This window comes from Nocardioides pacificus, assembly GCF_054775955.1.
Genome location: NZ_BAAHCI010000015.1, coordinates 295178 through 351916, shown reverse-complemented (window position 1 = coordinate 351916; position 56739 = coordinate 295178). Strand labels below are relative to the sequence as shown.

General features: G+C 71.0%; 51 protein-coding genes (2 of these 51 only partly in view). 10 read left to right on the top strand and 41 right to left on the bottom strand.

The features are described 5' to 3' along the window. Together rpsI and rplM are read right to left on the bottom strand one after the other, a co-directional pair. Positions 1 to 186, bottom strand: partial view of a 30S ribosomal protein S9 gene (gene rpsI, locus ACYU7L_RS20235; protein ID WP_460800366.1) — the 5' portion only. Its footprint begins 321 nt before the window's first position; only the first 186 of its 507 coding nucleotides appear in the window; the start codon lies at positions 184 to 186; its stop codon lies off the left edge, out of view. A gap of 39 nt (positions 187 to 225) precedes the next feature. Then, entirely contained in the window at positions 226 to 669 is a 444-nt protein-coding gene (gene rplM, locus ACYU7L_RS20230; protein WP_460800365.1) for a 50S ribosomal protein L13, read from the bottom strand. A gap of 240 nt (positions 670 to 909) precedes the next feature. On the opposite strand from rplM, the gene ACYU7L_RS20225 reads away from it, so the two are divergent. Further along, complete coding sequence (locus ACYU7L_RS20225; protein WP_460800364.1) at positions 910 to 2202, top strand: citrate synthase; 1293 nt, start codon at positions 910 to 912, stop codon at positions 2200 to 2202. Between the two features lie 102 nt (positions 2203 to 2304). Here ACYU7L_RS20225 and ppdK read toward each other — a convergent pair whose 3' ends face one another. From ppdK to ACYU7L_RS20210, 3 genes are all read right to left on the bottom strand, one after another. After that, a complete protein-coding gene (gene ppdK / locus ACYU7L_RS20220; RefSeq protein WP_460800363.1) occupies positions 2305 to 4995 on the bottom strand; it encodes a pyruvate, phosphate dikinase in 2691 nt (896 codons plus the stop codon). 93 nt (positions 4996 to 5088) lie between these two features. Then, positions 5089 to 6690, bottom strand: a complete 1602-nt coding sequence (locus ACYU7L_RS20215; protein WP_460800362.1) for a long-chain-fatty-acid--CoA ligase — start codon at positions 6688 to 6690, stop codon at positions 5089 to 5091. Positions 6691 to 6785: 95 nt separating this feature from the next. Beyond that, positions 6786 to 8528 (bottom strand): ABC-F family ATP-binding cassette domain-containing protein, encoded by a 1743-nt coding sequence (locus tag ACYU7L_RS20210; protein WP_460800361.1) that lies wholly within the window; start codon positions 8526 to 8528, stop codon positions 6786 to 6788. 62 nt (positions 8529 to 8590) lie between these two features. On the opposite strand from ACYU7L_RS20210, the gene ACYU7L_RS20205 reads away from it, so the two are divergent. Continuing rightward, positions 8591 to 9550, top strand: a complete 960-nt coding sequence (locus ACYU7L_RS20205; RefSeq protein WP_460800360.1) for a phosphatase PAP2 family protein — start codon at positions 8591 to 8593, stop codon at positions 9548 to 9550. Here the strand turns inward: ACYU7L_RS20205 and ACYU7L_RS20200 are convergent. The 3 genes from ACYU7L_RS20200 to ACYU7L_RS20190 form a co-directional block, all read right to left on the bottom strand. Then, entirely contained in the window at positions 9463 to 10275 is an 813-nt protein-coding gene (locus tag ACYU7L_RS20200; RefSeq protein WP_460801728.1) for a GTP pyrophosphokinase, read from the bottom strand. The genes ACYU7L_RS20205 and ACYU7L_RS20200 overlap by 88 nt on opposite strands. A gap of 148 nt (positions 10276 to 10423) precedes the next feature. Continuing rightward, positions 10424 to 11455 (bottom strand): L-glyceraldehyde 3-phosphate reductase, encoded by a 1032-nt coding sequence (gene mgrA / locus ACYU7L_RS20195; RefSeq protein ID WP_460800359.1) that lies wholly within the window; start codon positions 11453 to 11455, stop codon positions 10424 to 10426. Between the two features lie 37 nt (positions 11456 to 11492). Then, positions 11493 to 12896, bottom strand: coding sequence for an FAD-dependent oxidoreductase (locus ACYU7L_RS20190; RefSeq protein ID WP_460800358.1), 1404 nt, complete (start codon positions 12894 to 12896; stop codon positions 11493 to 11495). 130 nt (positions 12897 to 13026) lie between these two features. Here ACYU7L_RS20190 and sqr point away from each other — a divergent pair, with 130 nt between their 5' ends. The 3 genes from sqr to ACYU7L_RS20175 are packed head-to-tail and all read left to right on the top strand — an operon-like array spanning position 13027 to position 15161. Continuing rightward, positions 13027 to 14280 (top strand): type III sulfide quinone reductase, selenoprotein subtype, encoded by a 1254-nt coding sequence (gene sqr, locus ACYU7L_RS20185; protein WP_460800357.1) that lies wholly within the window; start codon positions 13027 to 13029, stop codon positions 14278 to 14280. Positions 14281 to 14285: 5 nt separating this feature from the next. After that, the gene (locus ACYU7L_RS20180) at positions 14286 to 14600 is read left to right on the top strand and encodes a TusE/DsrC/DsvC family sulfur relay protein (protein WP_460800356.1); all 315 of its coding nucleotides are present in this window, start codon (positions 14286 to 14288) and stop codon (positions 14598 to 14600) included. 39 nt (positions 14601 to 14639) lie between these two features. Then, positions 14640 to 15161 (top strand): DsrE/DsrF/DrsH-like family protein, encoded by a 522-nt coding sequence (locus ACYU7L_RS20175; protein WP_460800355.1) that lies wholly within the window; start codon positions 14640 to 14642, stop codon positions 15159 to 15161. On the opposite strand, the gene ACYU7L_RS20170 is transcribed toward ACYU7L_RS20175, so the two are convergent. Both ACYU7L_RS20170 and truA read right to left on the bottom strand, forming a co-directional pair. Then, positions 15158 to 15727, bottom strand: coding sequence for a class I SAM-dependent methyltransferase (locus ACYU7L_RS20170; RefSeq protein WP_460801726.1), 570 nt, complete (start codon positions 15725 to 15727; stop codon positions 15158 to 15160). The genes ACYU7L_RS20175 and ACYU7L_RS20170 overlap by 4 nt on opposite strands. Before the next feature lie 58 nt (positions 15728 to 15785). Beyond that, positions 15786 to 16616: a tRNA pseudouridine(38-40) synthase TruA gene (gene truA / locus ACYU7L_RS20165; protein ID WP_460801723.1), complete on the bottom strand. Its 831-nt coding sequence runs from the start codon at positions 16614 to 16616 to the stop codon at positions 15786 to 15788. Positions 16617 to 16727: 111 nt separating this feature from the next. Between truA and ACYU7L_RS20160 the strand changes: the two genes are divergently transcribed. From ACYU7L_RS20160 to ACYU7L_RS20150, 3 genes are all read left to right on the top strand, one after another. Beyond that, positions 16728 to 17087: a GntR family transcriptional regulator gene (locus ACYU7L_RS20160; RefSeq protein WP_460800354.1), complete on the top strand. Its 360-nt coding sequence runs from the start codon at positions 16728 to 16730 to the stop codon at positions 17085 to 17087. Between the two features lie 97 nt (positions 17088 to 17184). Further along, positions 17185 to 17952 carry a DUF2786 domain-containing protein gene (locus tag ACYU7L_RS20155; RefSeq protein ID WP_460800353.1) on the top strand — a complete coding sequence of 256 codons (768 nt, stop codon included), beginning with the start codon at positions 17185 to 17187 and terminating at the stop codon, positions 17950 to 17952. A gap of 56 nt (positions 17953 to 18008) precedes the next feature. Continuing rightward, entirely contained in the window at positions 18009 to 21077 is a 3069-nt protein-coding gene (locus tag ACYU7L_RS20150) for an ATP-binding protein (protein ID WP_460800352.1), read from the top strand. A gap of 120 nt (positions 21078 to 21197) precedes the next feature. Here ACYU7L_RS20150 and rplQ read toward each other — a convergent pair whose 3' ends face one another. The 12 genes from rplQ to ACYU7L_RS20090 all read right to left on the bottom strand — a co-directional run bounded on the left by rplQ (position 21198) and on the right by ACYU7L_RS20090 (position 37335). Further along, positions 21198 to 21797 (bottom strand): 50S ribosomal protein L17, encoded by a 600-nt coding sequence (rplQ, locus tag ACYU7L_RS20145; RefSeq protein ID WP_460800351.1) that lies wholly within the window; start codon positions 21795 to 21797, stop codon positions 21198 to 21200. Between the two features lie 102 nt (positions 21798 to 21899). Beyond that, entirely contained in the window at positions 21900 to 22916 is a 1017-nt protein-coding gene (locus ACYU7L_RS20140; protein WP_460800350.1) for a DNA-directed RNA polymerase subunit alpha, read from the bottom strand. A 107-nt stretch (positions 22917 to 23023) separates the two neighbouring features. Beyond that, a complete protein-coding gene (gene rpsD / locus ACYU7L_RS20135) occupies positions 23024 to 23632 on the bottom strand; it encodes a 30S ribosomal protein S4 (RefSeq protein WP_460800349.1) in 609 nt (202 codons plus the stop codon). 43 nt (positions 23633 to 23675) lie between these two features. Next, positions 23676 to 24083 carry a 30S ribosomal protein S11 gene (gene rpsK / locus ACYU7L_RS20130; RefSeq protein ID WP_460800348.1) on the bottom strand — a complete coding sequence of 136 codons (408 nt, stop codon included), beginning with the start codon at positions 24081 to 24083 and terminating at the stop codon, positions 23676 to 23678. Positions 24084 to 24165: 82 nt separating this feature from the next. Then, positions 24166 to 24540, bottom strand: a complete 375-nt coding sequence (gene rpsM, locus ACYU7L_RS20125; RefSeq protein WP_460800347.1) for a 30S ribosomal protein S13 — start codon at positions 24538 to 24540, stop codon at positions 24166 to 24168. Between the two features lie 211 nt (positions 24541 to 24751). Next, a complete protein-coding gene (gene rpmJ / locus ACYU7L_RS20120) occupies positions 24752 to 24865 on the bottom strand; it encodes a 50S ribosomal protein L36 (RefSeq protein WP_008361054.1) in 114 nt (37 codons plus the stop codon). A gap of 29 nt (positions 24866 to 24894) precedes the next feature. Next, on the bottom strand, positions 24895 to 25116 hold the full coding sequence (gene infA / locus ACYU7L_RS20115; RefSeq protein WP_026145687.1) for a translation initiation factor IF-1: 222 nt from the start codon (positions 25114 to 25116) through the stop codon (positions 24895 to 24897). 283 nt (positions 25117 to 25399) lie between these two features. After that, on the bottom strand, positions 25400 to 26455 hold the full coding sequence (locus ACYU7L_RS20110; RefSeq protein ID WP_460800346.1) for an LLM class flavin-dependent oxidoreductase: 1056 nt from the start codon (positions 26453 to 26455) through the stop codon (positions 25400 to 25402). Continuing rightward, a complete protein-coding gene (locus ACYU7L_RS20105) occupies positions 26452 to 28824 on the bottom strand; it encodes a DUF3488 and transglutaminase-like domain-containing protein (protein ID WP_460800345.1) in 2373 nt (790 codons plus the stop codon). Before ACYU7L_RS20105 ends, ACYU7L_RS20110 begins: the two co-directional genes overlap by 4 nt. Next, the gene (locus ACYU7L_RS20100) at positions 28821 to 30053 is read right to left on the bottom strand and encodes a DUF58 domain-containing protein (RefSeq protein ID WP_460800344.1); all 1233 of its coding nucleotides are present in this window, start codon (positions 30051 to 30053) and stop codon (positions 28821 to 28823) included. The genes ACYU7L_RS20105 and ACYU7L_RS20100 overlap by 4 nt, the downstream gene beginning before the upstream one ends. After that, positions 30050 to 31090, bottom strand: a complete 1041-nt coding sequence (locus ACYU7L_RS20095; protein ID WP_460800343.1) for an AAA family ATPase — start codon at positions 31088 to 31090, stop codon at positions 30050 to 30052. The genes ACYU7L_RS20100 and ACYU7L_RS20095 overlap by 4 nt, the downstream gene beginning before the upstream one ends. A gap of 65 nt (positions 31091 to 31155) precedes the next feature. After that, positions 31156 to 37335, bottom strand: coding sequence for an Ig-like domain-containing protein (locus ACYU7L_RS20090; RefSeq protein WP_460800342.1), 6180 nt, complete (start codon positions 37333 to 37335; stop codon positions 31156 to 31158). Positions 37336 to 37551: 216 nt separating this feature from the next. Here ACYU7L_RS20090 and ACYU7L_RS20085 point away from each other — a divergent pair, with 216 nt between their 5' ends. After that, the gene (locus ACYU7L_RS20085; protein ID WP_460800341.1) at positions 37552 to 38811 is read left to right on the top strand and encodes an FHA domain-containing protein; all 1260 of its coding nucleotides are present in this window, start codon (positions 37552 to 37554) and stop codon (positions 38809 to 38811) included. Continuing rightward, positions 38808 to 40235, top strand: a complete 1428-nt coding sequence (locus ACYU7L_RS20080) for a serine/threonine-protein kinase (protein ID WP_460800340.1) — start codon at positions 38808 to 38810, stop codon at positions 40233 to 40235. The genes ACYU7L_RS20085 and ACYU7L_RS20080 overlap by 4 nt, the downstream gene beginning before the upstream one ends. A gap of 42 nt (positions 40236 to 40277) precedes the next feature. On the opposite strand, the gene ACYU7L_RS20075 is transcribed toward ACYU7L_RS20080, so the two are convergent. The 19 genes from ACYU7L_RS20075 to rplX all read right to left on the bottom strand — a co-directional run. Further along, the gene (locus ACYU7L_RS20075; protein ID WP_460800339.1) at positions 40278 to 42605 is read right to left on the bottom strand and encodes an FHA domain-containing protein; all 2328 of its coding nucleotides are present in this window, start codon (positions 42603 to 42605) and stop codon (positions 40278 to 40280) included. 17 nt (positions 42606 to 42622) lie between these two features. Continuing rightward, positions 42623 to 43471 (bottom strand): HAD family hydrolase, encoded by an 849-nt coding sequence (locus tag ACYU7L_RS20070; RefSeq protein ID WP_460800338.1) that lies wholly within the window; start codon positions 43469 to 43471, stop codon positions 42623 to 42625. Then, entirely contained in the window at positions 43468 to 45966 is a 2499-nt protein-coding gene (locus ACYU7L_RS20065; RefSeq protein WP_460800337.1) for a phosphoribosyltransferase, read from the bottom strand. The genes ACYU7L_RS20070 and ACYU7L_RS20065 overlap by 4 nt, the downstream gene beginning before the upstream one ends. Continuing rightward, positions 45963 to 47123 carry an HpcH/HpaI aldolase/citrate lyase family protein gene (locus tag ACYU7L_RS20060; protein ID WP_460800336.1) on the bottom strand — a complete coding sequence of 387 codons (1161 nt, stop codon included), beginning with the start codon at positions 47121 to 47123 and terminating at the stop codon, positions 45963 to 45965. Before ACYU7L_RS20060 ends, ACYU7L_RS20065 begins: the two co-directional genes overlap by 4 nt. Positions 47124 to 47272: 149 nt before the next feature. Then, positions 47273 to 48514 carry a hypothetical protein gene (locus ACYU7L_RS20055; RefSeq protein ID WP_460800335.1) on the bottom strand — a complete coding sequence of 414 codons (1242 nt, stop codon included), beginning with the start codon at positions 48512 to 48514 and terminating at the stop codon, positions 47273 to 47275. 43 nt (positions 48515 to 48557) lie between these two features. After that, positions 48558 to 49142, bottom strand: a complete 585-nt coding sequence (locus tag ACYU7L_RS20050) for a TerD family protein (RefSeq protein ID WP_460800334.1) — start codon at positions 49140 to 49142, stop codon at positions 48558 to 48560. 35 nt (positions 49143 to 49177) lie between these two features. Beyond that, entirely contained in the window at positions 49178 to 50272 is a 1095-nt protein-coding gene (locus ACYU7L_RS20045) for a DUF475 domain-containing protein (protein ID WP_460800333.1), read from the bottom strand. A gap of 68 nt (positions 50273 to 50340) precedes the next feature. Then, the gene (map, locus tag ACYU7L_RS20040; protein WP_460800332.1) at positions 50341 to 51159 is read right to left on the bottom strand and encodes a type I methionyl aminopeptidase; all 819 of its coding nucleotides are present in this window, start codon (positions 51157 to 51159) and stop codon (positions 50341 to 50343) included. A 7-nt stretch (positions 51160 to 51166) separates the two neighbouring features. Continuing rightward, positions 51167 to 51739, bottom strand: a complete 573-nt coding sequence (locus ACYU7L_RS20035; RefSeq protein WP_460800331.1) for an adenylate kinase — start codon at positions 51737 to 51739, stop codon at positions 51167 to 51169. After that, complete coding sequence (secY, locus tag ACYU7L_RS20030) at positions 51739 to 53031, bottom strand: preprotein translocase subunit SecY (RefSeq protein ID WP_460800330.1); 1293 nt, start codon at positions 53029 to 53031, stop codon at positions 51739 to 51741. The genes ACYU7L_RS20035 and secY overlap by 1 nt, the downstream gene beginning before the upstream one ends. Before the next feature lie 163 nt (positions 53032 to 53194). After that, a complete protein-coding gene (gene rplO / locus ACYU7L_RS20025) occupies positions 53195 to 53635 on the bottom strand; it encodes a 50S ribosomal protein L15 (protein ID WP_460800329.1) in 441 nt (146 codons plus the stop codon). After that, a complete protein-coding gene (gene rpmD / locus ACYU7L_RS20020) occupies positions 53635 to 53817 on the bottom strand; it encodes a 50S ribosomal protein L30 (RefSeq protein WP_460800328.1) in 183 nt (60 codons plus the stop codon). Before rpmD ends, rplO begins: the two co-directional genes overlap by 1 nt. Further along, the gene (rpsE, locus tag ACYU7L_RS20015; RefSeq protein WP_460800327.1) at positions 53817 to 54422 is read right to left on the bottom strand and encodes a 30S ribosomal protein S5; all 606 of its coding nucleotides are present in this window, start codon (positions 54420 to 54422) and stop codon (positions 53817 to 53819) included. Before rpsE ends, rpmD begins: the two co-directional genes overlap by 1 nt. Positions 54423 to 54459: 37 nt before the next feature. Continuing rightward, positions 54460 to 54843: a 50S ribosomal protein L18 gene (rplR, locus tag ACYU7L_RS20010; protein ID WP_460800326.1), complete on the bottom strand. Its 384-nt coding sequence runs from the start codon at positions 54841 to 54843 to the stop codon at positions 54460 to 54462. 2 nt (positions 54844 to 54845) lie between these two features. Beyond that, on the bottom strand, positions 54846 to 55397 hold the full coding sequence (rplF, locus tag ACYU7L_RS20005; protein ID WP_460800325.1) for a 50S ribosomal protein L6: 552 nt from the start codon (positions 55395 to 55397) through the stop codon (positions 54846 to 54848). Positions 55398 to 55425: 28 nt separating this feature from the next. Then, entirely contained in the window at positions 55426 to 55833 is a 408-nt protein-coding gene (rpsH, locus tag ACYU7L_RS20000; protein ID WP_460800324.1) for a 30S ribosomal protein S8, read from the bottom strand. Between the two features lie 121 nt (positions 55834 to 55954). Next, positions 55955 to 56140 (bottom strand): type Z 30S ribosomal protein S14, encoded by a 186-nt coding sequence (locus ACYU7L_RS19995; protein ID WP_302709657.1) that lies wholly within the window; start codon positions 56138 to 56140, stop codon positions 55955 to 55957. A 1-nt stretch (position 56141) separates the two neighbouring features. Next, positions 56142 to 56714: a 50S ribosomal protein L5 gene (rplE, locus tag ACYU7L_RS19990; protein WP_460800323.1), complete on the bottom strand. Its 573-nt coding sequence runs from the start codon at positions 56712 to 56714 to the stop codon at positions 56142 to 56144. Beyond that, positions 56714 to 56739, bottom strand: partial view of a 50S ribosomal protein L24 gene (rplX, locus tag ACYU7L_RS19985; RefSeq protein WP_460800322.1) — the final stretch only. The gene runs 334 nt beyond the window's last position; only the last 26 of its 360 coding nucleotides appear in the window; its start codon lies beyond the right edge, outside the window — the gene reads right to left on this strand; its stop codon occupies positions 56714 to 56716. The genes rplE and rplX overlap by 1 nt, the downstream gene beginning before the upstream one ends.

Here is a 56739-nt window from a genome sequence, read left to right as displayed (position 1 = left end):
CGTGCCGGGCACGATGCGAACTCGGGCCACGGCCTCCTTGCGGCGACCGGTGGCCGCGGCGGGGGCGATGGTCGCCGGGCGCGCGGGAGCGTCCGCGGACGGAGCGCTCTCCGAGCTGTAGGCGACGCCCTGCTCGTTCGCCTCGTAGGTCTCTTCGACCTCGGTGTTCTCGGTGGTCTCAGCCACGGTGTTCCTCACTCGATCCTTGCGTTCGGGACAAAACGATTACTGGGAGATCTGCGTGATCTCGAAGGGCTTGGCCTGCTGGGCCGCGTGCGGGTGCTCCGGGCCGGAGTAGACCTTGAGCTTCTTGAGCATCTGGCGGCCCAGGCGGTTCTTCGGGAGCATGCCCCACACGGCGTTCTCGAGCGCCTTGCGGGCGTCCTTCTCGAGCAGCTCGCCGATGGGCGTCGCCGAGAGGCCGCCCGGGTAGCCGGAGTGGCGGTAGGCCATCTTGGTGGTCTTCTTGTCGCCGGACAGGGCAACCTTCTCCGCGTTCACGATGATGACGAAGTCACCGGTGTCCACGTGCGGCGCGAACATCGGCTTGTGCTTGCCGCGCAGCAGGTTGGCGGTCTGGACAGCGAGGCGCCCCAGCACCACGTCGGTGGCGTCGATGACGTGCCACTCACGCTGGATGTCAGCGGGCTTCGGGCTGTACGTACGCACGGTGAAACCTTCTTCAGTCGGTCGTGATCGGGTCCGGGGGGAATCCCCCGGTCGGTCTACTCAGTCAGTCAGTCTGCTCTGCGGGCTGCGCCATCGCGGTCGTGACGACCCGGCGCAAGCCACGACCCACGAGAATACGCGGGCCGGTGAACAGAGGTCAAAACGGACCCAGAGTTGGGACACAGAACCGCGTCAGTCTAGGTTGGGTCCGACCAAAATTCACAGTACCGAGGAGCCGACGTGACCGACGAGTCGCTCACCGTGCGGGACAACCGCACCGGTCAGGAGTACGACGTCCCGATCGTCGACGGCACCATCAAGGCCGCCGACCTGGGCAAGATCAAGACGCAGGACGACACCCCGGGTCTGGCTGTCTACGACCCCGGCTTCGTCAACACGGCCTCGTGCCGCAGCGCCATCACCTACATCGATGGCGACAAGGGCATCCTGGAGTACCGCGGGTACCCCATCGAGCAGTTGGCTGAGAAGTCCAACTTCCTCGAGGTCGCCTACCTGCTCATCCACGGCGCACTCCCCTCCAAGGAGGAGTACGACACCTGGGTGCACGAGATCACCTACCACACGTTCGTGCACGAGAACGTGAAGAGCTTCATGCAGGGCTTCCGCTACGACGCGCACCCCATGGGCATGCTGATGGCCTCCGTGGGCGCGCTGTCGACGTTCTACCCGGACGCCCGCGACATCGGCAACCCCGAGAACCGGCACATGCAGATGGTCCGGATGATCGCCAAGATGCCGACGCTCGGCGCCTGGTCGTTCCGCCACGCGCAGGGCAAGCCCTACATCTACCCGGACAACGACCTCGGCTACACCGCCAACTTCTTGTCGATGCTCTTCAAGATGAGCGAGCAGAAGTTCGAGGCCGACCCGCGTCTGGTCAAGGCCCTCGACGTGCTGTTCATCCTGCACGCCGACCACGAGCAGAACTGCTCCACCAACGCCGTGCGCTCGGTCGGGTCCTCCCAGGTCGACCCCTACTCGGCCGTCTCCGCCGGCGTCGGGGCCCTCTTCGGCCCGCTGCACGGCGGCGCCAACGAGGCCGTCCTTCGGATGCTGCGCCGGATCGGCTCCAAGTCGAACATCCCCGCGTTCATCGAGGGTGTGAAGAACGGCAACGAGCGCCTGATGGGCTTCGGCCACCGGGTCTACAAGAGCCACGACCCGCGAGCCCGGATCATCAAGAAGGCCTGCGACGACGTCTTCGAGGTCACCGGGGTCAACCCGCTCCTCGAGATCGCCCAGGAGCTCGAGAAGATCGCGCTCGAGGACGAGTACTTCGTCAGCCGCAAGCTCTACCCCAACGTGGACTTCTACTCCGGCCTGATCTACGAGGCCTTCCAGTTCCCGCCCGAGATGTTCACCGTGCTCTTCGCCATCGGCCGCACGCCGGGCTGGCTCGCACAGTGGCTCGAGCTGGTCCAGGACAAGGAGCAGAAGATCGCTCGTCCCAAGCAGATCTACACCGGCGACCGCAAGCTCGACTACGTCGCCGCCTCGGAGCGCTGGGCCTAGATACTGCGCCTGCCGCTCCACGCGACACCTGCTGCAACGAACGGGCCCGGCCCAGGAGATCGCTCCTGGACCGGGCCCGTTGCGCGTCGTACGACGAGCCCCTCAGGCGGTGTCGTTCGCTCCACTCGCTGAGCGCCCCGCCTCGAGCAGGGCGACCGGGACGCGGTACGGCGAGCAGGAGACGTAGTCGAGGCCCACCGCGTCGAAGAAGTGGATCGAGTCCGGGTCACCCCCATGCTCGCCGCAGACCCCGAGGTGCAGGTCCGGCCGGGTCGCGCGCCCGCGCTCCACCGACATCTGCACCAGCTGTCCCACCCCGTCGATGTCCAGGCTCTCGAACGGCGACACCCCGAAGATGCCCTTCTCCAGGTAGGTCCCGAAGAACGACGCCTCGACGTCGTCGCGCGAGAAGCCCCACGTCATCTGGGTGAGGTCGTTGGTGCCGAAGGAGAAGAACTCGGCCGACTCCGCGATCTCGCCGGAGGCCACCGCGGCCCGCGGCAGCTCGATCATCGTGCCGACCTTGTAGTCCGGCGCGATCCCGGTCTCCGCGGTGATGTCCTCGGCGACCTTGACGATCTCGGCCTTGACCAGCTCCAGCTCCTGAGCCGTGGCCACCAGCGGGATCATGATCTCCGGCAGCGGGTGTCCCCCCGCCTTCTTGCGCAGCGCCGCGGCCTCGAGGATCGCCCGCGCCTGCATCGTGAACAGCCCGGGGATGACGATGCCCAGCCGGACACCGCGCAGGCCGAGCATCGGGTTCTGCTCGTGCAGGCGCCGCACGGCGTCGAGCAGCTTGTGGTGCTTGGTGTCCTGCTTGCCGTGGTCGTCCTCGATCGCGACCTGCACCGACAGGTCGGTCAGGTCGGGGAGGAACTCGTGCAGCGGCGGGTCGATGAGCCGCACGGTGACGGGCAGGCCGTCCATCGCCTCGAGGATGCCGACGAAGTCGTCGCGCTGCATCGGCAGCAGCGCGTTGAGCGCCTCGGCCTGCTCCGCCTCGTTCTCGGCGATGATGAGGTGCTCGACCAGCTCGCGCCGCTCCCCCAGGAACATGTGCTCGGTGCGGCACAGCCCGATCCCCTGAGCCCCGAAACGGCGTGCGCGTGCGGCGTCGTCGGGTGTGTCGGCGTTCGCACGCACCTGCAGGCGGCGCAGGCTGTCGGCCTGCTTCATGATCCGCATCACCGACCGGACGACGAGGTCGTCGTCGGCACTCGTGTCACCCTCGAAGTGGCGTACGACGAGTGAGTCGGCGACCGGCACGGATCCGGCGAAGACCTCGCCGGTCGAGCCGTCGATCGAGATCAGGTCGCCCTCGCGGATCACCACGCCGTCACGCCCGGTGAACTGGCGCTCCACCGTGTCGACGAGCAGCTCGTCGGCGCCGCACACGCAGGTGCGTCCCATCCCCCGGGCCACCACGGCGGCGTGCGACGTCTTGCCGCCCCGGCTGGTGAGGATGCCCTTGGCGGCGACCATGCCCCCGAGGTCGTCGGGGTTGGTCTCGCGGCGGACGAGGATCACGTCCTCGCCCCGCTCGGCCCACTTCGCGGCCGTGTGCGAGTTGAAGACCGCGCGTCCGACCGCAGCCCCGGGCGAGGCGTTCATGCCCTTGCCGATCAGCTGTCGCTCGGCGTCCGCGTCGAAGCGCGGGAACATCAGCTGGGCGAGCTGGGCGCCCGTGACCCGCTCGACGGCCTCGTCCATGGTGATCAGGCCGTCGTCGACGAAGTCGCAGGCGATCCGGAAGGCCGCCTCCGCGGTGCGCTTGCCGACCCGGGTCTGCAGCATCCAGAGCTTGCCGCGCTCGACGGTGAACTCGATGTCGCACAGGTCGCGGTAGTGCTCCTCGAGGCGACGCATGATGTCGAGCAGCTCGTCGTACGCGGGCTTGTTGATCGTCTCGAGGTCGCCCAGGGGGATCGTGTTGCGGATGCCGGCGACGACGTCCTCGCCCTGCGCGTTCTCCAGGTAGTCGCCGTAGACGCCCTGGGCGCCGGTGCCGGGGTCGCGGGTGAAGGCGACCCCGGTGCCGGAGTCGCTCCCGCCGTTGCCGAAGACCATCGTGCACACGTTGACCGCCGTGCCCAGGTCGTGCGGGATCCGCTCCTGGCGCCGATAGAGCGCGGCGCGCTCGGTGTTCCACGACTCGAAGACCGCCAGCACCGCCATGTCGAGCTGGGTGCGCGGGTCCTGGGGGAACTCGCGTCCGGCGTGCTCGAGGGTGAGCTGCTTGAAGGTCTCGACCAGGTCCCTAAGGTCGTCGGCGCTCAGGTCCAGGTCGTTGGTCGTGCCGCGCTCGGCCTTGAGCGCGTCGAGGGCGTCGTGGAAGACGGCCGCATCGATCCCCAGGACGGTGCTGCCGAACATCTGCAGCAGCCGGCGATAGGAGTCGAACGCGAAGCGCTCGTCGCCGCCCGCCATCGCCGCGAGACCCGCGACGGAGCGGTCGTTGAGACCGACGTTGAGGACGGTCTCCATCATCCCGGGCATCGAGAACTTCGCCCCGGAGCGCACGGAGACGAGGAGCGGGTCCTCCGGGTCTCCCAGTCGCTTCCCGCGCTCCTTCTCCAGCGCGGCGAGGTGCTCGCTCACCTCCTCGGCGAGGCCCTGCGGCTCATGCCCCTCCTTCAGGAAGGCTCGGCACGCATCGGTGCTGATGATGAATCCTGGTGGGACGGGCAGCCCCAGCTTGGTCATCTCGGCAAGGTTGGCGCCCTTGCCGCCGAGAAGATCCTTCTGATCCCGGCCGCCCTCCGCGAAGGCATACACATACTTGGACGTGGTCATGGCCTCATCATGGCCACACTTACTCGCCGGTACACAGGGTCTGTGGTCCCACGCCCCGGCGTGTCGCGGATCCGGGGCGAATGGGGCGCCGGCTCACACGATCGACCGGTCGCGACCCTCCCAGTACGGCGCGCGCAGGTCGCGCTTGAGGATCTTGCCGGTGGGGTTGCGCGGCAGCGCCTCGAGGATGTCCACGGACTTGGGGCACTTGTAGTGCGCGAGCCGCTCACGGCAGTAGGCGATCAGCTCCGCCCCGTCCGCGGAGGCGCCCGGCTTCAGCGCCACGACCGCCTTGACCGTCTCCCCCCACTTGTCGTCGGGCACGCCGATGATCGCCACCTCCATCACCGCCGGGTGCTCGGCCAGGACCCGCTCGATCTCGGGCGAGTAGATGTTCTCCCCGCCCGAGATGATCATGTCCTTGATCCGGTCCTGGACGTAGACGAAGCCGTCCGCGTCGATCTGGCCCATGTCCCCGGTGCGGAACCACCCGTCCTCGGTGATCACCTTGGCGGTCTCCTCGGGCTTGCCGAGGTAGCCCAACATCAGCTGCGGCGTGCGCAGCCAGATCTCGCCGTGCTCGCCCGCCGGCAGCTCCGCCAGGGTGGCCGGGTCGACGATCCGCACCTCGCACTCGGGCAGCGGCACGCCGGCCGAGACCAGCCGCTCGGGGTGCTCGGTGTCGCGGTGGGCGTCGGCCAGCAGGTGGGTGGCCACGCCCGCGACCTCGGTGAGGCCGTAGACCTGGATGAAGTCGGTCTCGGGCCAGGCCTCCATCGCCGCCCGCAGCAGCGGCAGCGGCATCGGTGCCGCGCCGTAGGTGTAGGTCTTCAACGCCCCGAACAGCTTCACGGCGTCTGGCCCGGACTGCAGCACCTGTGCGAGCACCGCCGGCACCAGGAAGGTGCGGTTGGCGCCGGCCAGGATCGCCCCCGCGAGCGAGGCACCGTCGGGGTCGCGGGTCATCACGCTGGGGATGCCGTCGTGGATCCCGAACAGCACGTAGGACGAGCCGCCGACGTGGAAGAGCGGCATGGCCACCATCGACTTGTCGCCGGGCTCGAAGTCCCACCCGTCGTGGGCGTGGATCGTGTGGGCGACCATGTTGGCGTGGGTGAGCATCACGCCCTTGGGCAGGCCGGTGGTGCCCGAGGAGTACATCACCAGGCAGACGTCGCCCGGCTCGGTCTCCGCGGGCCGCGCCATCGGCTCGGAGGCGGCCAGCCACGCCTCGTACTCATCCCCCTCGGCCCCGTCGACGGTGACCTCGATGATCTTCTCGACGGCGGGGAGCCGGTCGCGGATGGCCTCGATCGTGGGCATCAGCTCGGTCCCGACGATGAGCACCTTGGCGCCGGAGTCGTTGACCGCGTAGTCGACCTCCTCGCCGGCCAGGCGCCAGTTGACGATCGCGTTGGCCGCCCCCAGCGAGCCCCCGGCCATGCTGATCTCGACACAGGCCGGGTGGTTCTTGTCGAGGAACGCCACGACGTCCCCGCGTCGTACGCCCAGGGCGTGCAGACCGCCCGCCGCGCGCCGCACCCGCTCGTCCCACTGCGCCCAGGTCCAGGTGCGCTGGCCGTAGGTCATCGCCTCCGCATCCGGCGTGTGCTCGGCCCACCACGACAACCGGTCGTCGACGAAGGTCGGCGCCGGCGGCGCAGACGTGGCAGGGGCAGTGGTGCTCGCGGTCATCTAGGTTCCCTCCCAGGACGTGTCAGGCTCGTGCCGCGATTGTGACGTAGACCACCCCCGCAGGTCGACCCTCCCCGCTGGCCGAGCAGGTCGCGCTAGCGACCGACGTCGAGACCCCGCGCCCGCTCCACCCGCCCCTCGTCCCACACCGGCCCGTCCGACTCGTAGACCTCGCCGTCGGCGCCATAGACCAGGAACCGGTCGAACCCGCGCGCGAACCACCGGTCGTGCGTCACCGCGACCACGGTCCCGTCGAAGGCCTCCAGGGCCTCCTCCAGCGCCTCGGCCGACTGCACGTCGAGGTTGTCGGTGGGCTCGTCGAGCAGCAGCAGCGTCGCGCCGGACAGCTCGAGCAGCAGGATCTGGAAGCGGGCCTGCTGGCCACCCGACAGCGTCTCGAACCGCTGCTCGTCGGCGTGGGCGAGCTCGTAGCGGTCCAGCACCCGTGCCGCCTGCTCACGCCCCATCCCGCGCCGGTGCTCGTCACCGCGGTGCAGGATCTCGAGCAGCGTGCGCCCGACCAGCTCCGGGTGATCGTGGGTCTGCACGAACCACCCGGGCCGCACGCGGGCACCCAGGCGGGCCCGCCCGGTGTGCGGGACGGGCTCGGGCGGCACGTCGCCGACGGGGCGGTGCTCCACGTCGGGGTCGCTGCCCCCCGCGGCGAGCAGCCGCAGGAAGTGCGACTTACCCGAGCCGTTGGACCCTAGCACCGCGACCCGCTCGCCGTACCAGACCTCGAGGTCGAAGGGGCGCATCAGGCCGCTGAGCTCGAGCCGCTCGCAGACCACGGCCCGCTTGCCGGTGCGCCCGCCGCGCAGCCGCATCGTCACCTGCTGCTCACGCGGCTGCTCCATCGGCGGGCCGGCCTCCTCGAACTTGCGCAGCCGGGTCTGCGCGGCGCGGTACTGCGAGGCCAGCCCGTCGTTGAACTCCGACTTGACCCGATAGCGCAGCACCAGCGCCTTGAGCTTGGCGTGCTCCTCGTCCCAGCGACGGCGCAGCTCCTCGAAGCGCGCGAAGCGGTCCCGGCGCGCCTGGTGGTACGACGTGAAGCCGCCGACGTGGGTCCACACGGTGTTGCCGGCGGCCCCCAGCTCGACGGTCACGACGCGCGTGGCGGTGTTGTCGAGGAGCTCGCGGTCGTGGCTGATGAAGAGGATGGTCTTCGCCGACTCCCGGATCCGCTGCTCGAGCCAGATCTTCCCCGGGACATCCAGGTAGTTGTCGGGCTCGTCGAGCAGCAGCACCTCGTCCGGCCCGCGCAGGAGGTACTCGAGCACCAGCCGCTTCTGCTCGCCGCCCGACAGCGTCCGCAGCTCGCGATACTTCGCCCGGTCGTAGGGCACCCCCATCGCCGCCGTCGTGCAGACGTCCCACAGCACCTCGACGTCGTAGCCGCCCGCGTCGGCGAACTCCCCGAGCGCGGAGGCGTAGCGCATCTGGGTGGCCTCGTCGTCGGTGTCCATCAGGGCCAGCTCGAGACGGTCGACCTCGGCGGCGGCCGCGCGGACCCGCGCCGGCGACACCGAGAGCAGCAGGTGGGCCACGGTGGGCGCCTCGACCTCCACGCCCGGCCCGTCGCCGTCCCTGTCCTGGTCCACCACGCCGTGCCCGACGAACTGCCGCATCACGCCGAGTCCGCCGGAGCGGGTGACCGCGCCGGCGTGCGGGACCAGGTCGCCGGTGACGATGCGCAGCAGGGTGGTCTTCCCCGCTCCGTTGGCTCCGACGAGGGCCACCTTGGCCCCCTCGCCGACCCGGAACGAGACGTCGTCGAGCAGCACCCGCCCGTCCGGCAGCTCGTAGCGCACCCCGGCGACATCCACATGACCCACGAGGGAGCATTCTCCGTCATCGTGGCGGTGACCGATACCGAATAAGCCTAGACTCACCTGCGATGACGAGCGGCTACGACGAGATCTCCCAGACCGGCACCGATGAGGTGAGCACCACCGGGACGCCCCAGCAGACCAGGCCCTGGGCACGCGCCCTGGCGCTGACCGTCTATGCCGTGGCGCTTCTCCTGTGGAGCCGCGCGTTCGGCATCCCCAGCGACACCGTCCAGGTCTTCGGGTGGCTGTGGCTGGCCACGATCGCCTGGCAGATCGAGGCACCCGCACGCCAGCACCTCGGGTTCCTGCGCGACTGGTGGATCCCCCTGGTGGGCCTGGTCTTCTACTTCTACAGCCGCGGGCTGGCCGACGAGCTCGGCTTCGCCCCCCACATCCAGATGCCCATCGACGTCGACCTGTGGCTGGGGGCCGGGACGCTGCCCACCGAGCGCCTGCAGGACGTGCTCTGCGGCGACCCGTGCAGCGCCTCGAGCGATCCGCGCTGGTTCGACCTGCTGTTCACCAGCGTCTACACCTCCCACTTCGTGGTCGGTCTGACGCTCGCCGTGGTGCTGTGGCTGCGCAACCGGCGCGAGTGGATGATGTGGATGCGGCGCTACCTCGCCATCAACTTCGGGGCGCTGGTGATCTACATCCTCTACCCGATGGCGCCGCCCTGGATGGCTGCGCGCGACGGCTACATCAGCGGCGACCTCCCCCGCCTCACCGGCCGGGGCTGGTCCGACGTGGGCCTGGAGCGCTTCCACCTGGTGCTGCAGGGGGTCGGCAACCCCGTCGCGGCGATGCCCTCGCTGCACGCGGGGATCGCCTTCCTGATCGCGTTCTACGCCGTCCAGCGGCTGCGCTCACCGGCCCGCTGGCTGCTGCTCGGCTACCCGCTCGTGATGTCGCTGGCCCTGGTCTACTACGCCGAGCACTACGTGATCGACATCGTCGCCGGCGCGGCCCTCGCGCTCGTGACGCTGGCGGGCTGCAGCCGCTGGGAGTCCAGCAGAGACACCTGAGCCCGGTTGTCAGTGGTGTCGAGCTCGGGCGTGTCCGCGACGCCTAGTTCGTCCACGCCGCTGCGCGCGCGGATGTGGAGCTGCTCCATCCGGGCGTCCAGGTCGGCGGCGCTCTCGGCCGCCTCGAGCAGCTGCCGGGCCAGCTCGCCGGGGACCTCGGTGCGGTACTTGTAGTAGATCTTGTGCTCGAGGCTGGCCCAGAAGTCCATCGCGACGGTGCGGAACTGCACCTCGACCACGACCGGGACGACCCGGTCGGAGAGGTGCACCGGGACCTCGACGAGCACGTGCAGGCTGCGATAGCCGTTGGGCTTGGGCTCGATGATGTAGTCCTCGACCTGGACGATCCGCAGGTCCGACTGGCTGCCGAGCATGTCGAAGACCTGGTAGACGTCGGAGGTGAAGCTGCAGGTCACCCGGATGCCGGCGATGTCGGTGATCGCGGACCGGATCTCCTCGGGCGAGGGCGTGACGCCCCGGCGACGCATCTTGGCCAGCAGGCTCTGGGGTGACTTCAGTCGTGACTGGACGTGCTCGATCGGGTTGTAGTCGTGCAGGTGGGTGAACTCCTCCTGCAGGATCGAGATCTTGGTCGCGACCTCCTCCATGCCGAACTTGTACTCCATCATGAAGCGGGTGAACTCGCCGCGCAGCTCGAGCATCTCCTCGAGCTCGAAGTCGGTAGCCGACACCAGGTCGGGCACTGATCCGTCGTTCTGCCTCATCGAGCTCACCCGTCCACCGTACGTACCGATCCTTCAGATTCGCTGAGGACCTCCTTTTCCGACACCGCTCGGGGCGGCCTCGGCCGGGGTCAGTACCCACCGCGGCGTCCCGCATGCGCCGGGAGCACCCATCTCTCAGTCCTGCCCCTCAGTCCTGGGTCGGCTTGGCCCAGAGATTGATGCCGGCCTCCACCGCGTCGGCCTCGATCGCCGCGAGCTCCTCGGCGGTGAGTGCCGGGCCGGCGAGCGCGTCGAGGTTGGTGTCGAGCTGTGCCACCGACGACGCGCCGATGACGGCGGAGGTGACCCGCGGGTCGCGCACCGCCCACTGCAGGGCCAGCTGCGCGAGCCTCTGCCCACGCCCGTGCGCGATCTCGTCCAGGCGCCGCACGTGCCGCAGGACCGTCTCGTCCAGGTGCTCCGGCGCGATCGACGAGCCGGCCCGCGCCGCCCGCGAGTCGGCCGGGACGCCGTGGAGATAGCGATCGGTCAGCAGCCCCTGGGCGAGCGGGCTGAAGACGATGCACCCCATCCCCTGCTCCTCCAGCTCGTCGAGGAGGTCCTCCTCGATCCAGCGGTTGAGCAGGGAGTACGACGGCTGGTGGATCAGCAGCGGCGTCCCCAGCTCTCGGGCGATGGAGGCGGCCTCGCGCGTGCGCACCGCGGAGTACGACGAGATGCCGGCGTAGAGCGCCTTGCCCTGGCGCACCGCCTGGTCGAGCGCCATCATCGTCTCCTCGACCGGGGTCTCGTGGTCGAAGCGATGGCTGTAGAAGATGTCGACGTAGTCGAGACCCAGCCGGCGCAGCGACTGGTCCAGCGAGGCGAGGACGTACTTGCGCGACCCGCCGCCCTGACCGTAGGGACCGGGCCACATGTCCCAGCCGGCCTTGGTCGAGATCACCAGCTCGTCGCGGTACGGCGCGAAGTCGTCGCGCAGGTAGCGGCCCAGGTTCTCCTCGGCCCGGCCGTAGGGCGGCCCGTAGTTGTTCGCCAGGTCGAAGTGCGTGACGCCCCGGTCGAAGGCACGACGCAGGATGGCCCGCTGGGTCTCCCCGGGGCGGTCGTCGCCGAAGTTCTGCCAGAGCCCGAGCGACAGCACGGGCAGCTGGAGCCCGCTGCGCCCGGTGAAGCGATACTCCATGGTGTCGTAGCGGTCGGCGGCAGCGTCGTACGTCATGGCTCCATAGTGCGCCTCACAGTCGCTCCGCCCTATCTCACAGTCGCTCCGCGAGCCGCCGGGCCGCCACCTGCACGATCTCCCAGGCGGTCGCGAAGGGCGGGGCGTAGGAGAGGTCCATCCAGGCGAGGTCGTCGACGCTCATCGCGCCCCACAGCGCGGCGGCGACGGAGTCGATGCGCTTCCCGGCCCCGGGCCCGCCGACGATCTGTGCGCCGAGCAGCCGCCGGGTGCCGGGCTCGGCGAGCACCTTGACCGCGATCGAGGCCGCCTCCGGCATGTAGCCACTCGTGGTGCTGCCGTCGGTGACCAGGCTGCGCGCCTCGATCCCGGCGCTGCGGGCCTCGGTGCTGCTCAGGCCGGTGCGGGAGATCTCGACGTGCTCGTCGCCGTGCACGAAGCGGGTGATCGCGGTGCCGAGCACACCGCCGAACTCCGCGTGGGCGCCACCGATGTTGGCGCCCGCGACGCGCCCCTGCTTGTTGGCGTGGGTCCCCAGCGGCAGGTAGGTGCGCTCACCGGTGAGCCGGTGCACCTGCTCGCAGCAGTCGCCGGCCGACCAGACCCCGTCGGCGACGGCGCCGGTGGCATCGGGGAGCAGCCCGCCCGCCGCCCCCACGCTCAACCCGGCTGTCACCGCGAAGCCGGTGGCCGGGGCGACGCCGAACGCGATCACGAGCAGGTCGCACGGGAAGCACCGGCCGTCCACGGTCTCCGCCTCGCGGACCCAGCCGTCCTCCCCCACGTGCACGCCCTCGACCGCGTCGGACTCCACCACCTTCGCGCCCGCGGCGCGCAGTCGCTCGGCGATCCGCTCGCCCATGTCGGCGTCGAGGCTGCTCATCACCGTGGAGCGGGTGAGCACGGTGACGTCGAAGCCCCGGCGCAGCGCCGCCTCGGCCATCTCCACCCCGATGTAGCCGGCCCCGGCGACCACGACGGACCCACGCGAGCTCCCGGCCCCGGGGGCATGGTCGTGAGCCATCCGGTCGAGCCAGAGCTGGCCGTCGTCGAGGTCCTTGACCGGCCCCACCCCGCCGTACGGCGTGCCGCTGTCGTCGCTGGCCCACGCCGGCAGCACCGGCCGCGCGCCCGTCGCGATCATCAGCTCGTCGAAGCCCAGGATGGACTCGCCGTCCGCCCCGCGGCAGGCCACGGTGCGGGAGTCGAGGTCGAGGCCGTGCACACTCACCCCGGTCCGCAGGTCGATGCCGGCCTCGCGGTGCTGCTGCGGCGTGCGCGCCACCAGGTCGGCCCGGGCCGCGACGTCGCCCGCGACCCAGTAGGGGATCCCGCACGCCGAGTACGACGTGTCGTGGCCGCGCTCGAGGGCGACCACCTCGAGCTCCCTGCCCCGAGCGCGGGCGGTGCGCAGCGCCTGGTGAGCCGCGCTCATGCCGGCGGCGTCGGCCCCGATGACGACGAGTCTCGTGCGATCCATGGCCCCACCCTGCCCGACCACCTGAAGAAATACCCCCGCGGGTATAGGACCTTCGCCTCTGCCCGCCCGCCGCCGGCGCTCCTAGCGTCGTACCCATCAGCCGATGGAATCGACCGAGGAGGAGAGAGCGATGAGACGACTCGTGGTCCTGGGAGGTGGCACGGCCGGCACGATGATCGTCAACAAGCTGCGCCGCAAGCTCGGACGGGCCGACTGGCAGATCACGGTGGTGGACCGCGACGACGAGCACCACTACCAGCCCGGCTACCTCTTCGTCCCGTTCGGCACCTACACGCCCGAGCAGGTGGTGCGTCAGCGCCACGCCTTCATCCCCGACGGGGTCGAGATGGTGCTCGGCGAGATCGACCGGGTGGACGCGGACGAGCGGCTGGTGCGTCTCGAGGACGGCCGCACGCTGCCCTACGACTACCTCGTGATCGCCTCCGGGACGACGCCCCGGCCCGACCAGACCCCCGGCCTGGACGGCGAGCACTGGCGCCGGAGCATCTTCGACTTCTACACCTTCGAGGGCTCGAAGGCGCTGGCCGAGGCCCTCAAGGACTTCGACCACGGACGTCTGGTCATCCACATCACCGAGATGCCGATCAAGTGCCCGGTGGCGCCACTGGAGTTCGCCTTCCTGGCCGACGCCCACTTCCGCGCCCGGGGCATCCGCGACCAGGTGGAGCTGGTCTACGTCACGCCGCTCGACGGCGCCTTCACCAAGCCCGTGGCCGCGCAGCACCTCGGGTCGATGCTCGAGGACCGCAAGATCCTGCTCGAGCCCGACTTCATGGTCGAGCGCATCGACGAGGAGACCAAGTCGCTCGTCTCCTTCGACGAGCGCGAGATCCCCTTCGACCTGCTGGTCAGCGTGCCGCTCAACATGGGCGCCGACTTCGTGGCCCGCTCCGGGCTGGGCGACGAGCTCAACTACGTCCCCGTCGACAAGCACACGCTGCAGTCCCGAGCCTACCCCGAGATCTTCGCCGTCGGGGACGCCTCCGACATCCCCACCTCCAAGGCCGGCTCGGTCGCGCACTTCTCGGTCGAGATCTTCGTCGACAACTTCCTCGAGCTGATCGCCGGCAAGCCGATGACCGGCTCCTTCGACGGCCACGCCAACTGCTTCATCGAGTCCGGGGACGGCAAGGGCCTGCTGATCGACTTCAACTACGACACCGAGCCGCTGACGGGCACCTACCCCGTCCCCCGACTCGGCCCGATGCACCTGCTCGAGGAGACCCGGGCCAACCACCTCGGCAAGCTCGCGTTCCGCTGGGTCTACTGGAACGTACTGCTCCCGGGACGCCCCCTGCCGTTGCCGGCCCACATGTCGATGGCCGGCAAGACCCCCACCGCGACCACCGCAGAGAAGGAGTGAGCACGATGCCCGTCACGACCATCGCCGGCCGGGAGATCCAGGTCAACGAGGAGGGCTTCCTGACCGACCCCTCCGAGTGGGACGACACCCTCGCCGAGGCCCTGGCCACCCAGATCGGCGTCGACCTCACCGAGGCGCACTGGAAGGTCCTGCGCTTCCTGCGCGAGGACCACGCCGCCCAGGGCGAGACCCCGACCCTGCGCCGGGTGAGCGTCACCGGGGGCATCCCCACCAAGGAGCTCTTCGCGCTGTTCCCCAAGAAGCCCGCCCGCAAGATGGCCTACATCGCCGGCCTCCCGAAGCCGCACGGCTGCGTCTGAGCCCCGTCCCCACCACCGCTCCTCACGAAAGGAACCATCATGAGCACCACCGACGGGGGCGCCAGCGGCCCGATCGTCCCGAACTTCGACGACGCCTCCTCCGAGGGTCGCAAGCTCGCGATCATCTGCTCCAAGGGCAGCCTCGACATGGCCTATCCCGGGCTCATCCTCGGCAACGCGGCTCTCGGTGAGGGGGTCGAGGTCCACCTGTTCTTCACGTTCTGGGGCTTCGACATGATCAACAAGTCGACGATGGGCGACCTCAAGTTCACCCCGCTGGGCAACACCGCCACGCACATGCCGCAGGGCCTCGGCGGGATCCCCGGCGTGACGCACATGGCGACGTCGAAGCTGCGCAAGTCCCTCGCGGAGCTCGACATCCCCGAGGTCCCGGCGTTCCTCGAGCAGATCGTGGCCTCGGGCGGACACCTGTGGGCCTGCCGGCTCTCGGCCGACATGAACCACCTGACCGAGGAGGACCTCTACGACGAGGTCGAGGGCATCATCAGCGCCAGCGACTTCATCGAGATGACGGACGGGGCCCAGCTGCTCTTCATCTAGCCGGCGACGCCCGGGTCTCCCACGCGGCGGCTCTCCAGCACCCGGAACCCCTTGGCGCTGGCGAGCCGCTCCGTCGGGAAGCCCTGCTCGCCCAACCAGCGCTGCAGCGAGTCGGCCCCGAGGTTCTTGCCGACCACCATCACCGCGCGTCCGCCGGGGGCGAGCCGGGGCAGCCAGGTGAGCAGCAGCTCGTGCAGCGCCGCCTTCCCGATCCGGATCGGCGGATTCGACCAGATCTGGTCGTACGTCGCGTCCGGGGGCACCGCGTCGGGCGTCCTCGCGGCATAGCGGTCGGTGACTCCCAGCGCGGCCGCGTTCTCGTTCGCGAGAAGCACAGCGCGCTCGTTGACGTCGACGGCGGTCACGACGGCGTCGGGCACGCAGGCGGCGACGGCCAGACCGATCACGCCGTAACCGCAGCCCAGGTCGAGGATCCGGCCCGCCGCCGGCGGCTCGGTCTCACGGAAGAGGATCGCGGTGCCGATGTCGAGCCGGCCCTGGGCGAAGACGCCGGAGCCGCTGGTGAGCTCCAGGTCGGTGTCCCACACGTGGGCCCGCACCGGCATCCGCTTGAACGGCACCGACGGGTCGGCCGAGAAGTAGTGCTCCTCCTGCTCGCTGTGCTCACTCAAGAGTCCGGACCCTTCTCGCGTCGACGGCCCTTCGGGCCAGCTCGGAGTCGGCGGGATAGCCGACCTCCTCGAGGGTGAGCCCATGAGGACGGATCACCGTCACTCCCGGGTCGCGCACCGCTGCCCGTAGCACGTCGCGGGCCCAGCCCGGCCCCCGCCGGTGCTCCCCGACAGCCATCATCGCGCCGACCAGGGCGCGCACCATGTTGTGACAGAACGCGTCGGCCCGAACCGTCGCCACGGCCAGCCCGGACGGCTCCCGCTCCCAGTGCAGGTCGAGGAGCGTGCGGATCGTCGTAGCGCCGTCACGCTTCTTGCAGAACGCCGCGAAGTCGTGCTCGCCGAGCAGCAGGGCCGCCGCCTCGTTCATCGCGTCGACGTCGAGGGGGCGTGTCCAGCTCAGCACGTGGGCTCGCGCGAGCGGATCCACCAGCTCGGGGCGGTCGGCGATCCGGTAGGCGTAGCGACGCCAGATCGCGGAGAACCGCGCGTCGAAGCCCGCGGGGGCCTCGACCACCCGGTGCACCCGGATGTCGGTGGGCAGGATGCCGTTGAGGCGGCGCCGCAGCGCCTGCAGGGGCGGGTCGGTGGAGCGTCCGGCCGAGGACTCGAGCAGACCCGGGACGATGTCGAGGTGGACCACCTGACCTCGGGCGTGCACCCCGGTGTCGGTGCGACCGGCACAGGTGACCGAGGTGCCCTCCACGCGCAGCGACGTGTCCAGAGCCCCTTCGAGCAGCCCCTGCACCGTGCGCAGCCCCGGCTGGATGGCCCATCCCTTGAAGTCGCTGCCGTCGTAGGCGAGGTCGATCCGCAGTCGGATCCCTGCGCTCACGTGCTGTCTCCTGCTGTCGGTCGGTGGGCAGGCAAGTCTAGGGCCAGCGCCTTCGTCGGCGCCGGGCGGCCAAGGCTCGGGGGGACTAGGGTCACGAGCATGCAGATCGAGCCACCCGACCCGGCCTCGTCGACGCCCCCGTTCGAGCAGCTGCGCACGCAGATCGCGAGCCGAGTCGCCGGTGGCGAGCTCGCTCCGGGGTCGCGGCTGCCCACCGTCCGCGCACTCGCGGAGCAGGTGGGGCTCGCGGTCAACACCGTCGCCCGCGTCTATCGAGAGCTGGAGTCCGACGGCGTCATCGTCACCGAGGGACGACGCGGCACGTTCGTGCGCTCGAGCGCCGGATCCTCCTCGCGGCCGGTCCAGGACGCGTGCGCCGACTTCATCGGGGCAGCGCGAGCGGCCGGGCTCGGTGTCGCGGACGCCGTCCGGCTGGTCGAGGACGGCTGGCGCACCTGAGCCGGTGGGCCGCCGTCGCCTGTGGATGAGCCGCCCGGGATGTCCCCGGTGGCTGCCAGCCTGTGCCTCTCACCCGTTCCTCGCCCTCGGAGAGCCGATGACCCACCTGCCCCACCGTCCCCCGACCCACCAGGACCCGATGCTGGCCAAGGTCCGCAAGCTGCTGGCCAAGGCCGAGGACCCTGCTGCGACCGAGCACGAGTCCGAGGTCTACACCGCCAAGGCGGCCCAGCTGATCGCCGACTACGGCATCGACCGGGCCCTGCTCGCCCAGGGGGATCCGGCGTCGGACCCGGTCGGCGACAGCGTGGTGGTGGTGGACAACCCCTATGCGACCGACAAGGTCGACCTCGTCGCCGCGGTCGCTCAGCAGCTGCGCTGCTCGGCAGTCGCTCGCACCCGCTGGGCCGACGGGGGCAAGGAGCGCTCCGTGCACCTGTTCGGGCACGCCAGCGACCTGGCGCGCGTGGAGATGCTCTACACCAGCCTGCTGCTCCAGGCCACCACCCAGCTGCTGCGCACACCGGTGCCGCACGGGGAGCACAAGGCCGCCTTCCGTCGCTCCTGGCTCGCCGGCTTCCGGATGGCGGTCACCCGCCGGCTCGTCGAGGCCGAGCAGCGAGCCGAGCAGGACGCCGGCGCCCGCTTCGCCGCGGCTGGGACCTCGAGCGAGCTGGTGCTGGCCGACCGCTCCGCGCACGTCAGCGCGGCGGTCCAGGAGACCTACCCGCACCTGCGCACGGCACGACCCCGCTCCCTCTCCGGCTCAGGCGTGCCGCAGGGATGGGCCGCCGGGCAGCGGGCCGATCTCGGCGGCAGCCGGGTGGAGCCGGGTCGACGCAGGTCCCTTCGTCCGGGAGCCTGAAGGGCCCGAAGCAACGTAACGCCACCGGAAGCCGGCGAACCCGGCACCATAGGCTCATGGAGCGGGAGGGGGCCGACGTCCTCGGCGACGCCGGAATCGTGAGCGAGTGGGTGCTCGCCGCCTGCCCCGACGCGCTCTGGCTGGTCGACCTGGACAGCCGCACGCTCTACGCCAACGAGCAGATGGCCGAGCTGCTGGGCGCCGCACCCGCCGCGATGGCCGAGCTGCGCCTCGAGGACGTCCTCGATCGGTTGCCTCTTCCGCGACTGGCCCGGCGCCCGGTCCTCGACGACGAGGGCCGAACGCGTGCCTGGCTGCACCGGGTCGCCCTCCCAGCGACGAACCCCGTCCTGGATCCGGCACCGATCGACGGTGTCGGCGTCTTCGACTGGGACATCGCCTCGGACCGCCTGAGCTGGTCCGACGGGCTCCACCGCATCACTGGCGTCCGTGCCGACGGCTTCGTCGCCACCTCGGAGGGCTTCCTGGCGCGGCTGCCCCGTGAGGACCGCGCGCCGGCACGGGCCGCGCTCGAGTCTGTGCTCATCGGGACCGGGACCGTCTCCGTCGACGTCCGGATCCTCCCGGACGAGGGTGACCTGCGCTGGCTGCGGCTGATGCTGCAGGCCGAGCGCGACGCCCAGGGGGCACCCGTGCGGGTGCGGGGCATCGTCCAGGACGTCACCGAGAGCAAGGAGGCCGAGAACACCCTCACCTTCCTGAGCTGGATGGGCCGCGCGGCCAACGACGCCCGCACCCTGCAGGACGTGCTTGCGGTCGCCGAGCGCAAGCTGCGTCCCTACGCGAAGTGGTGGCCGGTGCTGATCTCCATCCCCGCCGGCCCCGACGACGACGAGCTGATCCACCTCGACCTCGACCTGACGCCCGTCAGCGATGCTGAGCGCGCGGCAGCCCGCCGGCTCGCCGAGCAGGTGGCCCGCGAGCGCCGCATCGGCACGGCCGTCGGGCCACAGGGCACCGTGCTCGCCGCAGGGGCTGTCACGGTGGGCGAGCGGCTGGCCTGTGTCCTGGTCGACGAGACCGGTGTCACCGGGGAGCCGCGACCGGTCGACCTCCTGGTCTTCGAGCAGGTCCTGGGCATGCTGGCACGGGTCGCTGAGCGGGAGTGGGCCGCTCTGGACCTGGCCCAGGCACGCGACGAGGCCTTGCGCGCCTCCCTGGCGAAGACCGAGTTCCTGGCCACGATGAGCCACGAGATCCGCACCCCCCTCAACGGGGTCATCGGCCTCACCGAGCTGCTGGCCAACAGCCCGCTCACCGAGCACCAGCGTCGCCTGACCCGCGGGCTGGACCTCGCCGGCCGCGCGCTGCTGGGGCTCGTCGACGACGTCCTGGACCTGTCGAAGATCGAGGCCGGTCACCTCGAGCTCGAGCGCACCAGCCTCGATCCCCGGGGCACCGTCGAGGCCAGCGTCTCCCTCGTCGCGGAGCGAGCTCGGGCCAAGGGGCTCGAGATCGCGGTGATCACCGCACCCGACCTCCCCGCCCGGCTGCTCGGCGACCCGTTCCGCCTGGCCCAGGTCATCACCAATCTCACGACCAACGCGGTCAAGTTCACCGCCCAGGGCCAGATCGTGGTCCATGCCAGGGTTGATCCCACCCTGCCCGGGCCCGGCGTGCGGGTGGAGGTCCGCGACAGCGGCATCGGCATCTCCCGCGACAGCCAGGCCAAGCTCTTCCGCCCCTTCTCCCAGGCCGACACGTCCACGACACGCGAGTACGGCGGCACCGGGCTGGGCCTGGCGATCAGTCAGCGCATCGTGAGCGCCATGGGCGGGGAGATCGGCGTCTGGAGCGAGCCGGGCGCGGGCAGCACGTTCTGGTTCACTGCGGCCTTCGAGCCTCTGGATCCTGCCGTTCCCCCGCCGCCGCCCGAGGTGGAAGGTCAGCGGATCCTCGTCGTCCACCACAACCCCACGGCGCGCGCGATCCTCGTGGGTCAGCTCAACGACGCCCGAGCCCTGGCGACCGGAGTCGGGGCCAGCGCCGCCGAGATCAGCGCGGCACTGCGCCTCGATGCGCCGTACGACGTGGTGCTGCTCGATCACCGGCCCCCGGAGGTCGACGCGCTCGCCCTCGCGCGGCTCGTGCGCGACGCCGCAGGTCACGACGGCGCACGCCTGATCGCGATGTGCGCCACGCGCCCTGAGGATGCAGCTCTGCAGACGGCCCGGATCGAACGCGTCCTGAGCAAGCCGGTGCTTCCCTCGCTGCTGCTGGAGGCGGTCGCGGGCACAGGCGGCCCCCGGCCCTCCGAGGACCCGACACCGGCCGTCCCTCCGGCCGCCGCGACACCGGCGAAGCCGCGCGGGCGGATCCTGGTCGTCGAGGACAACCCCGTCAATCAGCTGGTGGCCGGGGGCCTGCTGGCCCAGCTCGGCTATGCCGTCGTGATGACCGACAACGGGGCGGAGGGACTGGCGGCGCTGACCCGTGAGCCGGACGGCTTCGACGCCGTGCTGATGGACTGCCAGATGCCCGTGCTCGACGGGTACGACGCGACGCGGGCGATCCGCGGGCTGCACGCCGGCCGGGACCGCATCCCGATCATCGCGATGACCGCGGGTGTCGTGGAGCGCGAGCGCGACCAGTGCCTGGCCGCCGGGATGGACGACTTCGTGCCCAAGCCCGTCATCCTCGAGACACTGGAGGCGACCCTGGCCCGGTGGGTCCCCGGCGGCGTCCCCCTCGACGCCACGGCCACGCGTGCGACCGCACCCCACGCCTTCGCCGGCGCTGCCGGGCCCCCTGAGTTCGACCGCTCGCGCCTCGACCTCCTGCTCGACGGCGGCGAGGAGGCCCAAGGGCTGGTGCTGCGCATCCTGGACCGGTTCAACGCCAGCGCCGCCGAGACGATGGAGGGCCTGCGCGAGGCCGCCGGTCGTGTGAATGCCGATGACGTGCGTCAGCTCTCCCATCGGCTGCGCGGGAGCGCCGCCAACATCGGACTGGTCCAGGTCGCGGCGCTGTGCGAGAGCGTCGAGTCCGAGGCCGCGCAGGGACGGCTGCCCTCCCCCGACGCACTGCTGGTCGTGGAGCTCGCGCTCGCCCGCGGCGTGCGCTCGCTCGCGAGCTACGCCAGCGAGCTGACCGGCTCGGGCTGAGTCCCGGGCTCGGGGCGAAGCCCGGAGCGAGGAGTCCCCGAGCAGCACGAAGGCCCGCCACTCCCGGAGGAGTGACGGGCCTGTCGCTGTGCGCTGAGGGTCTGGATCAGACCCCCTGGATCACGCCTTGTTCTCGTCCGCGGCGGGGTCCTCGGTGGGAGCCTCGTCGGCGGCCGCGACGTCGGCTGCCTCGGTGGTCTCGGCCTCGGCCGTCTCCACCTCGGTGCGCTCGGTCGAGAGGACCTCGGTGCGCTCGCCATCCTCGGTCGGGGCCTCGACCTCGGCCGGGACCGGCGCGGCGGTCTCGGTCGTCGTGGCGGTCTGGGCGGGCGCGGCCTTGACCGTCTGCGCCTTCGCCACGTAGGGCTCGGTCACGAGCTCGATCACGGCCATCGGCGCGTTGTCGCCCTTGCGGGGACCGATCTTGGTGATCCGGGTGTAGCCACCCGGACGCTCGGCGAAGCTCGGGCCGATCTCGGTGAAGAGGGTGTGCACGACCGACTTGTCGCGGATGGTCTTGAGGACCTCGCGGCGGTTGTGCAGGTCGCCCTTCTTCGCCTTGGTGATCAGCTTCTCCGCGTGCGGACGCAGCACGCGCGCCTTCGCCTCGGTGGTCGTGATCCGACCGTGCTCGAACAGCGCCGTGGCGAGGTTCGCGATGATCAGGCGCTGGTGGGCCGCGCTTCCGCCGAGGCGGTAGCCCTTCTTGGGGGTAGGCATTGCTTCTCTCGATTCTCCCGAGCCGTGTCAGGTACTCGGATAGACGGTGATGTCCAGATGGTCGGGCCCGACGCCGAGGCGCCGGGCCCGACCGGGGTCAGATCAGTACTGCTCGTCCTCGACGAACGCGTCGTCGTCGTCGTCGCCGTACGCCGCCAGGGCGGTCGCCGGGTCGAAGCCGGGCGCGCTGTCCTTGAGGGACAGACCCATCTCGACCAGCTTGGCCTTGACCTCGTCGATCGACTTCGCACCGAAGTTGCGGATGTCGAGCAGGTCCTGCTCCGAGCGCGAGATGAGCTCACCCACGGTGTGGATGCCCTCGCGCTTGAGGCAGTTGTAGGAGCGGACGGTCAGCTGCAGGTCCTCGACCGGGAGGGCGAGGTCGGCAGCCAGCTGCTCGTCGACGGGCGAGGGCCCGATGTCGATGCCCTCGGCCTCGACGTTGAGCTCGCGCGCCAGACCGAACAGCTCGACCAGGGTCTTGCCGGCCGAGGCGATCGCGTCGCGGGGACGGATCGACGGCTTGGTCTCGACGTCGATGACCAGCTTGTCGAAGTCCGTGCGCTGCTCGACACGGGTGGCCTCGACCTTGTAGGTCACCTTCAGCACGGGGCTGTAGATCGAGTCGACCGGGATCCGGCCGATCTCGTTGTCGGCGCCCTTGTTCTGGACGGCGCTGACGTAGCCACGGCCACGCTCGACGACGAGCTCCATCTCGAGCTTGCCCTTGTCGGACAGCGTCGCGAGCTTGAGGTCGGGGTTGTGCACCTCGACGCCGGCCGGCGGCGCGATGTCGGCGGCGGTGACGTCACCGGCGCCCGACTTGCGCAGGTACATCGTGACGGGCTCGTCGTGCTCCGAGGAGACGACGAGGTGCTTGAGGTTGAGGATGACCTCGGTGAGGTCCTCCTTGACACCCTCCACGGTGGAGAACTCGTGGAGGACGGAGTCGACCTTGATGCTCGTGACCGCAGCACCGGGGATCGACGACAGGAGCGTACGACGCAGGGAGTTGCCGAGCGTGTAGCCGAAACCGGGCTCGAGGGGCTCGATGACGAACCGCGAACGGAACTCGTCGACGACCTCTTCCGACAGAGTCGGGCGCTGAGCGATAAGCACTTATTTCTTCCTTTCCGGGCCCACCCACCATTTGACGGGCCCGAACTGTGCACAGAGCGGCTGGAAAGGGGGCACACGGGGGCCCGAGTGGGGCCCCCGTGTGTGGATCACTTCTTGGAGTAGAACTCCACGATCAGCTGCTCCTGGACCGGGAGGTCGATCTGGGCCCGGGTCGGGAGCTGGTGCACGAGGATGCGCATGCGGGTCGGGAGCGCCTCGAGCCACGCCGGGACGACGCGCTCGCCGTGGGTCTCGCGAGCCACGATGAAGGGCGTCATCTCGAGGCTCTTCTCCCGGACGTCGATGACGTCGTGGGCGGTCACCTGGAAGGAGGGGATGTTGACCTTCTTGCCGTTGACCTTGAAGTGCCCGTGGTTGACGAGCTGACGAGCGTGGCGACGCGTGCGGGCGAACCCGGCACGGTAGACCACGTTGTCGAGGCGGCACTCGAGCAGCTGCAGCATGTTGTCACCGGTCTTGCCGGTGCGCCGCGAAGCCTCGACGTAGTAGTTGTGGAACTGCTTCTCGAGAATGCCGTAGGTGATACGGGCCTTCTGCTTCTCGTGCAGCTGGGTGCGGTACTCGCTCTCCTTGACGCGCGCTCGGCCGTGCTGGCCGGGCGGGTAAGGACGACGCTCGAACGCCGCGTCTCCACCAACGAGGTCGACACCGAGACGGCGCGACTTCTTGGTCATGGGGCCGGTGTAACGGGCCATAACTCAATGACTCCTTAAGTCTGTCTGGTCGGGGTGTCGGGGCTCAGACGCGACGGCGCTTGGGCGGCCGGCATCCGTTGTGGGGCGTGGGCGTGACGTCCTGGATGGTCCCGACCTCGAGGCCGATGGCACCCAGCGAACGGATCGCCGTCTCGCGGCCCGAGCCCGGGCCCTTCACGAAGACGTCGATCTTCTTCATGCCGTGCTCCTGCGCCCGACGACCAGCAGCCTCGGCTGCCATCTGTGCGGCGAACGGGGTGGACTTGCGCGAGCCCTTGAAGCCGACGGTGCCGGCAGAGGCCCACGAGATCACCGCACCGGTGGGGTCGGTGATGGTGACGATGGTGTTGTTGAACGTGCTCTTGATGTGGGCTTCGCCCTGAGCGATGTTCTTCTTCTCCTTGCGACGCACCTTCTTGGCGCCAGCCGCGCTGCGGCTCTTGGGAGGCATTCAGTTTCTCCTGAGGTTGCTGGAAGCTGTGAGTTCGAGTGAAGTCGGCGTGGACGCCGTGTCCCTGATCAGGGACAACGCGTCACTTGGCCTTCTTCTTGCCGGCGACGGTGCGCTTCGGACCCTTGCGGGTGCGGGCGTTGGTCTTGGTGCGCTGACCACGCACGGGCAGACCCATGCGGTGGCGGCGACCCTGGTAGCTGCCGATCTCGATCTTGCGACGGATGTCGGCCTGGACCTCACGACGGAGGTCACCCTCGATCTTGAAGTTGCCTTCGATCTCGTCGCGGAGCTTGACCAGCTCCTCGTCGCCCAGCGCGTGGACCCGGGTGTTGGGGTCGACGCCGGTGGCCGCGAGGACCTGCTGAGAGCGGGTACGGCCAATGCCGTAGATGTAGGTGAGTGCGATCTCGATGCGCTTGTCGCGCGGGAGGTCAACACCAACGAGGCGTGCCATGTCTGGCGGTGTCCCTTCGATTGTTCACAGAGGTTTCTGGTCGTGTCGCGTCCCGAGCGGGGAGCCCGGGCTCCGGCCTCTGTTCCGGAGGTGGTTGCGCCCGACGCGACCGAGGTCGACGGGGGCTAGCGAGCACGTGGAGAAGTATTCAGTTGTGGCCGCTGCGCCGGATGACGCCGCTGCGCGGTGCTGAGCCGGCCGGGGCCGAAGCTCAGCCCTGACGCTGCTTGTGACGCGGGTTCTCGCAGATCACCATGACGCGGCCGTGGCGACGGATCACCTTGCACTTGTCACAGATCTTCTTGACGCTGGGATTGACCTTCACGAGGAGGTCCTTTCAATCGATCGGCTGTGTCACTTGTAGCGGTAGACGATCCGTCCCCGGGTGAGGTCGTACGGCGACAGCTCCACCACCACGCGGTCCTCAGGGAGGATCCGGATGTAGTGCTGACGCATCTTGCCGCTGATGTGGGCGAGGACCTTGTGTCCGTTGCTCAGCTCCACGCGGAACATCGCGTTCGGCAGAGCCTCGGTGATGGTGCCCTCGAGCTCGATCACGCCTTCTTTCTTTGGCATGTCCTCCGCAATCTCTCAGTGGGTTTCGGAAATGATGTCTACCGGTGCTGCACCGCTTGTGGCGTGCCACCGGCGGGTGGCCCGGGAACCTCCCGCACCGGAGTGCGGGTGGACCTCGTGAAGCCGCTGCGTGGACCTCTTCCCGGGCACGTCACAGATCCGCTCTCTCGAGCATCTCTGATGGTGATCCGGGCAGCCGCGAGGCACCACGAAACAGACCCACGTTGGGCCGACGGTCCAGTCTAGTGGCAGCCCCCACCAAACCCCAACTCCCCGAAGACGTTCAGCGCAGGGCCTCGGCGAGCAGGCGCAGGGTCTCCTCGCGCGCGGACGAGGCCCGCGGGTCGGCGCCGAGCGGGGCGCCGGCGACCGGGTGCACCATCACCTCGTCGACGTCGTACGTCGCGGCGAGGGCGCGCAGCTCGGTGGCGGCGCGCTCCGGCGTTCCCACCACCCAGCGGCCGCGCATCGCCTCGAGCAGCGACCGATGGGACTCGGAGAGCTCGACCTGCTCGGCCTCCTCGACCAGCCGCTGGGGCAGCATCGCTCCCCCGGTGCGCATGGCCAGCATCGCCAGCAGCTGGGGCAGCGCGAGCCGCTCCGCCTCCTCCTGGGTCGCCGCCACCACGACGTTCGCGGTGAGGAGCGTGCGGGGCGTGGGGCACTCGGACGAGGCCTGGAAGCCGGTGCGGTAGAGGTCCAGGGCCTGCGCCGTGCCCGAGCCGGAGAAGTGGTGGGCGAAGACGTAGGGCAGACCCCGCGACGCTGCGAGCCGGGCGGAGTAGTCGGAGGAGCCCAGCAACCAGACCGCGGGCACCGAGGTGGCCCGGGGCGTGGCCCTCAGCGCGTGGGTGCGGCCCGCGACAGTGAGCCCGACCCCGCCGGCGTCCATCATCGCCACGACGTTGTCCACGTATTCCGGGAAGTGCGAGACCGCCTCGTCGCTGACGCCGCCGGCACCGTGGCGCAGGGCATAGCTGGTGACGGGGTCGCTGCCCGGAGCCCGCCCGATCCCGAGGTCGATCCGGCCGGGGTAGGCCGCCTCGAGGAGGGCGAACTGCTCGGCGATGACCAGCGGCGCATGGTTGGGGAGCATCACGCCGCCCGAGCCCACCCGCATCCGCGTGGTGTTGGCGGCCACCAGGCCGATCAGCAGCGGCGGGTTCGTGGCCGCCACCGCCGGCATGTTGTGGTGCTCCGCCAGCCAGTAGCGGCGGTAGCCATGCGCGTCGGCGGTGCGGGCCAGGGAGAGCGTCGCGGCCAGCGCGTCGGCCGTGGTCTGGTCGCCGCGGACGGGCACCAGGTCGAGGACGGACAGGGCCAGCTCGGGTTCGCTCACGCTCGACGGAACCTCCGTCGGCGATCGGCTATTCCGTGCCGCAGGCTTGCGGGGTTGACCGCGGCCCGCCAGCGACGCCACCGGCCCACCGCCCGCGACATCGACCGCCGCTCGATCTCGACGTCGGCCCAGAAGGCGGCGGCGTCGTCGGCCTCCGGCTCGGCTCGACCGAAGACGTGCCCGTCCGCTCGACGCGCCAGCGCCGGCGCGGCGGAGACCGCGGCCCCGCCCGGGTGCAGGCTCACGGCCTGCTGACGGCGGGTGGCGCAGCGTCCGGCCGGCATGGGCTGTCCGAGGTCGTGGGCGAGGTCGATCAGCTCCTGCCAGCCCCCGACCACCCGCGCCGAGACGCGCGCGGCCGTACGTCTGCGTCGGCGTCGGCGGGCCTTCGCCAGCACGACGGCCCCCAGGGCCGCCAGCACCAGCGCGAGCGGCAGCCCGGCATAGACGAGCAGCGTGCGCAGCCACCCGGGCAGGCCGAGGCCCCCGTCGGTGTCCTTGCGGGTCTTGCGTGCGGTGAGCTCGGCGTCGCTCTGCTCCCCTGCCGTCGACGGCGGCGGGATGGGCGCGGGCGGCGGCACGACCGAGCCGCTCATCTCCTGCTCGCTCTGCGGCGGTTGCTCAGCAGGTCGGTCACGATCCATGAAGGTGTCGCGGGGCAGGGTGCGCCAGCTCCCGTCGGCGACCTGGAGCTCCACCCACGCCTGCACGTCCTCCCCGCGCACCACCCCGTCCGCGGGGAGCTCGGCGCCCAGCACGACCCGGGCCGGCACCCCGATCCGGTTGGCCAGCAGCGCCATCACTGCGGCGTACTGCTCGTCGTTGCCGACCATGATCGGCGCGTTGGCGAACTCCTCGGAGAGCCGGCGCCGGTGGTGCCCGGGGTGATAGATGCGCTCCGCTGCCAGGACGCCGTCGGAGTACTTCCCCTCGCGACGCAGGTGCTCGGCGACGGCGAAGACGCGGCGCATCGGGGCCGACTCCCCCGCGGACCACTGGACCGCCTGGGTCTCGAGGAACGACGCCGCGGATGCGGCCTCGCCCAGCGCGACGGCGGGTGCCGAGTCGGGGTCGACGTCGTCGGGCGGCAGCGACGCCGTGAACGAGTAGCGGTCACCTGCCCGCAGCCCCGCCGGCACCACGGCCGTGGACGTCGACAGGTTGTAGCGGAACGACTCCTCCTGGGCGTCCAGCCGATCGTCGCCCCCACCCTCTCCGGCGAAGCGCAGCGAGGTGAGGGCGCCGGCGGTCGGCAGCCACACGCCGGACCAGCCCTCGCCGAGCGTGACGGTGGCGTCCAGCGGCTCCCCCGACACCGGGTTGTCGATCGTCGACGACACCCGCTGGAAGGTGCCCGCTTCGCCCGTCGCCTCCGCGCCGGCCGCGCGGTCGGCGGCCCCCCACACGACCCCGTCGTAGTGGTCGAGCGCGGCGAAGCGGATGCGGGTGCCGACGGGAGCCCCCACGACGGTCAGCAACGTCGTGTCGTGCAGGTTGACGGCGTCGGGCTCCGGCATCTCCACGTAGCGCCGGAACGCGGCGAGCGGCGAGGGGTACCGCCCCACGTCGAAGGGCGGCTCGACCCAGGTCCGCAGGATCACCCGGTCGTCGTCGCCGCCCGCCACCACGCTCCCGAGGGGCTGGGCGAGCGCACCCGCCAGCACGAGCATCGCCAGGGCTCCCAGGAGCCGCGCCCGGCTCGGTCCGCGAGACCCGCCGCCGGGGATGAGCAACGTCGCCGACGAGGCGGGGCGCCGGCCGCTCAGTGCCACCAGCGTCAGCGCCAGCACCGCGAAGACCGTCCCCTGCAGCCACAGCGAGTGCGGGTGGCGCACGCCGAGAAGCACGACGAGCGCAAGCAGCAGGATCGGCGTCGCCAGTGGCAGCACCACGCGTGCGGCCACGGGGAGGCGCGCCGCGCCGGCCAGCCGGACGGACCCGTCGGCGAGGAGCCCGGCGGCCAGACCGAGCACCCAGGGGAGCACGAGGAGCGGTCCGGCTCCGTCCACCGGCGGCAACGTCGTGAGGAGGTCCTTCCACCCGAACAGCAGCTGGTCGGCCAGCAGCGCCAGGGTGGAGGGCGCCGGCAGCCACGCAGCCGCACCCTCCGACCGCAGGCACAGCGGCCCGCCGAGCACTCCGAACACCACGATCGCCAGCGGCACGGCCGTCACCGGCGGCCAGCCCCGCGCCGCCACCAGGGTCGACACAGCCGCGCCGAGCACGAGGCCGGCGCAGCCGACGAGCAGGAAGCCCGCTCCGGAGTACGACGGGGCGAGGCCGGCCAGCGCGACGGCGCACAGCCCGAGCACCAACGCGAGCATCGGCCCAGGGATCAAGCGCGCCGCCACCCGCCGAGCCGGGATCATCGCAGGCTCCAGCGCAGCAGGCCGGGAAGATCGTCGCGGGCCCGCAGATGCACCACGCCCAGCCCCGCGGCATCGCCGACCCGGCTCGGCGCGGACGGGTCCACGACGACGGCGATGCGTCGTACCTCCGGGCTGAAGGCGGTCAGGGCCCGCTGCACCTCGGAGAACGGGGTGCCGGTGCCACTCACGCACAGCAGCAGGCTGGTGTCCGGCGCGGTCCGGGCGGCCGTCGCGGCCGTGGCGCTCACGCCCTGGGCCGCCGGCGTCCTCGCCAGGCCCGCCCGGCACACCGCGTCGAGCGTCCGCTGGCCGTCGACGCGCGTGGCGGCGACGGGGCCGCAGAAGAACGACGTCTCCATCTCGTCCACCGCCGCGCGGACCACGATGGACGCCGCCACCGACATGGCCGTCTCGAAGTCGTCCTCGGACGCCCAGGCCCGGGCGTCGTCGTCGACGACGACGCTGACATGGCTGCGGCGGGTGTCGAGGTACTGCCGCACCAGCAGCTGGTTCTCGCCGGTCGCGCTCATCGCCCGTGCCGACGATCGCCAGTGCACGTGACGAAGGTCGTCACCGGGGGCGTACTCGCGCAGGGCGTGGAACGCGAGGTCGCTGTGGGTGACCGCCTCGGTGGTCACACCCTCGAGATCGCGCAGCAGTCCGGCACCGAGCTGCTCGAGGGGCACCAGGGACGGCCGGACCAGGATCTCGTGGACGCCGGTGCGGGCGAGGTCACGCGAGAACAGGCCGAGAGGGTCGCCGCGTCGGGTCAGCACGGGGCCGACCTCGATCACGCCACGACGCTCGGCACGGATGGTGAACGGCTCCACATGGGCCGCCGCACTTCCAGGGACGGGGCTGCCGGACGAAGGGCTGCCGGACGAGGGGCCGAGCGCGGGGAGCGTGAAGCGGTGCAGCGCCGGGCCGACGGGGAGCTCGAGCGGGAGGGGCCAGGAGCGGCGCCCGGAGAGGTTGCGCACCTCCACGGCGGCGGCCACCGTGCCCCCGGCTGTGACCCTCGACGGATCGAGCGTCAGCCGGACGGCGAGCCGGGTGCGACCGACCAGGAACGGCAGCGCCATCGTCACCAGCACCGCGCAGGCCGCAGCCAGGACGGCGAGCTCGCGCCAGTGCGTCAGCCCCAGCCCGGCAGCCGCCAGTGCGCCGAGGGCGAGCACTGCCCACCCCGCCGGGTTGACGACCTCCAGGAGGGCCCGGATCCGGGTCAACCCGTCTGCCCGTGGACCGACGCGGTGCCGCCCGGGACGCGATCCTGGGAGCGATCCTGGCTCCGGGCCGCCGGGGAGCGGTCCGTGGGCGGGGCGATCAGGTCGAGGAGCCGGGCGATGACGGACTCGACGCTCACGCCGTTGAACTGGGCCTCCGCGTCGAGGAGCAGCCGGTGGCCCAGCACCGGGATCGCGAGCTCCAAGATGTCGTCGGGCACGACATGGTCCCGGCCGTCGGCGGCGGCCCAGGTCTTGGCGACCCGGACGAAGGCCAGGCAGCCGCGCGCGGACAGGCCGAGCCGGACGTGCGGTTGACGACGCGACTCCTCGGCGAGCTCCGCGACATAGGTGAGCACCGCCGGATCGACGTGCACCCCGTCGGCGAGAGCGGACATCTGCGCCACCGCGGCGGCGGTGATCACCGGCGTCACCAGCGCAGCCCGGTCGCGCACACCGGCGTTGAGCAGGAGCTCGACGGTCGCCGCGCGGTCGGGGTAGCCCACCGACGTCTTCATCAGGAAGCGGTCGAGCTGGGCCTCGGGCAGGCGGTAGGTGCCGGCCTGCTCGATCGGGTTCTGGGTCGCGATCACCATGAACGGACGGCCCACCTCACGCGGCTCGCCGTCGACGGTCACCCGGCCCTCCTCCATGACCTCGAGCAGCGCCGACTGGGTCTTGGGCGAGGCGCGGTTGATCTCGTCCGCGAGCACGATGCTGTGGAAGATCGGGCCGGGTCGGAACTCGAACTCCCCGCGATGCTGGTCATAGATCGTCACGCCCGTGACGTCGGAGGGCAGCAGGTCCGGGGTGAACTGGATCCGGGCGTGGCTGCCCTGGACGGTGTTGGCCAGGGCCCGCGCCAGCATCGTCTTGCCGGTCCCCGGGTTGTCCTCGAGCAGCAGGTGTCCCTCGGAGAGCAGGCAGGTCAGGGCGAGCCGCACCACGTGACGCTTGCCGAGCACGGCGCGCTCCATGTTGTCGGCGAGCTGATCGAAGGTCTGCTTGAACCAGGCCGCCTGGTCGGGAGAGATCGTCATCGTGGTCCTTTCGCGGGACACCGGGGTCTGCGGAGCGCTGAGGTCTGGTCTGCCGGGAGCCGGGCTTAGGAGTCCGGCCAGTCGTAGCGAGGCGAGGTGGCGCTCTGCCCGGCACGCGAGCAGCTCGCGGTGACCCAGCCGTTGGGGTAGCCGAAGTAGGCGGTGAGCTGCTTGCTCGTGTCACCCCCGACGGAGTGGGTGTTGCTGTAGGCGCCGTTGCTGCTGTTCAGACGGCAGGTGACGTCGCCGGAGAACTTGGTCGTGGTGATGACCACCCGGCCGCACGACGCGTGGGTGCAGTCGAGTGCTGAGGGATCGTTGGTGCACGCGTTGGCGCTGCCGCGCGGGCCGCACCGCGCTCCCCGGCTGACGCTCACGGTCGGGTCCGGCGCGTCCTTGGTGCGGTACGACGCCTGCTTGCTCACCCCGGGCCGCGACGGGGACGTGTCGGACAGGGTCACGGTGACGTCCTCGGTGTAGGCGTGCCCCAGGTCGACGTAGCCGCTGCTGACCGTGGCCTCGTCGACCGAGCTCGTCTCGAGGACGACGTCGCGGCGGGCGCTGCGGATCCGCACCCGGGCGGGGTCGCCGTTGTTGTCGACCGAGACCGACCAGCTGACGCGGGTCCCGTCGACCTGCGGCGTGATGCCCACGATGTGGCCCGAGGTCAGCGGTCCCCACGTCTGGACGTTCTTCGTCGAGGACTGCGAGCATGCGCCGCCCTCGTTGCAGACCTCGAGCCGGACGGCGTGCGTGCTGTCGTTGTCGGGCACCGTGAAGGACCGGGTCTGGGCCCCCGTCGCGGCGGTCCGGGTCACCTCGCGTCCATCGACCCAGAACTTGACGGTGGACTCGGCCCCCCGCGATGCCGGGACGGTGAAGGACGCCTGCGCCTGGTTGTCCTTCCCCGTGGCGCGCAGGGTCCAGTCCGCCCAGTCGGCGGGCTCCCCCACGGCCTTCCAGGTGGTCGCTGCGCCGGTCGCAGACTTGCCGCCGCCGTTGGTGACCTGCACGGCGTAGCGATAGTCGGTGCCGTCATAGGTGATCGCGGTGTCGTCGCAGGTGGTGCGCGACACGTCCGTGCACTGGGCCAGCGCGGTGCCGTTGCGCAGCACGGTGTAGGTCACGGGCCCGGGCCCGTTGGGCCGGACGGTCTCCGGCCACGACAGCGACACCGCGCCCTGGTCACCCGGGGTCTTCTCGTCGGTGACGGTCGGGGCCGGCGGCTCGGGTGGGGTCCCCACTGACTGGAACGCGGCGGAGCTTCGGGTCTCGCCGTCGGCGAAGGAGTTCTCGGCCCACACGGTGAAGACGTAGGAGCGGTTGTTGTCCAGCCCGGTCGCGGTCACGGCCGGTCGCGTCGACCGGGTCTGTCCGCCGGGCCAGGAGATGTGGTAGCGCAGGATCTTGGAGGTCCGCGTCGAGGGCGGGTCCCAGCGCAGCGACAGCTCGCCGTCCCCGACGCGCACCAGCCGGACCCGGCCCACGCGGCCCGGCTTGGCGTCGGGGGTGGCGCTCGCCGATCGTCCGCTCCACGACGACCAGCCGACCGCGTTGCGGGCGCGCACGGTGAACGTGTAGGCGCGACCGTTGGTCAGCCCGGTGACGTCGCACGCGGTGCTCGCGCACCGCGTGGTGGTGCCGTCGTCGGCGCGCACCTCGTAGGCACTCACCGGTGCGCCGTTGGCGTCGGGAGCCCGCCAGGCCAGCCGGACCTGCTCGCTGCGCACGCTGCGCCCGGGCACCGGAGCCGAGGGCGCGTCCGGGACGTTGAGCACCTCCAGCGACAGCACGCCCTCGACCTGTCGCTCGACGCCGGCGTCGCCGACCACGTCGGTCATCACCACGCGGAACTCCGCCCGGCCCTGAGCCTGCTCCGTGGTGGTCAGCACCAGGCTGGTGTCACCCTCGCGCTGCGCGTCCACGGGCAGGTCGGTTGTCTGGGTGACCTCCAGCAACCGGGGCACAGGATCGGCGACGCCCGCTCTCAGGTAGGGCGCCAGATCGAGGGTGCGACTCGTCCCGGCCCGCATGTCCGCCACCCGGATCGGGGCGAGGGAGGGGGGCGGGGACTTCACGACACGGATCCGGAGCCGGCCCGGCCGGGCGTCGCCGGCGCTCACCTGCAGCACGGCCTCGCTGCCGGGACGGGCGTCACCGTCCGCGGCCACCTCGATCACCTCGCCGCTCGGCTCGATGATCGACAGCCCCGCGACGGAGGTCTCCCAGTCGGCGTCGAAGGACAGCGCGCTCGCCTCGTCGGGCGTCCACACGTGGCACAGCGCGGCCACGTCGAGCCGCAGCCCGGCTGCCTGCGAGACCTCCACCGGCTGCTGCGGGCAGCGCAGGATCGGCACGGCGTCTCCGACCTGGACGGGTACGGCGAGCACCGCCCGGCGTGCGGCTGAACCGTCGGAGCGATCGTCGGAGGAGTCGCCGGCGGTGACCTCGAAGCTGACCGCGCCGGGGCCGGCGTACCGCTCGCCCGCGGCCACCTCGAAGGAGCCGTCGTCGGTGACGCTGGCCGCCACGTCGGCGACCGGGGAGGCCCAGACGCGGTCGCGCAGGGTGAAGCGGACCTCGCCTCCCGCGGGGTCGACCACGTGGTCGGCAAGGGTCTCGGTGACGCTCTCCCCCGGCTCCACCCGGATCACGCTGCCGGGCCGCACGTAGGGAAGGCCCCCGTCGGCCGCCGGCACGAAGAGCGAGGCGGTCGCCGCCCCGCCGTCGGCGTCGCTGACGGTGAACGGCAGCACCCGGGGGTGCTCGCCGCGCTCCACCGTCACCGACCCCTCGGCGAACGAGGCGCGCATGCCCGCGGGGGCCCGCACGTCGGTGACCCGCAGGGCGCTGGTCGGGCCGTCGGGGTCGTAGGCGGTGCGCAGCACGTCCACGGTCACGGTGTCGCCGTCGGCCGCATCACCGAAGGCGTCGAACACCACCGGTGGGTTGTTCCAGGGGCTCGCAGTGCGCAGCGTGACCGTCGCCTGCGAGGAGGCCAGCCCGTTGTCGATGCGATAGACCACCTCGAGGTTCTGCCCGGCCGTCTCCGGGGCGGTCAGCTCCAGCGGGCCGGTCTCGGAGGTGAGCTCCACCCCGTCGGGCGCGGACACCAGCGCGACGCTCACCCGGTCGCCGGAGGCGATGACGTCGTTGGCGAGCACGTCCACGGTGGCGAGCCGACCCGGCTCGACGGTGAGCGTGTCCGGCACGGCGAGCGGCGGCTGGGGGGTGTCGGGCGGGGCCACGGCCACGCGCGCGGAGCCGGTGGCGACACCGCCCATCGTGTCGCTCACGGTGTAGGTGAACTCGTCGGTCCCGGCACTTCCGGGGTAGGCGAGGTACTCCAGCGAGTTGGCCCCGTGACGCACCACCCGGCCCAGCGCCGGCGCCGAGTCGATGCCGAGCACCGTGACCGGGTCCCCGTCGGGGTCCACCCCCGCCCCCGGCACCCGCAGCCGCACGGTCTCCCCCGAGACCGTCCGAGCCTCCAGCACGGGAGGCTCCGGGAGCTGGTTCTCGCGCTCGCGCGGGACGACGCTCACCTCCAGCGTCCCGGGCGCCGAGCGTCCCGCGGGGTTGCTGGCGACGTAGCCGACCGTGAAGGTCTGCTCCTCGTCGAGATCGGCGGGCGCGACGTAGCGCACGAAGCGTCCCGCGACGTAGGCCTCCCCCGTCTCGACGTCGAGGTCGCCGGACGGCTGGACCGGGAGGCGGCCGGCCTCCTCCCCCGCGACGTCGCCGACCAGGCTCAGCGACTCACCCGACGGGCTGAAGTCGTTGTCCAGGACCGGCACGGTCACCGAGGCTCCGGCCCGGACCACCACCCGGTCGGTCTCGGTGACGGGGGTGTCGTCGCGCGGTGTCTCCCGCTGGGTGACCACGACCTCGCCCTGGATGCCCGAGCGCCGACCGTTGCTGATCGTGTAGCGGACGAGCTGGGGCGAGGGCGTGACGGTGCCCTGGCGCGCCGAGATCCGCAGCCAGCGACCGTCGACCACCGCGACGTCGAGCTGGTTGTCGGTGCGGGCCCAGCCCTGCTGGACGACGAGCATCCCACCGGTCGGGTCCACGTCGTTGGCGAGCACGTCGACCAGCGTCGGCGACTGCCCGTGCAGCGTGACGGTGTCCGGCATCGCCACCGGCTCCTCGGGCGGGGTCCGGGCCGGACGGACGTCGACGCGGATCCTGCCGGGCGCGAACGGCGCGTTGCCGTAGGCCACGTCGTAGTCGAGGAAGTAGGTTCGCGCTACGTCGGAGCGGAAGGTCAGGACGCCGTCGACGAGGTCGGTCTCGACGTCCGCCCCGCCGGTCGGGGCGACCTTCCCCGCCAGGGTCACCTCGGTGTCGGGGGTGACCGGGTCGGACCCGGGCAGGTCGTTGCCCAGCGGACGGATGGTGATCGGCCTGCCGACCTCGCCGGCCACCACATCGGGCTCCGCCACGGCCGCGACGGCCTGGCGGTCGCGCTTGTCCTGCACCCGGACTCTGACCCGGTCGGTGACCGGCGCGCCGATGCCGTCCGTCACGGCGTACTCGAGCGTGATCAGCCCCGCCCGCACCGGCGCGGTGAACCGGAGGCGGCCGCTGCCGGTGGTCCGCACCTCCGCACCGGGCGCGCCACCCAGCACCCGGGCGGAGTCCAGGCTCAGCGCGTCGCCGTCCTCCTTGTCCCGCCAGTCCGGGAGCACCGGAAGGTCGAGGACCCCACCCGACGGCACCGTCCACTCGCGCGGCTCGAACCCCTCGCGCAGGTGCGGGTCGGCGTTGGTCGACGGCTGCCGGGCGGTCACCGTCACGGTGGCGTGATCGGAGACGTCCTGCCGGCCGTCGTCGATGTGGTACTCGAACGTCGTGGTCCCGCTCGCCTGCTCCGGCAGTCGGATCTGGGCGGTCTGCCCGTCCGGGCTGATCGTCACCTCGGCACCGGAGCCGGACACGTCCTCGACCGAGCGGATCGAGAGCAGCCGCCCCCCGGGGGCCGTGTCGTTGTCGAGCGGGTGCAGCACGGTCGTGCGGCCGGGACGGGCACCGAACGCGTCCGGACGGGCCTCCGGAGGGCGCCGGTCGCCCGAGTCCTCCTTCTCGTTCTCCTCCTCGTCGTCCTCGTCGCGCACCTTGTTCTTGAACGCGTCCCAGTCGTCGAGCCGGGCCGGCTGGTCGGAGTCGATGTCCCACACCGCACCGGTGGCCCGGTCGTTGAGCAGGATCTCGTCGCGGTTCACGCGGAAGACCAGGTCGGTGGTGCTGGTGGCCAGCGAGGCCACGACCGGGTCGTCGTCCCCGCAGCGCGTCACCACCACGCCGGTCCCACCCGACCAGGCGCCGTAGACGCAGTCGCCGAGCCGGACGGGCTCGGCCGGTCGGCCGGCGACCCCGTCGGCCACGGTGCGCACGTCACCGGTCTCGAGGTCGACGGCCACGAGAGCGTCGGGACCGGCGACCAGGACCTCGGAGGCCTCGGGACCCGCCTGCTGCAGGACCGAGCCGGCCTCGACGCCCGCGCGAGCCCCGCCGACGACCTGCAGGGCGCCCTCGTCCGGGTCGAGCACCACGGGGGAATCGCCGACAGCGGACACCCCCGGGTCGAGGGTGCTCGCGGGGAGCTCGTGGTCGAGCGGCTCGGTGACGGCCGGCGCGAACCCGGTGCCGCGGGGCTCGAGGACCGTGACCGTGTCGTCGACCGCCGAGACCACCACGACGGCACCGTCCGAGGTCACGGCCAGGGCGGCCGTCCCCCCGGCCGTGGCACTGGGGTCCTGGTCGCGGTCGAGGCCACTCACCGGCGGTGCGCCCGTCGCGGTGTCGACGCGATCGGCCCACACCCTCCCGGTCGCCGGGTCGGCCACGGCGAGGGTGCCGCCCGCGAGCCGCACCTGGGCGCCCCCGGGGAGGGCGGCCACCTCGCCCTCCGGCTGTTGCACGCTCGCGGGGTCGATGGGGGCGATCAGTCCCTCGGAGACGTTGTGGCCGACCACGGCTGCGCCGTCCTGGACCACGTCGAGCGAGGTGTCGAGCTGGGCGAAGAGCGCGGCGTCGAGCTGCCCGATCGGCTTGTTCACCCGGCCGTAGAAGCCGTCGCGGCCGTTGGTGACCCAGATCCCGCCGTCGTTCAGCTGGGCGTCGTGCGCCTGGTAGCCGTCGGCGGAGACCGCGAACCAGACCAGTCCGCTGGCGGCCAGGGTCACCGCGAGCGCGGACGCGACGGCTCCCCGCCTGCGTCTGGCTGCTGCTGCGAAGCCCACCTAGCTCCCCCCGAGTCGGATCCGTGTGCTGCACGGAGCCTAAGGCAGGGCAACGGGCGGGCCTCAAGATGCCCCGAACCTCCCGGCAGCCGACGATATCGACCACAATGACCCGACAGGTCGGCCCAGCACGGACGCGGCCGACATGGGCGGAGCCGTTCCGGCTCCAGCCGACATGGGTGGAGCCGTCCCGGCTCCAGGGAAGGGGGCTCCCACATGGAACGTCGAGCACAAGCCGTGTACGTCGCTGGTCGCGGCACGCTCCTGGGACGCGGCGGTCGCTGGCTGCTGACCGACGCCCCTGCGGAGCAGCTCCCCGTCGAGCACCTGTGGGGGCTGCTCGAGGCCGACCCCACCGGACAGCAGAGCATCAGCCGCGCCGTGCTCGCGGCGCTCGAGGCCCACTTCGAGGGCCGGCTCCCCTCGCTCGTCCTCGTCGACCAGACCCCGGGGGCCGAGGAGATGGTGATGCGCGGTCGGGGCCAGGTCTCCGTCCGGGCGGGGATCCGAGCGGTTGCCGTCGGTCTCCCGGCGACCGGTCAGCGGCTGCCGCTCGTCGAGGGTGTCGTCGCCGCCGGCGGGATGGAGCTGGCCGCCGAAGCGTCCGACGGGGCAATCGACGGGGCAATCGGCGGGGCGTCCGGCGGGGCGATCGTCCCGGGGGCCGGGGCCACCGCCGCGCACCCCCTCATCGACCGCGTCCCACCAGCCGTGCTGCAGGGCCGGCCCGGCCGACGACCCTCGCCGCCCGTGCGTCGCCCGGATGCCCTGCCGTCGCGCCGTCCCGCGGCCGCACCGGTCGAGCCCGGAAGAACCACACGCCGTGGCGCCCCCCGGGTCCTGCCCCCGCGGATGGACGCGCCGGCCAGCCCCGCTCTCGCGGCCACCACGCCACCGCGCGAGCTCCTCGGCGGGCCAGACCACGACGGGCGCACCGCCCACCGTCGCGCTCCCGACCACCTGGGCCACCAGACCCGCGAGACCGTGCTGGCGTGGCTCTGCCCGGCAGGTCACGTGACGCCGGCCCACGCGCCGACCTGCCGCGTCTGCGGGGTGCCGGTGGCCGACCAGGAGCCCGCGCGCATCCCCCGGCCGCGGCTCGGCGGACTGCGCCTGCCCGGCGGGCAGGTGATCCCGCTCGACCGCGGCGTGGTCTTCGGACGCAAGCCCGAGCCGGTCGCCGGCGGCGAGGACTGGCCGCACCTGGTCCATCTGCCGGCCGGCTCGACGTACCTCTCCCGGGTGCACCTGCAGATCGAGCTCGACGGCTGGCACGTCGTGGCCCTCGACCTCGGCTCCCGCGGAGGCACCACGATCGCGCAGCGCGGCCGTCCGATCCAGCGCCTGCGCCCCCGCGAGCCGCACATCCTGGAGCCGGGCCAGGTGCTCAACCTGGCCGACGTCTACGAGGTCGTCTTCGAGGTCGACCCAGCTCCCGGCTCGGTGGCGACGGGCGACGTGGGCCGCCCCTCGTGAGCGGTCCGCACATCCCGGGCTTCACGTGCCTGGAGCACCTCGGCAGCGGCGGGTTCGCCGACGTGTTCCTCTACGAGCAGCAGTGGCCGCGTCAGCGGGTCGCCGTCAAGGTGGTGCGCCCCGACGTCCCCCTCACCGAGCGGGAGAAGGAGCTCTTCACCGCCGAGGCCGACGCCATGGCCCAACTGGCCGACCACCCCTACATCGTCTCGGTGATCACCGCGGGGACCACCGGTCCGGACGACGGCGGCCGCCCCTATCTCGTGATGCGCTACTGCCCGCCGCCCGACCTCGGGGTCAGGGTCCGGGCCACCCCGATGTCGGTGGGCGACGCGGTGAGCACCGGCATCAAGCTGGCCAGCGCCATCGAGACCGCCCACCGCGCCGGCATCCTGCACCGCGACATCAAGCCGAGCAACGTCCTGGTGACGACCTATCACGAGCCGGCGCTGTCGGACTTCGGCATCGCGGGCCGGATCGCGGACGTGGCCGGCGACCAGGAGATCCGGATCTCCTTCCCCTGGTCGTCGCCGGAGCTGATCGACGCTCGCTCCAACGGCTCGGTCGCCTCTGACGTCTATGCGCTGGGCGCCACAATCTGGAACCTGCTGGTCGGTCGCTCGCCCTTCAGCGTGCCCAACGGCGACAACTCCTGGACCGCGCTCACAGCCCGGATCCTGCACGCCCCTCCCCCCGCCACGCAGCGCGCCGACGTGCCGGCGGCGCTGGACCGCCTGCTCCAGCGCTGCCTGGCCAAGGACCCCACCCACCGCCCGGCCAGCGCACTGGAGCTGGCCCGGGATCTGCAGCGCATCGAGGCCGCCGAGGGCTTCTCCCGCACCCCCATCGCCGTCGAGGGGAGCACGCCCGACCGACCCCGGCCGGTGAGCACTGGCGCCTCGGCCGACGACCCCGACGCCACCCTCCTCAAGCCCGCCACCGTGGTCCCGAGCACGGGGACCGGCGCGGCAGATGCTGGGGCTGTGGCCGCTCCCGACACCGGCGCCGACTCGCGACGTCCCCGGACCGGGGCACTCGTCACGGCGGCCGTGGCGACCACGGCCCTGGCCGGCGTCGGGATAGCGCTGCTCGTCAACGCCGGCAGCGAGCGTCGCCCCGCCGACGCGGAAACGAGCCGGACACCCACATCGGCCGGCACACCGCTCCCCGTCGCGCCCGAGGCACCGCGAGCCGCGCCCCGGGTCGAGGGCTCCCGTGCGGGCGAGTCCGTGACGTTCAGCTGGCGCCCCGGCGAGCCCGGCCGGGCCGAGGACACCTGGGAGTGGCTGCGCGTGGACACCGGAGCGAGCGAGCGGGTGCGGAGCACGACGCTGCGCGTCGAGGCGGTCGACCGGGTCTGTCTCGAGGTCCGGCTGATCCGGGGCTCCTACGCCTCGCCGTGGGGACGGCGCTGTGTGGACTGAGGATGCGGAGTCGACTGAGGATGCGGCGTCGACGGAGCCTGCTCAGGCCCGGGCACTGCGTCGTACGAGCAGATAGGCGACGAGACCGGAGAGGGCGCAGAGCACGCCCAGGACCGTCATGTCGGCGAACCACTGGGCCGCGCCGGCGCTCCACAGCGCGTCCACGGTGGCACCGGGCCGCGCCTCGTCGGGCCGGGTCAGATCGAGGCTGACGGCGCACGCCGCATAGCCCCAGCGCGCAGGGGCCAGCCAGGCGAGCTGCTCGAGCACCGGCCGCCCCGCGATCTGCACCAGGGCCCCGGAGAGCACGAGCTGGACCATCACGAGGCCGACCAGCGCCGGCATCGTCTGCTCCGAGCTCGTGACGACCGCCGAGACGGCCAGGCCGACCACGGCCATGGTGAAGGCGAGCGCGCCGATGGCCACCGCGATCTCGAGCCCGCCCAGGCCGAACGCTCCGCCGTCGTCGGGCCCGGGGAGACCGCCGAGAGCCAGAGCCGTGACCAGCATCCCCTGCCCGAAGCAGGCGATGCCGAGCACCAGGATCTTGCTCATCAGGTAGGCGCCCGGCGACAGCCCCACGGCGTACTCGCGTTGGAAGATCGCGCGTTCCTTGACCAGCTCGCGGATCGTGACCGCGGTGCCCATCAAGGAGGCGGCCACGATCAGGATCGTCAGTCGCTGTCCGGCCTCGCGGGCGTCGAGGATGCCCTCGTCGCCCACCGTCTCGAGCAGCGACAGCCCGGCACTGCCCTGCACGACCCGGCTCAGCGCGCCCAGCACCACCGGCATCGCGATCAGCATCGTCAGCAGCAGCCGATCGGCCACGGTCACGGCCAGGGTACGCCGCACGAGCGTCGTCAGCTGGCGTGCGAAGGACTGCTGCGGAGGCGGAGCGACGGGGCCGTTGGCCTGCGGCGGGAGCATCCCGGTGTCCCCGGTCCAGGAGCCGCGGGGAGGCGGCGGGATCCGCTGCCACAGGTCCGGCTCGTCGAGCAGGTCGAACACCTGGGGATAGTCCCGGCAGCCGAAGTGCGCAAGGACCCCGGACGGCGGGCCGAAGTAGGCCACCCGACCGCCCGGCGCCAGGACCACGACGTTGTCGCAGACGTCGAGTGCCAGCACGGAGTGGGTCACCACCATGACCACACGGCCCTCGTCGGCGAGCGTGCGCAGCTGGTGCATGACGTCGCGGTCCAGGCCGGGGTCGAGGCCCGAGGTCGGCTCGTCGAGGAAGAGCAGCGGCGGCGCGGTCAGCAGCTCGGTGGCGATCGAGACGCGCTTCTTCTGCCCACCCGAGAGCTGGGTGCCGATCCGGTTGTCGACCTGACGGTCGAGCTGCATCTGGCCGACGACCTGCTGCACCCGGTGTGCCCGCTCGGCGCTCGTGGTGTCGGGCGGCAGCCGGAGCATCGCGGCGTAGGTGAGCCCCTGACGCACGGTCAGCTGCGGGTGCTGGATGTCCTGCTGGGGCACCAGGCCGATCTGGAAGCGCAGCTGGTCGTAGTGCGTGTAGAGGTCATGGCCCTGCCACACGACATTGCCGTGCGTGGCGGGGCTGAGCCCGGTGAGCGCCCCCAGCAGGGTCGACTTGCCTGCACCCGACGGTCCGATCACCGCGGTCAGGGTCGACGGCTCCAGCTGGAACGACACGCCGTCGAGCAGCCGCCGGTTGCCGTTGACGGTGGTCGTCAACCCGTCGACGAACAGGGTCATGTCGTGCCGGGTGAACCGGGCGATCAGCTGGAAGCCGTCCCAGTCGAAGGTCTGGTTGCCCAGGATCACCTCGGCGCCGGGGTGCAGCTCGACCGCCCCGACCACCCGCTGGCCGTTGACGAAGGTGCCGTTGAAGCTGCCGAGGTCGCGCAGCACGACGCGCTGCCCCAGCTCGAGCGTGGCGTGGCGCCGCGAGACCAGGGGGTCGTCGACGACGATGTCGCTGGTGCGGGTCCGCCCGATCGTGTAGACGGGGCCGGATCCCGGGGCCTGGCCGGGCGCCTGCGGCATCACCGTCTGTCCGTGGGCGAGCTGTCCCGGTGGGGTGCGCGGTGCGCCGAGCACCTCCACCGCCAGCTCCGGGCCGCCCTGCGCGCCGAGGCCGATCAGCACGGGCCGGCCGGGCATCAGCTGCTCGTGGGCGATCCGCCGCCCGGCCAGGAAGGTGCCGTTGGTGCTGTCGAGGTCGACCACGAACCATCCGCCCCCGCTGCGGCGCAGCTCGAGGTGGCGCCGGGAGACGTCGTCGTGGGTGACGACCACGTCGGCGGACGGGTCACGGCCCACCAGCACGCTGGCGGCGTCGAACTCGCGCGTGGCCTGGGCGTGCGAGACCTTCAGCCGGGGCGCGGCGGGCGGCTGGTTGTTCGTCATGGTCCCCCGTGCGGCTGTCAGCGATCGATGTTGCGCGACACCGTAGTCGAATCGCTCAGCCAGCTCACGATCTCCTCGCCCGCGCGGACCCCGGCGTGCCGCGTGACCGACAGCCCCTGCGGCGCCCATCCCTGCTCGTGCAGCTCGCCGTGGGCCGGCCGGATCGCCCGGTCGGCGAAGCCGAGGATGCCGCGGTCCAGCAACGAGTCGCCGGCCGCCAGCACCGTCGCCGCGCCGGTGCGCCGGGCCAGCTCGGCGAGCGCGGCCTCCTTGGTCAGCCCGCGCGGAATGGCGTAGGCCTTGCGTCCCTGCACCGACACGACCCAGCCGAGCCCCTCAGCGACGGCTGCCAGCTCGGCATACCAGGCGGGCTCGACCTCGTCGGGCTCGAAGACCGCGTAGACGAAGCACTCCTCGGCATCTCTGACCTTGCGGACCCAGGGCCGCTCCAGGACCGGCGCCAGGGCCTTGGCCGCCTCGTCGTACGACGCGTCCCCGGCCAGGTTGGCCTCGACCTGTGCGCGCCACCGCGGGCAGGGGCGCCCCTCCTCGAGGATCACTGCGCCGTTGGTCGTGACGGCGTAGCGCGCCTCGACGCCGGGGATCCGGACCCGGGAGTACTGCGCCACCGTGCGCGTCGTGACCGGAACGAACACCGAGGTGCGGCTGAGCTCGGCCAGCTCGGCCACGGCACTGGCGCTCATGAAGCTGATCGGCTCACCCTCGAAGATCTCCACGCAGACCGGGTCGGCCGACGGCTCGCCCAGCCGCATCGCGGTGGCGGAGTAGATCAGCGTGCGATCGAGGTCCGAGGCGACCAGGACGGTGGAGGGGGCTGAGCCGGATTCGGGGGCGGGCGGTGTCACGAGGAGTCCTTCTCGGTGGGGCGGATCAGGCCGACGCAGCTGTAGGGCAGCCCCTCGACGGGCACCACCTCGACGCCGCGCTCGGCGGCGAGCAACTCGACGTGGCGCAGGTCGGCGCGGCGCTCGGGGTTGACCACGACCTTCCACGGCACTCGGCGCAGCAGCACCCGGGTGGTCTCCCCCACCCCCGGCTTGACCAGGTTGATGTGCGGCAGGCCGTGCTCGGCGCGGATCCGCTCGGCCGCCTGCCAGCCGACCCAGGTCGGCGTCCGGTCGGTGGCGAGCAGGCGCTCGGTCTCGACGGCGACCGCGTCCGCGACCGCGTCGTACTCCGCCGCGACCCGGTCGAGGTAGAGCCCGGAGACGTCCTCGGCGGCCAGGTCGGCATAGAACTTCGCGCCGTGGAAGTCGTCCGGGCCGATCAGGTCCCGGTTGAGCACCGTGCGCGAGACCAGGCCGGAGACCGTGGAGTTGAGGCACGCCGAGGGGATCAGGAAGTCGTCGCGGGTGCCGTAGAGCTCGACGCACTCGCCGGGATCCGCCAGCACCGCGAGGTCGCTGCGGAAGCCACCCCCGCCATCCGGGCCGACCGCGTCGAGACCCAGCGCGGCATTGGCCTCCTCGACGGCCACCGCGAACTCACGGGTGATCGCCCCCTTGCCGGTCCACCCGTCGACGAAGAGGATGCGCGCGGGGTCGTAGCGGTCGGCGAGGTGGCGCATCGCGACCAGGTCGATCCCGCGGTCGCGCACGATGCTGATCGTGTAGTGCGGCCAGTCCAGCCCGCGCCGCCGCGCCCAGCGCCGCATCAGCACGCCGATCGGCGTGCCGGCGCGCGCGAGCGAGACCAGCACGAGGTCGTCGCGCCCGCGGGTGGCCATCGCCAGCTCGGTGACGGTGCCGACGGCCGTCGCGACCCGCTCCGCCACCTCGTCGAGCTGCTCGTGGAAGAGCCGACGATAGGACTCCTCCGGCTGGTACTCCACCGGCAGCGACTCCGCGTAGTGGGCCTCGCCCGACTGGATCGCCCGCTCGCGGGTCGCCAGGTCGGCCTCGAGCCGCACGTGGGAGAGGTCCTTGAGCAGCCAGGTCACCTCGTCGGCGGCGTAGGAGCCGAACTCCGGTCCCCTCAGCTCCAGGGGCCGGCCGGTGGCGACCGGCAGCACCACCGGCCGCACGGACGCGGCGTACGGCGCGAGCTGCTCGAGAAGGCCGCTCACCCCGGCCGACCAGCTGGGCGCATCGAGCACGACCACGATGTCGCTCCAGCGCTCGCTCGCCACGTTGTAGGCGAAGCGCTCACCAGCGTCGGCGTCCCGGTCGTGGGAGCCGAACGCGATGCCGGAGCGCACGGCGTACCCGTCGCTGTCGCGCACCTGCACCGGTGAGCGGGTGGTGCTGGAGAAGCGGACGGTGGCGCTCTCGTGCCGGCGCTGCAGGGCGTCGGCGACCATTAGCGGAGCGTGCATCAGCTCCTCGGTGCCCAGCACCAGCACGCGATCGCCCACGAGGCCGGACAGCTCGGCCGCCGTCGCCTCGGCGGCCCTCTCCAGGGCTGCCTCGTCGGCAGGGGTGAAGCCGTGTCGTCCGCCCTCGCGGACCCCGACCGGCCAGCTGCGCAGCGCCGGGACCTGCGCCGCCCGCTCGTCCGGGGCCGGCGCGCCACCCTGCGGCGGCAGGTCCGCCACCCTCGCCACGGCGTCGTCGGGCACCACCACCTCACCGGAGGCCAGGGCCACCACCTCGATCGTGACGCCGAGCTCGGCAGCGACGGCCGCCATCCGCTCGCGGTCGGCCGGCCGGCGCATGTCCACGAGGGCGGCGATGACGTAGGTGGAGCGCGGGTGGACGGCGTGCAGGGCGCGGATCGTGTTGAGCGCGGTGCGTCCGGTGGAGAGCTCGTCGTCGACCAGCACGACGGGGCCCGCTCCCGTCAGCAGGGCAGGATCCTCGGCCAGGACGAGGTGCTCGGTGGCGTGGGAGTGCGCCTCCTCGAAGTCGAGGACCGGTCGATAGCCGGTCACCCGCCGCCGGGTGGAGTGGATGACCGGCAGCCCGAGGGCCCGCGCGACGAGGTGACCCAGGCCCGTGGCCGTCTCGGCATAGCCCAGCACCAGCCCGGCCACGTCCAGGTCGGCACCATCGGCGCCGGCTGCCGTCGCCACGGCGTCGTCGACGGCGGCAGCCAGCTTCACGACGTCCCCCTGCCCGCGCAGGACGTCGCCCAGGAGGGCCGGCAGCTCCCGGTCCGCGTCCAGGTCCCTCCCGAGCGCGGCGGCGGCCCGCAGACCGAGCAGGAGCCCCGCCGAGCGGACCACCCTCGGGTCGGTGGGGACGTGCTTGGCCAGCACCCGGGAGACCAGCAGGTGGGGGCGCTTCGGGTTGATCCGCAGAGCGAGCCCGACCAGGTCGTCAGCGGCCAGGCCCGGCAGCAGCCCGGCGTCGTGCACCAGCACCCCCACCCGCTGCCGCACCCAGTCACCGCTCCAGCTCACAGCCCCACGCTCGCTTCGAGAAGGTCCACGAAGGTGACGTCCTCACGGACCACGCCGAAGGCCCGAGCCCGCTGCAGGGTGCGCTCGGCCCAGGCGGTGTGCGGACTCGCCTCGTTCATCTTGTTGCCGTACTTCGACGCCGAGACCCCGCCGCCGCGGGAGGCCGCGGTGACGTCGAGCGCGTCGACGTAGTCCTCGTGGGAGACGACCGAGAGCGCGTGCACCGCCGGCACGTGGCTGGGGTGGATGACGGTCTTGCCGGTGATCGCGTTGGCCTGGTCCAGGACGACCTCGCGCATCAGACCGTCGAGGCCCTCGCTGATCAGGTTGCGACGCAGCAGCCGCACGGAGTGCTCCACGAAGGGCGTCTCACGCAGCTGCGGCTTGAAGAGTCGCTCGCGCGTGTCGAAGTGCTCCCACACCGGGCCGGTGATGACGTGGCCGGTCCCGTCCCGGCGGCCGAGCATGTTCACGATGTCGCCGATCACCGCGGCCACCGCGGCCACGTCGTACACGGTGATGTCGGGCTGGCGACGCAGACCCAGCAACGAGCTCAGGTCGGTCGCGCCGATGCGTACGGCGAGCACCTGGGCGGGCGAGGAGGCGAGCGCCTCCCGGATGCCGACCAGTGCGTCGGTGCGGGTCTCGAGGTGGAAGACCTCGGGCGACTCGATCACCGGCATCACCCGCAGCCTGCGGCCGACCGTGCGTGAAGCCGAGGCGACGGCCTCCAGGAAGGGAACTCCCCGGCCGGCGGTGAACTTGGGGATCACGAAGCCGTCCACGTGGCTGGCCAGCTCGCCCAACGCATCGACGAGCCGACTCACCTGATCGGGCTCGCGGACCCGCACGAACACCAGCGGACGCTCCTCGTCCGAGGTGAACAGGCCGGTGAGCTGCTGGGCGAGGTTCTTCTCCGCGACCTCCACGTCGGCGTCGGCGATGGCGTCCTCGAGGCAGAGCACCGAGGAGACCACCCCCCGACGATAGGCCGCGGGCAGGTCCTGCTGGATCGTCGGACGGGTCGCGGGCGAGTAGAGGGTCGCTCCGAGAGCCACGGCGAGGAAGTCGCGGTCGGCGTCGCGGTCGAACTGCTCAGGCGCTCGATGGAACAGGCGGTCGGCCGTGCTCTCGTCGAGGAAGTCGAAGTGGCGCAAGAGGGGGTCTCCCTGTTCCGGGCGTGCGAACGGCTCCGGGGTCCCGGCCGCTCGATGAGAATACGGTCGTCTCCCCAACCCCCGGTGTCCACCGCGTGAACGCGGGCCAGTCAGGGGGGCCAGTCAGTGGGGCCCATCAGCGGGTCCCGTCACTGTGAGGCGCGGAAGTCGTCCACCAGGCGGCGTACCCGCTCCTGCAGCTGTTCGGCCCGGCGGTGCAGCGCGAGATAGTCGGGGTGGGTCGGCTCGAGCAGCGACTCCATGTCGATCAGCTCACGCGCGATGGCGTCCAGTCGGTCACCCCAGGGCTGCGGCGCCACCTGCCGACCACGCATCACCAGGTAGCGGGCGTCGCGCACACTGAACCGGGCCCGTTCGAAGAGCCCTTGCGGCTCCTTGCGCACCGAGCGAAGCAGCTCGAGCCGCTCACGGGGACCGTCGACCAGCGTCTGCGTCCGCTCGAGGGTCTCCTCGAGCTTCGTGAGCTGGCCCAACGCACCGACGACGTCACCCGAGCGGTGCAGCCGATCCAGGTCACGCAGCTCGATGCGGGCTCGCTCGAGTCCGGCCTCCACGTCGCGCTCCTGCTCGGCGATGTCGCGCCAGTTGCCGAGCGAGAACTCCCGTCGCAGCTGGCCCATCGACTCCGACACCGACGCCGCCCGGTTGGTCATCGCGTCGATCCGCGTCGCCAACGAGGGGATCCGGTTGCGCAGTGTCGCTGCGCGCTGGGGCAGCTCGGTGGAGAGCCGCTCCGCCTCGGCCGCCAGCCGCTCCACGGTGCGCGCCGGCTCGTCGGCCTGCTCGGGAGTGAGGTGCTCGGCGATCTCCGAGAGCTTGCGTGCCGCCAGCGCAGCCCGGGCCAGAGCCTCGTCGGCGGCCGGGAACTCGTGGCCACCCTCGCGCATGGCACGCCACGCCCGCTCTGCGCGGGCAGCCGCGGCGGCCGCCTCGTCGACGCGCCGGCGCACCTGGGCGCGGGTCTCGCCGAGCCGACGCAGCTCGGGCCCGAACCGCCCCAGATAGTCCTCGAGCTCGTCGGCCAGCCGCCCCAGTCGAGGGGTGAGCTCGGCGAAGGCCGGCGTCGCCTGCTGGATCTGCGGGAGCAGCGACTCCTCCAACGGGTCGAACCGGTCGAGCAGGTCGAGGTAGGCGAGGATCGCCGCGTGGGCCTCCTCGTCGAGGCGCTCCCAGCCCGGCACCACGCCCGTCGTCCGGGCCCGGTCCGGGAGCAGCGCGGCGTAGGACGTCACGGTCGTGCCGATGTCACGCTGCAGCTGGTCGACCCGATAGAACTGCTCCTGCAGGTGGGCCCGCGCCTCCTGGGCGGCCTCGAGCGGCGTGGGCGGAAGGCGGCGTGAGCCTTGCCTGCCCGCCCAGTTGTTGCTCATGGCGTCATCGTACGGAAGGGCCCTCGCCGAGCCCCGCCGAGCCTCAGCCGATGCTGACGCCGTAGTCGCGCGCGATGCCCGCGAGCCCGCTGGCGTAGCCCTGACCCACGGCCCGGAACTTCCACTCGCCGTTGCGGCGGTAGAGCTCGCCGAACACCATCGCCGTCTCGAGCGAGGCGTCCTCGGAGAGGTCGTAGCGGGCGAGCTCGCGTTCGTCCTCGGCGTTGACGACGCGGATGAAGGCATTGACGACCTGGCCGAAGCTCTGACGACGGGCGTCGGCGTCGTGGATCGAGACGACGAAGACGATGCGCTCGACGTTCGCAGAGAGGTGCTCGATGTCCACCTCGACGACCTCGTCGTCGCCCTCGCCCTCGCCGGTGAGGTTGTCACCGGTGTGCTGGACGGCGCCGTCGGGCGAGGTGAGGTTGTTGTAGAAGACGAAGTGGCTGTCGCTGAGCACCTTGCCTTCCGAGCCAACCAGCAGGGCGGACGCGTCGAGGTCGTAGTCGGCACCCGTGGTGGAGCGCACGTCCCAGCCGAGGCCGACGCGAAGCCGGCGCAGCACTGCGCCACCGGCCTCCTTCGCCAGCGAGACGTTGCCGCCCTTCTGCAGCGTGACTGCCATTCCTCATCCCTCCAGATCGATAGTGCGCCGACTGGTCAGACGGCGACCTTGTGGCTCTCCTCCGGGTGCAGCTTGTTGGCCCGCACGCTCCAGGCCAGCGAGGACAGGATGAACGCGACGCCGATCAGGCCGGTGATGATCTCGGGGATCTCGTACTTCATGGTGATGAACAGCAGGACCGCCAGCGCGCCGATGGCCCAGTGAGCGCCGTGCTCGAGGTAGCGGAACTCCGAAAGCGTCCCCTTGCGCACCAGGAAGACGGTGATGGACCGGACGTACATGGCCCCCACGCCAAGACCCAGCGCGATGATGATCGGGTCCGAGGTGATCGCGAACGCGCCGATCACGCCGTCGAAGGAGAAGCTCGCGTCGAGCACCTCAAGGTAGAGGAACATGAAGAACGCGGCCTTGCCGGTCGCCAGCACGACCGCGCCGGTGGACCCAGTCGAGGTCGTCTCCTCCTCGTCGTCATCGATCAGGCCGGAGCTCTGGGCGAAGACGTCGCCGAGACCCTTGACCACCAGGTAGGTGAGCAGACCCAGGATGCCGGCTGCGAGCACGCTGCCGAGGTTCTCGACGTCGAAGCCCCAGGCGATCAGCAGCAGCAGCCCCAGCGCCAGGATGACCGCGGCGCCCTCCAGGCTGCCCAGGTTCGTCATCCGGCGCTCGATGGGCTCGAGCCAGTGGTGCTCCTTTTCCTGGTCGAAGAAGTAGTCGAGGAAGATCATCATCAAGAACATGCCGCCGAAGGCGGCGATCATCGGGTGCGCCTCGTGCAGGATGTGGGCGTAGGTCTCCTGGCCGGCCGGGACGTCCTCCCCCATCATCGCCAGATCCCACGCCTCGAAGGGGGCCAGCCCCGCGGTCGCCCAGACCACGACGAACGGGAACACCAGCCGCATCCCGAAGACCGCGATGATGATGCCCACCGTCAGGAACATCTTCTGCCAGAACGGCGACATCTTCGACAGCACCTTGGCGTTGATCACGGCGTTGTCGAAGGAGAGCGAGACCTCGAGCACGATGAGGATGCTGGCGATGGCGACGCCCGTGAGGCCGCCGTACCAGAAGGCTGCCGCCAGGCCGACGATCGTCACGCCGAACGACCAGCCGAAGGTCTTGAGGATCAACGCAGTTCCTTTGTCAGTGAAGAAGTGAGGGACCAACCGCCCGACGGGCGATGAGCGCCGGCGTCAACCTACCGGCCGCCGAAAGGCACGCCGAGCGACGTCAGCATCGCCTCGCCGCCGTCGAGTGCGGTCAGCACCCAGGTGCCCGTGTCGGTGAGTGTCATGGTGTGTTCGAAGTGGGCGGCCCAGGACCCGTCGGTGGTGACCACCGTCCAGTCGTCCTCCAGCACCTCGGTCTCCTGGCTGCCGAGGGTGACCATCGGCTCGATCGCCAGGGCCAGCCCCCGCACCAGCTTGGGACCCCGGCCGGCCCGGCCGTAGTTGGGCACGTTGGGCGGCAGGTGCATCTGCGAGCCGATGCCGTGTCCCACGTAGTCCTCGAGGATCCCGTAGGTCCCCCGGGAGCGGACGTGCGACTCCACCGCGTGCGAGATGTCGGTGACCCGTCCCCCTAGTCGAGCAGCGGCGATGCCGCGCCACATCGCCTGCTCCGTGACGTCCATCAGCTCGAGCACGTCGGCGGCCACCTCCCCTACCGCCACAGTGATGGCCGCGTCGCCGTGCCAGCCGTCGACGATCGCCCCGCAGTCGATCGAGATGACGTCGCCGTCCGCCAGCACCCGAGCATCGGGGATCCCGTGCACCACCACGTCGTTGACCGACGTGCAGATCGAGGCCGGAAAGCCGTGGTAGCCCTTGAACGAGGGCGTCGCCCCCGCGGAGCGGATGCTGTCCTCCGCGATGGCATCGAGCTCGGCGGTGCTGACTCCGGCGCGTGCCGAGCGTCGCATCAGCTCCAGCGTCTCCCCGACGACGAGGCCGGCGCGACGCATCGTGTCGATCTGCTCAGCGGTCTTGATCTCGACGCCGCGGTCGCGAAAGCCCATGAGTGGGCTAGGAGCCGAGTGAGTCGAGCGCGGCGAAGATCCGACCGGTGACCTCGTCGACCTCACCGATGCCGTCCACGCGCACGAGCAGCCCGCGCTTCTCGTAGACCTCGATGAGCGGCTCGGTCTGCTCCTGGTAGATCGCCTGACGGTGGCGCACGACGTCCTCGGTGTCGTCGGTGCGTCCCTCGACCTGGGCGCGCTGCAGCAGCCGCTGCACCAGGTGCTCGTCGTCCACGGTCAGCACGAGGACGGCGTCGAGGTCGACGCCGGCGGCGCCGAGCATGCCGTCGAGCTCCTCGACCTGCGCGACCGTGCGCGGGTAGCCGTCGAGCAGGAAGCCGGGCTTGGTGTCATCCTCGTCGAGACGGGCGTGCACCATCGCGTTGGTGACCTCGTCGGGGACGTAGTCGCCGGCATCCATGTAGCGCTTGGCCTCGACGCCGAGAGGAGTCCCCTCGGTGACGTTGGCGCGGAAGATGTCGCCCGTCGAGATGGCGGGGATGCCGTAGCGGCCGGCGATGATCTTCGCCTGTGTGCCCTTGCCGGCACCAGGCGGGCCCATGATGATGAGGCGCATCAGCGGAGGAACCCTTCGTAGTTGCGCTGCTGGAGCTGGCTCTCGATCTGCTTCACCGTGTCCAGCGCGACGCCCACCATGATCAGGATCGAGGTGCCGCCGAACGGGAAGTTGGCGTTGGCCTCGATCAGCACGAGGGCGATCAACGGGACCAACGAGATCAGACCGAGATACAGAGCACCCGGCAGCGTGATCCGGGACAGGACGTAGGACAGGTAGTCCTCGGTCGGCTTCCCCGCCCGGATCCCGGGGATGAAACCGCCGTACTTCTTCATGTTGTCCGCGACCTCCGTGGGATTGAAGGTGATCGAGACGTAGAAGTAGGTGAAGAAGATGATGAGCGCGAAGTAGACCGCCATGTAGTAGGGCGTGTCTCCGTTGACGAAGTTGTTCTTCAGCCACGTGACGACCGGGTTGTCGGTGGAGTTGTTGAACTGCACCGCCATCGACGGCAGATAGAGCAGCGAGGACGCGAAGATGACCGGGATGATGCCGGCCTGGTTGACCTTCAACGGGATGTAGGTCGAGTTGCCGCCGAACATCTTGCGTCCGACCATCCGGCGCGCGTACTGCACGGGGATTCGCCGCTGAGCCTGCTCGATGAAGATGACCGCGGCGATCAGGATCAGGCCGATGACCATCACGGCACCGAACGTGAACCAGCCCTGGCCCTTCTGGACCGCCCACAGCGAGGACGGGAAGGTCGCGACGACCTGGGTGAAGATCAGGATCGACATGCCGTTGCCGATGCCGCGCTCGGTGATCTGCTCACCGAGCCACATGATGACCGCGGTGCCGGCGGTCATCGTGACCACCATGATCAGGAACGTCGAGGTGCCGTTGTCCCACAGCAGCGGCTGCTCGCAGGGCAGCAGCTGGCCCGAGCGGGCCAGGGCGACGATGCCGGTGGCTTGGAGGACCGCCAGCGCGAGCGTGAGGTAGCGGGTGTACTGCGTGATCGCACTCTGCCCGGCCTGCCCCTCCTTCTTCAGCGCTTCGAGCCGTGGGATGACCACGACGAGCAGCTGCAGGATGATGCTGGCGGTGATGTAGGGCATGATCCCGAGCGCGAAGATCGTCAGCTGGAGCAGCGCCCCACCGGAGAACAGGTTGATCAGCCCGTAGACCCCCTCTGTGCCTGCGGAGTCGAGGCAGGTCTGCACGTTGCGCACGTGCACACCCGGGGCCGGGACCTGGGACCCGAGACGGAAGATCACGATGATCCCAAGGACGAACAGCAGCTTGCGCCGCAGATCCGGTGTCCGAAAAGCGTTGGCGAACGCGCCTAGCACGAGATCCTCTTTCTCCAGGCATGGTGTGGCTCCAGCAGTGCGCCGCTGAGCCCGGGGCAGCCTAACAGGCAGGCCCGCATGGTCCGGCATGCACACCGGGGCGCAGCCGACCGTCCAAGCGGATGGTCAGACTGCGCCCCGGCGCGAGTGACGTGCAAGCTCCTCAGAGCACCGTGGTGGTGCCGCCGGCAGCCTCGATCTTCTGCTTGGCCGACGCGGAGAACGCCTGAGCGCTCACCTGCGCAGCCACGGTGATCTCGCCCTGGCCGAGGACCTTGACGGGGTGACCGGAGCGCACAGCGCCCCGGGCCACGAGGTCCTCGACGGTGACGGTGCCACCCTCGGGGAAGAGCTCCGAGAGGCGGTCGAGGTTGACCACCTGGAACTCGACCTTGAACGGGTTCTTGAAGCCCTTGAGCTTCGGAAGCCGCATGTGCAGGGGCATCTGGCCGCCCTCGAAGGCAGCCGGAACCTGGTAGCGAGCCTTCGAGCCCTTGGTGCCTCGTCCGGCGGTCTTGCCCTTCGAGCCCTCACCACGACCCACGCGGGTCTTGGCGGTCTTGGCTCCGGGAGCAGGACGCAGGTGGTGCAGCTTCAGCGTCATCAGTCGACCTCCTCGACCGTCACCAGGTGACGGACGGTGTGGACCATGCCCCGGATCTCCGGACGGTCCTCCTTGACGACCACGTCGCCAATCCGCTTGAGACCGAGCGTGCGCAGGGTCTCGCGCTGGTTGGCCTTGCAGCCGATCTTGGACTTCTTCTGCTCGACCTTCAGGCGTGCCATCAGTTGGTCACCCCCGCCACACCTTCGGCACGCGCCCGAAGCAGGGCGGCCGGAGCGACGTCCTCCACGCGCAGGCCGCGGCGAGCGGCCACCGCCTCGGGCTCCTCAAGCATCTTGAGGGCCTCGACGGTCGCGTGAACGATGTTGATCTGGTTGGACGAGCCGAGCGACTTGCTCAGCACGTCGTGGATACCGGCGCACTCGAGCACCGCACGCACCGGGCCACCGGCGATAACACCGGTACCGGGAGCGGCGGGACGGAGCATGACCACGCCCGCGGCCTTCTCACCCTGCACAGGGTGCGGGATGGTGCCCTGGATGCGAGGGACGCGGAAGAAGCTCTTCTTCGCCTCCTCGACACCCTTGGCGATCGCCGCGGGAACTTCCTTGGCCTTGCCGTAGCCGACGCCGACGAGTCCTTCGCCATCGCCCACGATCACGAGGGCGGTGAAGCTGAAGCGACGTCCACCCTTCACGACCTTGGCGACACGGTTGATCGCGACGACTCGCTCGATGTAGGCGGTCTTGTCGGCAGCCTGGCCGCGACGGTCGTCGCGATTGCCACGCCGCTCGCCACCGGCGCGTCCGCGCTGGGGTCCGCTCATGAGACTGTTCCTCTTCTCTCTCTTGCTGTCTTCGCGATCAGAAGGACAGGCCGCCCTCGCGGGCCCCGTCTGCCAGGGCCGCGATGCGACCGTGGTACTTGTTGCCGGCCCGGTCGAAGACCACCGACTCCACGCCGTTCTCCTTGGCCCGCGCGGCGACGAGCTCGCCCACACGCTTGGCCTTGGCCGTCTTGTCCCCGTCGAGGGAGCGCAGGTCGGCCTCCAGCGTCGAGGCCGAGACCAGCGTCTTGCCGACCAGGTCGTCGACGACCTGGGCGGTGATGTGCTTCGACGACCGGGTGACGACGAGACGCGGACGCTCGGCGGTACCGGAGATCTTCTTGCGGCCTCGAACCTGCCGACGCAGACGCGAGCGGACGCGCGAAGCGGTGTGCTTGTTGTTCTTCAGTGAGATCGCCATGATCACTTACCAGCCTTTCCGACCTTGCGGCGGATCTGCTCGCCGGCGTATCGCACGCCCTTGCCCTTGTAGGGCTCGGGCTTGCGGAGCTTGCGAATGTTCGCGGCAACCTCACCGACAGCCTGCTTGTCGATGCCCTGGACCGAGAGCTTCGTGGGGCCCTCCACCGTGAAGGTGATGCCCTCAGGAGCGTTGAACGTGATCGAGTGCGAGTAGCCCAGCTGGAACTCGAGCTGGGTCGGGCCCTTCGACAGGACGCGGTAACCCACGCCCACGATCTCAAGCTTCTTCTCGTAGCCCTCGGTCACGCCGGTCACCATGTTGGCGATGAGCGTGCGGGTCAGACCGTGCAGCGAACGGCTCTCACGCTCGTCGTTGGGGCGCTTCACCTCGAGGACGTTGTCCTCGTTGCGCTCCACGACGATCGGGGCAGCCACGGTGTGCGACAAGGTGCCCTTGGGACCCTTGACGGTCACGGTCTGGTGCGGGCCGGCGTCGATTGCGACGTCGACACCCGACGGGACCGTGATGGGGAGTCTGCCAATGCGCGACATGCTTTACGTCTCCTTCTCGGTCTCGTCGTTACCAGACGTAGGCGAGGACTTCCCCACCCACGCCCTTCTTGTTGGCCTGGCGGTCGGTCAGCAGGCCCTGGCTCGTCGAGATGATCGCGACGCCCAGTCCGCCGAGCACCTTCGGAAGACCCGTGTGCTTGGCGTAGACCCGGAGACCGGGCTTGCTGATCCGGCGAACGCCCGCGATGGAGCGCTCCCGGTTCCGGCCGTACTTCAAGGTGATGGTCAGCGTCTTGCCGACCTCGCCCTCGGCGGGCTCGGTCACGTCGTACGACGTGATGTAGCCCTCCTGCTGCAGGATGTCAGCGACACCCTGCTTGAGCTTGCTGTACGGCATGGACACCGCATCGTGGTACGCCTGGTTGGCGTTGCGCAGACGCGTGAGCATGTCTGCGATCGGGTCAGTCATCGTCATGGCCGGATAGGCCCTTTCTCCACCGTGGTTTCGTCCCGCGTGCCGGGAACGACCTTCAGCGATCGTTGTGTGGTTCGGTGATCGAGCCTGTCGAGATCACTCAGCCGGCTCGAAGAGGTCATTACCAGGAGGACTTGGTGACGCCCGGCAGTTCGCCGCGGTGTGCCATCTCCCGCAGGCAGATGCGGCACAGACCGAACTTGCGGTAGACCGCCTTCGGCCGGCCGCAGCGCTGGCAGCGGGTGTAGCCGCGGACAGCGAACTTCGGCTTGCGCGCGGCCTTGACCCTCAGGGAAGTCTTCGCCATGTCAGTTCTCCTTGAAGGGGAAGCCGAGCTGCTTGAGCAGCGCGCGTCCCTCGGCGTCGGTGGTGGCCGTGGTCACGACGGTGATGTCCATGCCGCGCGACCGGTCGACCTTGTCCTGGTCGATCTCGTGGAACATGACCTGCTCGGTGAGCCCGAAGGTGTAGTTGCCACGACCGTCGAACTGGGTGCCGCTCAGACCGCGGAAGTCGCGGATGCGGGGCAGGGCCAGGGACAGCAGGCGGTCAAGGAACTCCCACATGCGGTCGCCGCGCAGCGTGACGTGCGCACCGATCGGCATGCCCTCGCGCAGCTTGAACTGCGCGATCGACTTGCGGGCCTTGGTGACCTGGGGCTTCTGGCCGGTGATCGCGGTCAGGTCCTTGATGGCGCCCTCGATCAGCTTCGAGTCGCGGGCGGCCTCGCCGACACCCATGTTCACGACGACCTTGGTCAGGCCGGGAACCTGCATGACGTTCTTGATGTCGAACTCGGACTGCAGCGCGGGGAGGATCTCCTCGCGGTAGCGGACCTTCAGGCGAGGCATCGACGGAGCCTCGGTGGTGTTCGTCGTCATCAGATCTCCTCACCGGTCTTGCGCG

Coding starts and splice junctions, on each gene's coding strand:
- infA (WP_026145687.1), bottom strand. CDS start 25,116: ATGCCAAAGAAAGAAGGCGTGATCGAGCTCGAGGGCACCATCACCGAG.
- rpmD (WP_460800328.1), bottom strand. CDS start 53,817: ATGGCACGCCTGAAGGTCGAGCAGAAGAAGTCCAAGATCGGCTGCAAG.
- rplF (WP_460800325.1), bottom strand. CDS start 55,397: ATGTCGCGCATTGGCAGACTCCCCATCACGGTCCCGTCGGGTGTCGAC.
- ACYU7L_RS20085 (WP_460800341.1), top strand. CDS start 37,552: ATGGAACGTCGAGCACAAGCCGTGTACGTCGCTGGTCGCGGCACGCTC.
- ACYU7L_RS20150 (WP_460800352.1), top strand. CDS start 18,009: ATGGAGCGGGAGGGGGCCGACGTCCTCGGCGACGCCGGAATCGTGAGC.
- ACYU7L_RS20155 (WP_460800353.1), top strand. CDS start 17,185: ATGACCCACCTGCCCCACCGTCCCCCGACCCACCAGGACCCGATGCTG.
- ACYU7L_RS20050 (WP_460800334.1), bottom strand. CDS start 49,142: ATGGCAGTCACGCTGCAGAAGGGCGGCAACGTCTCGCTGGCGAAGGAG.
- rpsE (WP_460800327.1), bottom strand. CDS start 54,422: ATGAGCGGACCCCAGCGCGGACGCGCCGGTGGCGAGCGGCGTGGCAAT.
- rpsM (WP_460800347.1), bottom strand. CDS start 24,540: ATGGCACGCCTCGTTGGTGTTGACCTCCCGCGCGACAAGCGCATCGAG.
- map (WP_460800332.1), bottom strand. CDS start 51,159: ATGGGCTTTCGCGACCGCGGCGTCGAGATCAAGACCGCTGAGCAGATC.
- rpsK (WP_460800348.1), bottom strand. CDS start 24,083: ATGCCTCCCAAGAGCCGCAGCGCGGCTGGCGCCAAGAAGGTGCGTCGC.
- ACYU7L_RS20175 (WP_460800355.1), top strand. CDS start 14,640: ATGAGCACCACCGACGGGGGCGCCAGCGGCCCGATCGTCCCGAACTTC.
- ACYU7L_RS20180 (WP_460800356.1), top strand. CDS start 14,286: ATGCCCGTCACGACCATCGCCGGCCGGGAGATCCAGGTCAACGAGGAG.
- rpsH (WP_460800324.1), bottom strand. CDS start 55,833: ATGACGATGACTGACCCGATCGCAGACATGCTCACGCGTCTGCGCAAC.
- sqr (WP_460800357.1), top strand. CDS start 13,027: ATGAGACGACTCGTGGTCCTGGGAGGTGGCACGGCCGGCACGATGATC.
- ACYU7L_RS20170 (WP_460801726.1), bottom strand. CDS start 15,727: ATGCCGGTGCGGGCCCACGTGTGGGACACCGACCTGGAGCTCACCAGC.
- mgrA (WP_460800359.1), bottom strand. CDS start 11,455: ATGACGTACGACGCTGCCGCCGACCGCTACGACACCATGGAGTATCGC.
- ACYU7L_RS20205 (WP_460800360.1), top strand. CDS start 8,591: ATGACGAGCGGCTACGACGAGATCTCCCAGACCGGCACCGATGAGGTG.
- ppdK (WP_460800363.1), bottom strand. CDS start 4,995: ATGACCACGTCCAAGTATGTGTATGCCTTCGCGGAGGGCGGCCGGGAT.
- ACYU7L_RS20075 (WP_460800339.1), bottom strand. CDS start 42,605: ATGACGAACAACCAGCCGCCCGCCGCGCCCCGGCTGAAGGTCTCGCAC.
- ACYU7L_RS20105 (WP_460800345.1), bottom strand. CDS start 28,824: ATGATCCCGGCTCGGCGGGTGGCGGCGCGCTTGATCCCTGGGCCGATG.
- ACYU7L_RS20055 (WP_460800335.1), bottom strand. CDS start 48,514: ATGAGCAACAACTGGGCGGGCAGGCAAGGCTCACGCCGCCTTCCGCCC.
- ACYU7L_RS19995 (WP_302709657.1), bottom strand. CDS start 56,140: ATGGCGAAGACTTCCCTGAGGGTCAAGGCCGCGCGCAAGCCGAAGTTC.
- ACYU7L_RS20190 (WP_460800358.1), bottom strand. CDS start 12,896: ATGGATCGCACGAGACTCGTCGTCATCGGGGCCGACGCCGCCGGCATG.
- rplR (WP_460800326.1), bottom strand. CDS start 54,843: ATGGCGATCTCACTGAAGAACAACAAGCACACCGCTTCGCGCGTCCGC.
- rplE (WP_460800323.1), bottom strand. CDS start 56,714: ATGACGACGAACACCACCGAGGCTCCGTCGATGCCTCGCCTGAAGGTC.
- ACYU7L_RS20095 (WP_460800343.1), bottom strand. CDS start 31,090: ATGACGATCTCTCCCGACCAGGCGGCCTGGTTCAAGCAGACCTTCGAT.
- ACYU7L_RS20035 (WP_460800331.1), bottom strand. CDS start 51,739: ATGCGCCTCATCATCATGGGCCCGCCTGGTGCCGGCAAGGGCACACAG.
- ACYU7L_RS20160 (WP_460800354.1), top strand. CDS start 16,728: ATGCAGATCGAGCCACCCGACCCGGCCTCGTCGACGCCCCCGTTCGAG.
- rplQ (WP_460800351.1), bottom strand. CDS start 21,797: ATGCCTACCCCCAAGAAGGGCTACCGCCTCGGCGGAAGCGCGGCCCAC.
- ACYU7L_RS20200 (WP_460801728.1), bottom strand. CDS start 10,275: ATGAGGCAGAACGACGGATCAGTGCCCGACCTGGTGTCGGCTACCGAC.
- rpsD (WP_460800349.1), bottom strand. CDS start 23,632: ATGGCCCGTTACACCGGCCCCATGACCAAGAAGTCGCGCCGTCTCGGT.
- rplO (WP_460800329.1), bottom strand. CDS start 53,635: ATGACGCTGAAGCTGCACCACCTGCGTCCTGCTCCCGGAGCCAAGACC.
- ACYU7L_RS20215 (WP_460800362.1), bottom strand. CDS start 6,690: ATGACCGCGAGCACCACTGCCCCTGCCACGTCTGCGCCGCCGGCGCCG.